The sequence below is a fragment of the Pseudoclavibacter caeni genome, from assembly GCF_008831125.1.
GTDB lineage: Bacteria > Actinomycetota > Actinomycetes > Actinomycetales > Microbacteriaceae > Pseudoclavibacter_A > Pseudoclavibacter_A caeni.
In genome coordinates this window covers 511,860-569,530 of record NZ_WBKA01000001.1, presented here as the reverse complement: position 1 = coordinate 569,530, position 57,671 = coordinate 511,860, and the positions used below count along the sequence as shown (strand labels likewise).

The window sequence follows — 57,671 nt, the reverse complement described above, 5'->3', positions numbered from 1 at the left end:
TCGCGACGGTCGACGTGCTCGACATAGACATCGGGAAGACCCAGCAGAACGTCGCAGCGGGAACACGGATCAGTCGCAGAGCGCGCGGAAGCGCACCCCGAAGTAGGGTGAAGCACGTCGAGGTCCTCAGTCGGAATCAGATGGTTAGCGCTTCTGATCCTCGGGGACCTCGACCCCTACCCTCGCGAACTCACCCGGCGCGCCCTACCCCCACCGGATGTCCGAAGAGCCACTTTTGTTGCGCCCGATCTCACCACGTTCTGCCGTCTGGACGAACTCGGTCTCCAAGCCGTCGGGCAGCGGTTGGAGCCGGATCGGGCGGTGATCGAGTGTCGTGTCGTGGCGCCGGACCGGTGGTGCCGGAAGTGCGGGTGCGAAGGCGTGCCGCGCGACACGGTGATCCGCCGACTTGCGCATGAGTCATTCGGGCATCGGCCGACGACGCTTGTGATCCGGGTGCGTCGTTACAAGTGCTCCGGGTGCGCCCGGGTATGGCGGCAGGACACCACCTCCGCCGCGCCGGCACGGGCGAAGATCTCTCGCGGCGGGTTGGCGTGAGGGGCTGGCGGGCCTCGTCCTCGATCACCTCTCGGTCTCGCGGGTCGCGGCAGGACTGGGGGTATCCTGGTCCGCCGCGAACGACGCGATCCTCACCGAAGGCAGGAGGCGGCTGATCGATGACCCGGCACGGTTCGAGGGCGTGACCACGATCGGCGTCGATGAGCACATGTGGCGGCACACCCGCCACGGCGACAAGTACGTCACCGTGATCATCGACCTCACCCCCGTGCGCGAGAAGACCGGTCCGGCACGGCTGCTGGACATGGTCGAAGGACGCTCGAAGGCCGTGTTCAAGGACCGGCTCGCTGCCAGGCCGAAGCCCTGGCAGGAGAAGATCGAGGTCGTCGCGATGGACGGGTTCACCGGGTTCAAGACCGCGGCAGCGGAAGAGCTGCCCGACGCGGCCCCGGTCATGGATCCGTTCCACGTGATCCGCCTCGCCAGTGACGCGCTGGAGAACTGCCGACGCCGCATCCAGCACGATGTGTTCGGGCGGCGGGGCATGAAGGGCGACCCGCTCTACCAGGCCCGCCGCACCCTGCTCACCGGTGGCGGGGCTGCTCACCGGTGCGGGGCTGCTCACCGACAAGCAGCAGGCCCGGCTGGACGTGCTGTTCGCCGACGACCGGCACACGGAGGTCGAGGTGACATGGGGTGTCTACCAGGACATGATCACCGCGTACCGGGAGAAGGACCGCAGCCTGGGCAGGTTCTTCCTCGCGCACACGATCGAGAAGATCAGCACCGGCGTCCCAGAACAGCTCGTCGAGATCCGCAAGCTCGCCCGCACACTCGCCCAGCGGGCCGCCGACGTCCTCGGCTACTTCGACCGCCCCGGCACCAGCAACGGGCCGACGGAAGCGATCAACGGCCGCCTCGAGCATCTGCGCGGCACCGCCCTCGGCTTCCGGAACCTCAGCCACTACATCGCCCGCTCGCTCCTCGAAACAGGAGGCTTCAGACCCCACCTACACCCTCGTTCGTGAAGAGCCCCTTTCATTGAGGCTGTCCATCGAGAGCGTTCACGGGCACGTGTGAGCAGATCCGCTTCGGCGGCTTTCCCTGCGGGGCTGCCCGGCCCACCCGGACCGGGCAGCCCCTTCATGGTCTTCAGCCCGGCGAACCCGCCCCGACAACCGAGGCCGACAGCCCCTACCCCAGCAGCTCCGCCACCGACTCGAGCACCTCGTCAGGGCGGAACGGGTACCGCTCGACCTCCGCGCGGTCGGCGATGCCGGTGAGCACGAGCACCGTGTGCAGGCCGGCCTCGATGCCGGCCACGACGTCCGTGTCCATGCGATCGCCAATCATGCCTGTCGTCTGCGAGTGCGCGCCGATGCGGGTCATCGCCGAGCGGAACATCATCGGGTTCGGCTTGCCCACGACATACGGCTCGCGCCCGCCGGTCGCCTTCGTGATGAGCGCCGCGATCGCGCCAGTCGCCGGCAGCGGACCCTCCGGCCCGGGGCCCGTGGGGTCGGGATTCGTGCTGATGAACCGCGCGCCACCGAGGATCAGCCGGATCGCCGTCGCGATCGCCTCGAACGAGTAGGTGCGCGTCTCGCCGACGACCACGTAATCGGGGTCGCGGTCGGTCATGATGAATCCCGCCTCATGCAGGGCGGTGGTGAGCCCCGCCTCGCCAACGACGTACGCCGTGCCACCGGGCTTCTGCGCACTGAGGAAGTGCGCGGTCGCGAGCGCCGACGTCCAGATCTCGTCCTCGCGCACGTCCACGCCCATCGAGTGCAGGCGGGCGGCGAGGTCGCGCGGCGTGTAGATCGAGTTGTTCGTCAGGACGAGGAAGCGGCGGCCCGTCTCACGCCACGTACTGATGAGCTCTCCCGCCCCCGGCAGCGCGCGCCCCTCTTTGACGAGCACGCCGTCCATGTCGGTCAGCCAGGTCTCGATGCCCGCCCGGCGCTCGGTGGCGGGGTCGAGTGGTGTGGCGGCTGCGTGTGTGGTGTCGGTCGATCCGGTCATGTCCTCGTTCCTCTCTCGACGCGATCCATCCGTCGCCCGGCGTCCGTCGGACGGAGCCCGGCATCCTGCGACGACACGTCGCCGTCACCGGCAGGCGTCACCGTCACCCGGCGTGCGGCCCGACGGTCCGCCTGCCGCGCCCGAGGGCTCAGCGTGACCACCCGTCTCACACGTCGAGCTCGTCGACGCTGATCGCCGCCAGATACGGGATGCCCTCGGCCTCGATGGCCTCCTTCGCCCCGGTGTGCCGGTCGACGACCACCGCGACCGCGGCGATCTCGGCGCCCACCTTCCGCAGCGCGGCGATCGCCTTCAACGGCGACCCGCCCGTCGTCGACGTGTCCTCCACGACGACCACGCGCCGGCCCTTCAGATCGGGGCCCTCGACCTGGCGGCCCCGGCCGTGATCCTTCGGCTCCTTGCGCACGACGAACGCGTGGTAATGCCGGCCGCGCGCGACGCCCTGGTGCAGGATCGCGCTCGCGATCGGATCGGCACCCATCGTGAGCCCGCCCACCGCGTACACGTCTGGCACGTCGGCGATGAGGTCGACCATCACCTGCCCGATCAGCGGGGCGACCCGCCAGTCGAGGCTCACCCGACGCAGGTCGATGTAGTAGTTCGCTTTCTTGCCGCTGACGAGAGTGAAGTCCCCGTGGAAGACGGCGTCCTGGTTGATGTACGAGATGAGCTGATCGCGCGCGGAGGTCATGCGGCCATTCTACGGGCGCCGGCCGACGCATCCGCAGGGTGCTGCCCTCCGACACAGCCGCAGAACCCGCACCGACCCGGCCTCGGGCGTCCTCGGCACCGCACCCGCTGCTACAGTGGCCGGCGTGCGCATCGCGACATGGAACGTGAACTCGATCCGGGCCCGCATCGACCGGGTCGCCGACTGGCTCGACCACAATGACGTCGACGTGCTCGCGATGCAGGAGATCAAGTGCCGCGAGGCCCAGTTCCCGATCGGTCGACTCGAAGAGCTCGGCTACAAGGTGCACATGCATGGTCTCGACCAGTGGAACGGTGTGGCACTCGCCAGCCGCATCCCCGCCGAGGACGTGCAGCGTGACTTCCCAGGTCAGCCGGCGTTCCGCGACCGGGTCGAGGCCCGCGCGATCGGGGCGACCTTCGACGGCGTGCGCGTGTGGAGCCTGTACGTGCCCAACGGCCGCACCCTCGACGACCCGCACTACGCCTACAAGCTCACGTGGCTGCGTCAGCTGCACGAGGACGCCGCGGGCTGGCTGGGCGAAGACCCGGACGCCCGCATCGCCTTGGTCGGCGACTGGAACATCGCGCCCCGTGACGAGGACGTGTGGGATCCGGCGTTCTTCGCCGGCCGCACACACGTGTCGCCGCCCGAGCGGGAGGCCTTCGCCGCGTTCGAGCGCGACGGCTTCACCGACGTGGTGCGCCCGTTCGCGCCCAAGGGGTACACCTACTGGGACTACAAGCAGCTGCGGTTCCTGCGCGACGAGGGGATGCGCATCGACTTCGTGCTGGGGTCGCCGGCACTGTCCGAGCTCGTCGTGAACGCCTTCATCGACCGCGGCGCCCGCGAGGGCGTGCAACCGAGCGACCATGTGCCCGTGGTCGTCGACCTCGATGTGCCCGGCGCGTTCGACGAAGACCGGCCGATGGCGTTCTGAGCGGGCAGCGGCCCCGCACGAGATGCTGCAGTCCGACGCGGATTCAGCACTCCGACGCGGATTCAGCAGGAACACCCCAATCCCGCGAAACGGCATCACGGGGCAGAGACCACGGCGCCGACGACGAGGTGCGAAGCGACAGCGCGGACAGCAGACCCGTTCCCGCCCCAGGCACCCGCCCCGACAACGCCCGACTCGACAACGGCACGCTCAGTACAACAGCCAGACGATCACCGCGATGATCGGCACCGCGAGCAATGTGCTCGTGAAGGCCGTGTCGCGGGCGAGCACCTTGCCGACGTTGTAGTTCGTCGCGTAGGTGAGGGTGTTCTGCGCGGTGGGCAGGGCCGCCATCACGACGGCGACGAGCAGCAGGTGCCCGCTCATCCCGAGCAGCCGGTCGGCGACGACCCACGCGACGGCCGGCTGAAGCACGCCCTTGACGATCACCGCGACGGTGATGCGCCCGGCGGGGCTGTCGCCGGCGAACGGCGGCCGGGCCGCGAGCGACATGCCGAAGTTGAACAGCATCAGCGGCACCGACAGGCCCGCGATCATGCTGATCGGGTCGAAGATCACACTCGGCAGGGTGACGTGGAACGCCGACAGCAGGATCGCCACGACGCTCGTGATGAGCACGGGGTTGTGCAGCACGTGGCGCAGCGCCGCGACGGCGCCCTCCCCCGCCCCGGTGGACAGGTCGAGGGCGATCATCAGCAGCGGCGTGTACACCGCCATCTGGAACAGCATGATCGGCGCGATCGACGACTGGTCGCCCAGCGCGTACACGGCGATCGGGATGCCGAGGTTGCCGATGTTCACGTAGGACGCGGACATCGCCCCGATCACCGTCTCCCCCGGGCTGGGCCGCCAGATCGGCACCACGATCGCCACGTACGCGATGATCGCCGCGACGAGGCTGACCACCTGCGCGGTGAGCACGCCGCTGAACATGCTGGCCAGGTCGTTCTGCACGATGAGGGTGAACAGCAGCGCCGGCTGCGCCACCCAGAACAGCAGCTTCGCGAACGCCGGCCGCGCGCCCTCGCCGAGGAGGTTCGTGCGCCCGAGCGCGTACCCGACCGCGATCAGGATGCCGATGACTCCGAACCCGGTGAACACCCCGGCCATGGGGCGCCCGGCTCAGACGGCCTGCCGGAAGGCGTCCGGCCGGTCGGCGCTCTCGGCGAGCTGCCGCAGGTGCTCGGGGATCTCGCGCCCCTTGTGCCGCATCGTCTGCGCCCACAGCCGCCCGGCGCGGTACGACGACCGCACGAGCGGGCCGGCGAGCACGCCCGGGAACCCGAGCGCCTCGGCCTCGGCCTTCAGCTCCACGAACTCCTCCGGCCGCACCCACCGGTCGATCGGGTGATGCAGCTTCGAGGGCCGCAGGTACTGGGTGATCGTGAGGATGTCGCACCCGGCGTCGCGCAGGTCGCGCATCGCCTGCGACACCTCGGCACGCGTCTCGCCCATGCCGAGGATGAGGTTCGACTTCGTGATCATGCCCGCGTCACGCGCCTGGGTGATCACGTCGAGCGACCGCTCGTAGCGAAAGGCGGGACGGATGCGCTTGAAGATGCGCGGCACGGTCTCCAGGTTGTGGGCGAACACCTCCGGCTGCGCGTCGAAGACCACCTGCAGCCGGTCGTGGTCGCCACGCAGGTCGTCCGCGAGCACCTCGACACCCGTGCCCGGGTTCTGCGCGTGGATCTGCCGGATCGTCTCGGCGTACAGCCACGCCCCGTCATCGGGCAGGTCGTCGCGGGTGACGCCGGTGATCGTCGCGTACCGCAGCCCCATCCGCGCCACCGACTCGCCGACGCGCCGAGGCTCATCCGGGTCGAGCGGCTCGGGCTTGCCCGAGCCGATGTCGCAGAAGTCGCACCGACGGGTGCAGATCGCCCCGCCGATGAGGAACGTCGCCTCGCGGTCCTCCCAGCACTCGAAGATGTTGGGGCAGCCGGCCTCCTGACACACGGTGTGCAGGCCCTCGGTCTTCACGAGGCCGTGCAGCTGCCGGTAGTCGGGCCCGAGCCGCGCGCGGGTCTTGATCCACGGCGGCTTGCGCTCGATGGGGGTCTCGGCGTTGTGGCGCTCGACGCGCAGCAGGCGGCGCCCCTCGGGCTGGGGCCGCAGCGTGTGCAGCCCGCCCCGCGTGGGCCGTCCGCCGGCAGCGGGCGCGGATGGCGTGGTCGTCTCGCCGTCGACGCGGCGCTCGGTCTCCTGGGGCTGGCTCATGCGACGGCGACCTCCTCGATCAGGCGCTCCAGATACGGGGTGAGCACGGGGACCATGTCGGCCGGGGCGACGTCGCGGCCGAGCACCGCTGAGATGCTGGTGACCCCTGCGTCCGTGATGCCGCACGGCACGAAACCGGTGAACACGGCGTTGTCGGTGCTGCAGTTGAGCGCGAAGCCGTGCGTGGTGATGCCGCGCTTCGCGTGAATGCCGATCTGCGCGATCTTCTCGTCGAACGGCCGGCCAGTGTTCACCCACACGCCCGTGCGCTTCTCGACCCGGAACGCCTCGACGCCCACGTCGGCGAGCGCGTCGATGAGCGCCTGCTCGATGCGGCGCACGTAGGGCACGAGCCGCAGGTGCTCGCGCAGCTCGAACACGGGGTAGCCGACGAGCTGGCCGGGGCCGTGCCAGGTGACCTTGCCGCCCCGGTCGACGGGCACGACGGGGGTGCCGTCGACGGGGTATTCGGCCGGGTCGGCCCGGCGGCCGGCGGTGTACACCGGCGGATGCTCGAGCAGGAACACGTCGCCTCGCGTCTCGCCGGCGGCGACGGCGGCCGCGGTGCGCTGCTGCAGCTCGAGCGCCTCACGGTAGTCGACGAGGTCAGGGGCGAGACCGAGCACGCGGACGGGGATGCTGGTGGTCACGGTCACACGGTCACTCTAGCGACGCCCGCCGGCACTGGGCCAATCGTCGCCGTCACATGTCGTCCTCCGCCGGTCGACCGTCCGCGCCCCACCCGCCGCGCGCGACGCACGCGCGTCCCGCCCGGCCCGCGGCGCGTGCCGGTGCGATGCGATAATCGCCGCATGGCCCTGCGACCCACACCCCCGCCCGACGGCGCGGCCGTCGCGCCCCGGCGCGGCCACGCCGACGCCGCCCGCGGGTGGACGCCCGCACCCGGCTGGCGACCGGCGCCGGCGGACGGCCGGTGGCATCCCGATGTGCTCGGCGAGGGGTTCGAGCGCCGCACCCTGCCGCTCGGCGTCGACGCCGAGGGGGACGTCGTGGCCACGCTGGTGCGGCACCGCCCGCCCGCCCGGTGGACGTGGCGGCCGCGCGGCACGGATCTGCGCGGCTGGGACGTGCTGTACGTGCACGGCTGGAACGACTACTTCTTCCAGCGGCACGTGGCCGCCTGGTTCACCGCCCGGGGCGCCCGATTCTACGCGCTCGACCTGCGCAAGTACGGTCGCAGCCTGCGCCCGGGGCAGACCCCGGGGCTCATCGCCGATCTCACCGACTACGACGCCGACATCGCCGCCGCGCTGGAGGCGATCGCCGCCGACGACCACCGCTCGGCCGGTGAGCTGCCCGTCGAGGCGTCCCGCGCGCTCACCGGGCTGCTCGGCCGCGCACCCGAGCAGCGCCGGCTCATGCTCCTCGGGCACTCCACCGGCGGGCTGACCCTCTCGCTGTGGGCCGACCGACATCCCGGCCGGGCGCAGGCGCTGCTGTTGAACAGCCCGTGGCTCGAACTGCAGACCCGCTCGCTCGGCCGCCAGATGCTCGCCCCGGTGATCGGGCTGCAGGCGCGGGTCGACCCCCGGCTCGTGCTGCCCTCGATCGACCAGGGGTTCTACACTCGCGCGGTGAGCGCCGACGAGCAGGGGCAGTGGCACTACGACCGGTCGTGGCGCGCCGCGGAGGGCTTCGCGATGCCCGCGGTGTGGCTGCAGGCGGTGCTCGCCGGCCACGCGCGGGTGGCGCGGGGCCTGGACGTGCGGGTGCCGGTGCTCACGCTGCTGTCGGCGACGAGCACCCTGCAGCTCACCTGGAGTGACGCGATGCTGCGCAGCGACAGTGTGCTGGACGTCGACGACGTCGCCCGCCGAGCGCTGCAGCTCGGCCCAGTGGTCACCGTCGCCCGCATCGAGGACGCCCTGCACGACGTGTTCCTCTCGCGCCCCACCCCGCGGCGGGCCGCGTTCGCGGCGATCGACCGGTGGGCGGGCGGGTACCTGCGCTGAGCGGCCGGCGCCCGCCCGCGCCTCAGTCGGTCAGCGACGCGACGTAGTCGGCATGCTCCTCGCTCCACCGCCGCACAGGCTCGGCGTAGTCGGTGCCGTCCACGCCGCTGTTGAACATCGCGTTCTCGAGCGACGAGAGCGTGGCGGTGTCCATGCGGAACGACCGCAGCCAGCCGAACAGCTCGGGGTCGTCGTCCTCGAGCCCGATTCGGGCGAAGCTGTGGATCGACTCGGCCTCGCCCAGCGCGCCCTTGGGATCCTCGAGGTCGCGGATCGGGAACGCGTCGTACGCCCAGTGCGGCTTCCACAGGGTCACGACGATGTTCTGTCCCTTCTGCGTGGCGTTCTTCAGCTCGGTGAGCATCGCGGTCGTCGACGAGGTGGTGTAGGTCATCTCCTCGAGCCCGTAGTCGGGGATCACCTGCTCGTTCGTGATGCGGGTGAGGCCGGCGCCGGGTTCGATGCCCACGATCCGATCGCCGAAGGCGTCGGCGTTCGTGGCGAGCTCGTCGAGCGAGGTGATCGGCGCATCCGCGTTGACGGCGATGGTGAGCTTCGCCTCGTCGTTCCAGGCGCCGAGGTCGACCATCCGGTCGCCGTACTGCTCGATGTAGTCGCGGTGCGTCTCGGGCAGCCAGGAGTCGAGGACGACGTCGAAGTCGCCCTGGGCGACCCCGGTGTACGCGGCGGCCGGGTCGACGCCGGTGAGCTCGACCCGGTAGCCGTGCTCCTCCAGCTGCTCCTTCCACAGCCACGAGGCGGCCACGCCCTCGTCCCAGCCGTTCATCACGGCGATGCGCACCGTCCGCTGGCCGCCGGCCCCGCCGGGCAGCCCGCCGCTGAGCACACTCGCGACGACGAGCACGGCCACGCCGGCCAGCGCGGTCAGGAGGCCGCGACGGCCCCGGCGGCGGGGTCGGCGCCCCTGTTCCTCGGCGGCGACGCGTTCCCGGCCGGTCTGCGCGGCATCGGCGTCGTCGGCCGCGGCCGCGGTCTCGGGGCTCGCGCTCGTCGCGGCGAGCCGGCCGAGCGCCGAGGTGACCCGGTCGAGGTACACGGCGAGGATGACCACGGAGAGGCCGGCCTCGAAGCCGAGGGCGACGTCCACACGGCTGAGGCTCTGCACCACCGGGGCGCCGAGGCCCGCGGCGCCGACCATCGCGGCGATGACCACCATCGACAGGCTCAGCATGATCACCTGGTTGACGCCCGCCATGATCGAGGGCAGGGCGAGCGGCAGCTGGATCTGCTTGAGGATGCGCCAGGGCGACGCGCCGAACGACCGGCCCGCCTCCACGACCTCCTCGTCGACCCCGCGGATGCCGAGCTCGGTGAGCCGCACGCCGGGTGCCATCGCGAAGATGATTGCGGCGACGATGCCGGGCACGACGCCCACGGAGAACAGGATGATCGCGGGGATCAGGTACACGAACGCGGGCATCGTCTGCATGAAGTCGAGGATCGGCCGGATGACCTTCGAGGCCGTGTCGGACTTCGCGGCAAGCACCCCGAGCGGCACCGCGATGACGATGGCGACGAGGCTTGCGACGATGACGAGCGCGAGGGTGTCCATCGCGTTCGTCCACTGGTTCAGGCCGTGCACGAGCAGCAGGCCGACGAGCGAGAACAGGCCGAGCCGCCAGGTGGCCACCCGCCAGGCGAGCGCCGAGAGCAGCAGGATCACGACCCAGAACGGCGGGGTGACGAGCAGCCACTCGAGCCCGTCGTAGAGCCCCTCGAACACGGCGCCGATGCCGGCGAACAGCCAGCCGAGCGTGTTCGTGAGCCAGTCGATGAACGCGGCGACCCAGTCGCCGAGCGGGATGCGCACGATCGGGTCGGCGTCAGCGGCCTGTGCGGCCGCGGCGAGCACGGTGGGATGGACGACGGTCATCAGCGGGTCTCCTCTCCCCCGGCGGCGGATGCGGGTGTGGCATCGTCCCCGCCCGCGCACGACTCATGCGGGGCCGGGGCGGCAGCCGCGCTGGTGTCGGGCGTTGCGGTGGCAGTGTCAGAGGCGTGGGGCGAGCCGGACGCGTCGCCACGGCCGTCCGCGGCGAGCGCCCCGGCGAGCGCGGCCTTCGCCTCAGGCACGAGCGTGTCACCGGCGGCGAGCTCGCGGGCCTCCGGAGTGATCACGTCGAGGGCCTGCGTGGTGGCGGGCACGCTCGACATCGACGCGAGCAGCGTCGCGCGCGGGATGCCGCCGAGCAGGCGGCCCCGGTCGTCGACGACGCCGAGCGGCAGCCGGGAGATCACCGAGGGGCGCACCAGGTCGGCAAGCACCTCATCGGGGCCGACGGTGAGCGACGGCTGCACGATGCTCGCCAGATCGCTGGAGCCCTGCTTGATCAGCCGGGTGACGTCGCGGTCGCTGACCACGCCGCGGTAGCGGCGGCCGCGGTCGAGCACGAACGCGAACGACACCTGCTGCTCACGCATGACGCGCAGGGCCGTGCGGGGGCCGCTCGTCACCTGCACCTGGGCCATGATCGGCTCCATGACGCTGCGCGCGGTGAGCACCCGGGCCCGGTCGACGTCCCGCACGAACCGGGCGACGTAGTCGTTGGCCGGGTCGGTGAGGATGTCCTCGGGCGTGCCGAGCTGCACGATGCGCCCGTCACGCATCACCGCGACCCGGTCGCCGAGGAACATCGCCTCGTTGAGGTCATGGGTGATGAACACGATCGTCTTCGCGAGGTCGGCCTGCAGGTCGAGCAGCTGCTCCTGCATCTCACGCCGGATGAGCGGGTCGAGGGCGCTGAACGCCTCGTCCATGAGCAGGATGTCAGTGTCGGCGGCGAGCGCCCGGGCGAGCCCGACGCGCTGCTGCATGCCGCCGGAGAGCTCGCCGGGGAACCGAGCCTCCCAGCCCTTCAGCCCGACCCGCTCGAGCACCTCGAGCGCGCGTCGGCTGCGCTCGGCCAGGTCGACACCCTGCACCTCGAGACCATAGGCGGCGTTCTCGAGGACGGTGCGATTCGGCAGCAGCGCGAAGTGCTGGAACACCATGGAGACGCGCCGCTGCCGCAGCCGGCGCAGCTCGGGCGCCGAGAGCTCGGCCAGGTCGTGGCCGAACACGCGCACGGTGCCGCTGGTGGGGGTGTTGAGCCCGTTGAGCATCCGGATGAGCGTGGACTTGCCCGAGCCGGAGAGCCCCATCACGACGAAGAACTCGCCCGACTGGACGGTGAAGCTCGCGTCGATGACCGCGGCGGTGCCCAGCGCGGTCAGCTCGTCGCGGCTGGCGCCCTCGGTGATGCGGCGCACCACCTCCTGCGGGCGACGGCCGAACACCTTGTACAGATGCTCGACCTCGATGACCGGTGACGTCATGCGTCCTCCTGACGACCGGTCTCCGGTGCCCGCCCTGGTGCGCCCCGCGGCTGTCACGGGGTCCGGGCCGGCATGACCCGCGTCGGATGGGTCGGCGTCCGCGCACGCCGACGATGGCGTGGCGACGGCGCCGGAGTCGGCCTGCGGCGTTCGAGACGCCGCGCCGGGACTCGTTCACGGGTCACGTCCGGCGCTCTGGGTGCCGGAGTCGGTCTGCTGTCGCGAACGGGTCGGGGAGCTGTGCCTGAGCCCCGGATCAAGCCTGCTCGTCATGGCGGCGACCCCGGAGGCCGGCGACGCGCGAGGCCCGCGCGCCCACTCCGACGACCATACGAACGGCCGCGAGGCAGGGCCCGCAGTGACCGCGCGCGTTCTGGTGTACACCCACCAGTATAGTCCAGATACCCGGGTGGGGTATCTGCGGGCGGGCGCCGTCCACCTGCCACGAGCAGCCCACGCCGATGCCGCAGCCGCATCCACGCGACTCAGCCCCGGGCCGTCCTGCCACCCGCGGGGCGGGCCGTCGCCCGCGCACGCGACGACGGGGCGCGTCCCCGGTCTCCCGGTGACGCGCCCCGTCGCATGCCCGATGGATGCGGGCCTCGCGACCGAGCCGCAGCCCGACCGCGAACCCGCGCGGTTCACTCCTCCACGATGCCCTCGGCGTTGACCTCCAGGCCGTCGTCCTCCGGGTTCACCGTGACGCGCACGCTCTGCCCGTCGCGGATCTCACCGGAGAGCAGCTTCGTGGCGAGCCGGTCGTCGACCTCGCGCTGCACGAGCCGCCGCAGCGGACGCGCGCCATAGACGGGGTCGTAGCCCTTGTCCGCCAGCCAGCTCTTCGCCTCCGTGCTGACCGCCAGCTGCAGCCGGCGCGGGGCGAGCCGCTTCGCCAGCCGGGCCACGTAGAGATCCACGATCTGCGTCAGCTCGGTCTTCGTCAGCGCGTTGAAGATCACGATGTCGTCGAGCCGGTTGAGGAACTCGGGCTTGAACGCCTGGTGCACGGCCTGCATCACGCGCTCGCGCTTCGTGGCCTCGTCGAGCGACTGGTCGATCAGGAACTGGCTGCCCAGGTTCGAGGTCAGGATCAGGATCGTGTTGCGGAAGTCGACCGTGCGCCCCTGCCCGTCGGTGAGCCGGCCGTCGTCGAGCACCTGCAGCAGGATGTCGAACACATCCGGGTGCGCCTTCTCGACCTCGTCGAGCAGGACGACGGAGTACGGCCTGCGCCGCACCGCCTCGGTCAGCTGACCGCCCTGCTCGTAGCCGACGTAGCCCGGGGGGGCGCCGACGAGCCGCGAGACGGTGTGCTTCTCGCCGTACTCGGACATGTCGATGCGGACCATCGCCCGCTCGTCGTCGAACAGGAACTCCGCGAGCGCCTTGGCCAGCTCGGTCTTGCCGACGCCGGTCGGGCCGAGGAACAGGAACGAGCCGGTCGGCCGGTTCGGGTCGGCGATGCCGGCGCGGGTGCGCCGCACGGCCTCAGCCACGGCGTGCACCGCGTCCTTCTGTCCGATCAGGCGCTTGCCGAGCTCGTCCTCGAGATGCAGCAGCTTCTCGGTCTCACCCTGCAGCAGCTTGCCCACGGGGATGCCCGTCCACGCGGCCACGACCTCGGCGATGTCATCCTCGGTCACCTCCGTCGACACCATCCGCTCGCCGTTGCGCTCGGCAGTCTGCTCCGCGGCCTCGGCCTGCTGGAGCCGATCCTCGATGCCCTTCGTCTCGACCTCGATCTCGCTCAGCCGCTTCCAGACGGAAGGATCGTTCGTGCCGCTCGAGTAGGTCTCGGCCAGCAGCCGGTCGCGCTCCTGCTCGAGCTCGGCCTTCTGCTCGCGCAGCTGCTTCGCGTTCTGGAACACCTGGCGCTCGGACTCCCAGCGCTGCTTCAGCCCCTCCAGCCGCTCCTCCTGCTGGGCGAGCTCCTGCTGCACCTTCTTGAGCCGCTCGAGGCTGGCCGGATCCTTCTCCTTCTTCAGGGAGGCCTCGGCGATGCGCAGCCGGGCGATCTCGCGGTTGAGCGCGTCGATCTCCTCGGGACTCGACTCCTGCTCCATCTTCAGCCGGCTGGCCGCCTCGTCCATCAGGTCGATGGCCTTGTCCGGCAGCTGCCGGTCGGGGATGTAGCGGTTCGAGAGGGTCGCAGCGGCGACGAGCGCGCCATCAGTGATCCGCACGCCATGGAAGTTCACGTAGGTGTCCTTCAGCCCGCGCAGTATCGCGACCGTGTCCTCCACGCTCGGCTCGCCGACGTAGACCTGCTGGAACCGGCGCTCGAGCGCGGAGTCCTTCTCGATGTACTCGCGGTACTCGTTGAGGGTGGTCGCACCGACGAGCCGCAGCTCGCCGCGGGCGAGCATCGGCTTGAGCATGTTCGCCGCATCCTGCCCGTCACCGGCGCCGGCGCCCACGAGCGTGTGAATCTCGTCGATGAAGGTGATGATCTCGCCGCCGGCGTCCTTGATCTCCTTGAGCACCTTCTTCAGGCGCTCCTCGAACTCACCGCGGTACTTCGCCCCGGCGACGAGCGCGCCGAGGTCGAGGGAGATCAGCCGCTTGCCCTTCAGCGAGTCGGGCACATCCCCCTTCACGATGCGCTGGGCGAGGCCCTCGACGACGGCCGTCTTGCCGACGCCGGGCTCGCCGATGAGCACCGGGTTGTTCTTGGTGCGCCGGGTGAGCACCTGCGACACCCGACGGATCTCCGCGTCACGCCCGATGACGGGGTCGAGCTTCCCCTCCCGGGCGAGCTCGGTCAGGTCGGTGCCGAACTGCTCGAGGGCCGACTTCTGCTCCTCCTGCTGAGGCTGCTGTCCCTGCTGCTGTGCCATGCTGTCTCCTTCTCGGCGGCGAGCCTGGCCTCGTCCGCCGCTCGGTGGCGAGCCCTGTCGTCTCGTCCACCGTACCGGCGCCGCGGCCATGAGCCGCCGCGGACACCCGCGCGCCGTCCCACACCGCCTCAGGACCGGGATCCGACCCAGAGGCGGCCCGTTCCGACTCGCATCTGCATCAACATGATGTGACTTGAGTCTATTCCACTCAACTTTGTCGCACAAGGCCTGGCAGCAGGCGGCGCCCGGCGTCCCGCGGCATGCCGGACGGGCAGGCGCCGCGATGGCAGCGTCGACGCCGATCGCCCGGGGCCGGCGCCCGGCGGGGGCGCAGACCCCGGGTGCGCGGACGGGGCAGAATGGTTCGCATGGCCTGTCGCACCCGCGCACGGCCGGGAGGAGACCAAGCCGATGTCACGACATGACCAGACGGTGAGCTTCGACGAGCTCGTGCGCGAGCAGGACGCCGCAGACCGGCGGGCCCGACGCGACAGGCGCGGCGGCACGGGCGGCGGACGCGACGGCGCCCCCGCCTCGGACGGCACCGGCCACCGGGGCCCGCTCGGCCGCGTCGCGAGCGTCGTCTCGGGCATCCTGCTCGTGCTCGCCGTGCTCGCCACACCGCTCGCGCTCACCGGCTGGTGGGCCGAGCACCACCTGCTCAACACGCAGGCATTCGTGGACGACAACGTCGGCGTCGTCGACGACGACCAGGTGCGCGACGCCGTCGCGCAGAAGGCCGCGGCGGCCATCACCGACCATGTGCAGCTGCCCGAGCAGGCGCGCGCGATCCTCGCCCCGCAGGTGAAGCAGACCGTGCGCCAGGCGATCGATCAGACGCTCTCCTCCGACACCGGCCGGCAAACCTGGCAGTCGTTGCTCGCGGCCACACATGACACGAACGTCGACCGGATGCGCGGCACCGCGTCGACCGACGCGACCGACACGGCCGGCCGGATCGTCATCGACGTCTCCCCGCTGCTCGACCCCGTGCGCCAGGCGCTGACCGCGCTGAGCGCGAACCTCGGCGACGCACTGCCCGACACAACGGTCACCGTGGCCGTCGGCCCCGACGGCGCCCTCGACCGGCTCGCCCCCGCCGTGCAGGCCGTGGACCGGGCAGCCGACCCGCTCGCGATCGGCACGGCCGCGGCGATCCTGCTCGGCGTGCTGCTCGCCGGCCGCCGACTGCGCGCGCTCGCCCGCACCGGCGTGTGGCTCGTCGTGGCCGCGGCGGTCACATTCGCGCTCGCCCGCGGCGGCGGCTGGGCGGTCGCGCAGCTGCTGACCGATCAGCTGGGGTCGGCGGCCGAGCCGCTCATGACATCCCTGGCCATGCCACTGCAGGTCGCGGCGACGGCCACCGGCGCGATCGCCGCGGTCATGGCCATCGTCGCGCGGATCACCGACGTGCTCGTGCGGCGCGCGGCGGCGTCGCGGTGAGCTCCTCGAGCCGGTCGAGCAGGGTGACCGCCGAGTCCCGCCAAGTGTGCCGGGCCATCCGGGCGAGACCCGCGTCCGCGAGCCGCCGCCGTGTCGCCACCGGGCGCAGCGACCGGATCGCCTGCGCGAACGCGGCGTCGTCGCCGGCCGGCGCGTAACGGGCGCCGTCGCCGGCGACCTCGTGGAAGATCTCGAGATCGGTGACCACCGCCGGGGTGCCGAGTGCGAGTGCCTCGGCGATCGGCAGCCCGTACCCCTCGTCACGGCTCGCCGTGACGAGCAGGGCGTTGCCGGTGAGCAGCCGCGTGTACACCGCGTCGCTCACCCCGTGGTGGAACACGACGTCCGCCCCGCCGGCCAGCCGGGCGAGCTCGCGCTCCCGCTCGGGCGAGATGCGCGACAGCAGGTGCAGCCGGGTCGCCTCCCCCAGCCTGCGCTGCGCGCGCACGAGCGTCTCGACGTCCTTGTACCCCATGAACGAGCCCATGTAGACGAGGTCGAGCGGGGCGGTCTCGGACCAGACCGACCGATCCGCGCGCGTGCCCGTGGCCTGCGGGGCATTCGCGACCACCCACAGCGGGCGGCGGGTGAGCCGGGCCTGCGCGATCTGCCGGCGGCTGGTCTCGCTCACGGTGACCACGGCGTCCGCCGCGTCGAGGGTGAGCCGCTGGGGCAGCCTGGTCAGGTAGAACAGCCGCCAGCCGAGGCGGATCGGCCAGGCGAGCTCACGCGGCGGGGTGCGGTGCCGGTAGTAGATGAGGTCGTGCAGGCTGAGCACGAGCCGGAACCGACCACGGTGGCCGAACGACCCGAACGTCTGCATCGGCGAGAACACGGCGTCGAACCCGGCATCGCGCACCCGCAGCGACGCGAACGGCTCACGCCACGAGGTCGGCGCGTGCAGCATGAGCGTCGGCACGCCCGCGGGCAACAGCGCCCGCTGGGCCGGGTCGTGGATGAGGAACACGACCTCGTCGTCCGGGCGGCGGCCCGCCTCGTCCCACACCGCCGCCGCGAGCTCGGTCGAGAAGCGGCTGATGCCATCGTGGTGGTCGGTGCGAATGTACCGGGCGTCGAAGCCGAGCCTCATGCGCCGCGCGCCTCCCGCGCGAGGGCGGCCGAGGCGTCCCCGGCCTCCCCCGCGGACGCGCCCGGAGCGTCCGCCGTCTCTCCGGCCGGCGCGCCAGCGACCGCCTCGGCCGGGTGCGGCGGCAGGCCGCGGTAGAGCCGCTCGAACACGTCGAGCGTGCGGTCGATGTCGTGCACGCGCACGCCGTCGAGCGAGGCCTGCTGCATGCGGCGGCGGGCGGCGCGATCCTGGCGCAGCACCTCGGTGAGCCGCTCGGCGAGCGCCTGATCATCCCCGGGCGGGAACAACCGCCCGTTCTCGCCGTCATGCACGAGATGCGGCAGGGCCATCGCATCGGCCGCGACGACGGGCAGGCCCGAGGCCATCGCCTCCATCGTCGCGATCGACTGCAGCTCGGCGACCGAGGGCATCACGAACACACTGCCGGCACTGAGCACCTCGCGCAGCACGTCGTCGTCGACCCGGCCGAGGAACCGCACCCGGCCGGCGACCCCGAGCTCGTCGACCAGCCGACGCAGCCGCCCGAGCTGGTCGCCCCCGCCGACGACGTCGAACCGCGCGTCGAGCGCGGGGTCGAGCCGGGCGAACGCGCGGATGGCCACGTCGATCTGCTTCTCGTCGGTGATGCGGCCGACGAACACGATGTGCTGGCCGGGCCCGGGATCGGCGTCGACCAGCCGCGGCCGGTAGTCGGAGGCACGGATGCCGCAGCTGACGGGGATGACGCCGTGCAGCCCGGTGCAGCGCTCCAGATAGTCGGCGGCGCGCTGGGTCGGCGTGGTCACCGCCTGGGCGAGCGCGAACACCTTGCGCGCCTCGTTCCACACCCCGGCGATCAGCCGACGGTTGAGCGACTCCGGCAGCCCGGTGAACTCGACGCCGTTCTCGGGCATGAAATGGTTGGTGCCGATCACGCGGATGCCGCGGGCGTGCGCCTCGATCGACAGCCCGCGCCCCACCACGATGAACGACTGGAAGTGCACGACGTCGGGGTGAACGTCATCGAGCACGGCCCTGGCGCGTCGGCGGATCGTGAACGGCCACACGAAGCGCAGCCAGTCGTGCGGGTACCACCGCCAGGAGGGCAGGCGATGCACCGTCATCGGCTCGCCCTCGATGACCTCGGTGAACACGCCCGCGGTGCGGCGGGACGTCGCCGGAGCGACGATGTGGACATCATGCCCGCGCTGCACGAGCCCCGCCGCGAGCCGCTCGGTGAAGCGGGCGGCCCCGTTGACGTCCGGCGCGAACGTGTCGCAGCCGATGAGGATGCGCAGCGGGTGGTCCTGGTTCTCGGCCTGGGTCTCGGTCACCCGCCCAGCCTACTCAACCCCGCGAACGCGGCCGGGATCAGAGCGACTGTGACGGCACGGGCCGTCGGGAGCGCCGTGGGGCGTCGTCCGGGGCCTGCGGAGTCGCACCCGGGCCCCGCCATCGCCGTCATCCGTCGCCAGCCGCCATCTGAGGCAGCCTGAGGCCGCTCGGCGTCATCCGCGGCCGCCTGAGGGGGCCGCCGTCACCGATTCAGCAGATCGCCACCGATTCAGCAGCAGACCACCGCATCCCGCTGGATCCAGACGTAAACGGTGAATCCGCATCGCGACACCCGTCCCTCACCCGCAGACGACGAGGGGCGCGCCCGGATGGACGCGCCCCTCACGATGCCGGCTGCGACCGCACAGCCGCTGGAGCACCCTGCCGCCAGTAGGTCGCCATCAGCTGCTCAGCCGCCAGCAGCCCCGACGCCCCGCCATCAGCGGCACCGGCCTCAGCAGATGCGCACCGACTTGAGGTTCATGAACTCGCGGATGCCCTCGGCGGCGAGCTCACGGCCGAAGCCCGAGCGCTTGTGCCCGCCGAACGGCATCTCCTGGTACGAGATCGTCGAGCCGTTGATGACGACGGTGCCCGCCTCGAGCTCGGTGACCATGCGCTGCTGCTCAGCCGGGTCGTTCGTCCAGGCGACGGCGCCGAGACCGAACGGCGTGTCGTTGGCCAGCTCGATCGCCTCGTCGATGTCGGCGACACGGTACACCGATGCGACCGGCCCGAAGGCCTCCTCGTAGTAGAGGCGGGCGTCCTTGGTGATCCCCGAGACGACCGTGGGCTCGACGTACCAGCCGGGCCGGTCCATCGCGTGGCCGCCGGCGAGCACCGTGGCGCCGTGGGCGGTGGCGTCGTCGACGAGACCGAGCAGGTCGCGGCGGGCACCCTCGGAGGACAGCGGTCCGACGTCCACGCCGTCCTCCATCGGGTCGCCGACCTTCAGCGCCGCGACGCGGGCGAGGAACTTCTCCACGAACGCGTCATAGACATCGGCGTGCACGATGAAGCGTTTCGCGTTGATGCACGCCTGGCCGTTGTTCGACATGCGTGCGGCCACGCCGACCTTCACCGCCTCGTCGAGGTCGGCGGAGGGCAGCACGACGAATGGGTCGGACCCGCCGAGCTCGAGCACGCTCTTCTTGATCTCGTCGGCGGCGATGGACGACACGGAGCGCCCGGCCGGCTCGCTGCCGGTGAGCGTGACCGCGGCGACGCGCGGGTCGCGGATGACCTTCTCGACGCGGCGCGACGAGATCAGCAGGGTCTGGAACACACCCTCCGGGAACCCGGCTCGGGTGAAGAGATCCTGGATGTACAGCGCGGTCTGGGGCACGTTCGAGGCGTGCTTGAGCAGGCCGACGTTGCCGGCCATGATCGCCGGTGCGGCGAAGCGGATGACCTGCCAGACCGGGAAGTTCCACGGCATGACGGCGAGCACCGGGCCGATCGGCTGGAAGATCGCGTAGGCCTGCTTCGCGTCGACGACCGAGGGATCCGGCAGCGGCTGTGGGGCGAGGAAGCGCTCGGCGTTCTCGGCGTAGAAGCGCAGCGCACGCGCCGACTTGTGCACCTCGGCCTTCGCCTGGGCGTACGTCTTGCCCATCTCGGCGGTGATCGTGCGGCCGAGCGAATCGGCATCGGCGTCGAGCAGGTCGGCGGCCCTGTTGATCCTCTCGGCCCGCTCCGCGAAGCCGGTGCGACGATGGGCGAGCCAGGCGTCGTGGGCGACCTGCAGACGGCGCTCGAGCTCGGCGTCGTCGATCTCATCGAACGTGCGCTCCGTCGCTCCGGTCGCCGGGTTGACTGTGGCAATGGACATGCGGACCTCCTGTGTGGTCTCGGGGTGGTCTCGGTGACGACTTCTCCGGGGACGACGCCGCGCGTCATCGGCGACGCCCGAGCCCACTGTAGGCACAGCCGAAGCCGAGCCGACAGTCCACCGTGTACAGTGGCCGGGCTCGCTCGTGCCGCGCGGGCCACCGTCTGGCGGGATGGCGGGGACTCCTGCACCGGCATGCCCCACTCCGACAGGGCCAGCAGCCACTTCTGCGCCGCCCGCTGCCGCCACGACCGGGCATGCGCCACCCACTGGCGCGAACGTGGTCGCGCACGAAGACGGTGGCGCAGAGACGGCTGTCCACAGGCCAGCCCCCGCTCGACCAGCCCCGCGTGCATCCCCACCTCGGTATCGCACACCGGCCGGTATCGTGGGATGGCATGGACCCCCTGCACGCCGCCGCCCGCACTCCCCTGCCACCCGACCGCACGCGCCTCGCGGACGACACCGTCGCGCTGCTGCGCCGGCTCGTGCGCACGGCGTGCGTCAACGACGGCACCCCCGACTCCGGCCAGGAGCTCGCGGCGGTGCGCGTGGTGCAGGCGTTCTTGGGCACGGCCCTCGAGCACCCGGACGTCACCGCCGAGATCGTCGAGCCGCATGCGGGGCGCACCTCGCTGATCGCCCGGCTGCGCGGCACGGATCCGCACGCCCGCTCGCTCGCCCTGCTGGGGCATCTGGACGTCGTGCCGGCCGACGCGAGCCGGTGGACGCACCCGCCCTTCGACGCGGACGTCGCCGACGGCGAGATCTGGGGCCGCGGCACCGTCGACATGCTCACGCTCACCGCCGCGATGGTCGCCGTGTTCCGGCAGGCGGTGCTCGCCGACCCGCGTCCGGCCGGCGATCTGGTGCTCGCCGTGGTCGCCGACGAGGAGGCCGGCGGCGGCCTCGGCGTCGAGTGGATCATGGCCCACCGCCCCGACCTGCTGGCGGTGGACGACGCGCTCACCGAGCAGGGCGGCGTGCTGCTCGACCCGGCGCGCGCCGACTCCGGCATCACGCTCGGCATCGGTGAGAAGGGCAGCGCGCCCCGGCGGGTGCACGTGCGCGGGGTGCCCGGGCACGGCTCGGTGCCGCGCGGAGCCCGCAACGCGGCCGGCATCGCCGCCGAGATCGTGCTGCACGTGCTGCGCGCCCCGGCCCCGGTGACGATCCTGCCGCACTGGGAGAGCCTCGTGCACGGGCTGCGACTCGGCCCACAGACGACCGCCCGCCTGCTCGACCCCGCCACCCTCGACGCGGCGCTGCCGGCGCTCGGCCCGCTCGCCCCGCTCGGCCACGCGCTCACCCGCATGACCGTGTCGCCCGACATCGTCCGCGCCGGTGAGAAGCGCAACGTGATCCCGGGCAGCGCGACGATCGACCTGGACATCCGGGTGCTGCCCGGTCAGACCGCGGACGACGTGGCCGCGCTGCTCGCCGGGCTCCTCGCCCCGTGGCACGACCTCGTCACCGTCACGGGTGACCAGTTCGACGCGGGCAGCACCTCGCCGGTCGACACGGCGCTGTGCCGCGCGATCACCCGGGTGTTCCGGCGCCGGCACCCGGACGCCGTGCCCGCATACTCGATCGGCCCCGGCGGCAGCGACGGCCGGTTCCTGCGCCCCCGGGGCACGCACGTCTACGGGTTCGGGCTGTTCTCCCGCCGGCTCGGGCTGGCCGACTTCCGCGAGCGCCTGCACGGCATCGACGAGCGGGTCGACGTCGACTCGGTGCGGCTGACGGCGGACGCGCTGGCCGAGCTGGTGCTGGGCGGCGCGGACGCCGCGGGCGAACCGGCCTGAGCCGGGCACGACGACGCCCGACCGGCTCCGTGGAGAGGCCGGGGGTCATGCTGCCGGGCGCAGCCTGCGATCAGCGGCCGTTGACGAGCGGGATGACCTGCTCGGCGATGCGCTCGAGCTCCGGCAGCACGGGTGAGGCCTGGACGAGCAGGGTGCCGACCCCTGCGTCCTCGAACGCGCGGATGCGCGCGGCGACCTGCTCGGGCGTGCCGATGAAGTTCGGGCGCAGGCCGCGGTTCGACACGGAGTAGTCGCGCAGGCTCACCTCGGTGTCGAGCTGTGACTTGGTGACGAAGTCGCGGTAGGAGTCGTAGGCGGCGCCCGGCTGGATCGTGGTGATCCGGTCGAGCTCGGCCCGTGCCTCCTCCTCCGTGTCGCGCACGATCACGTAGGCGGCCATGCCGAACCGCTGGAACGGCTCGCGACCGGCGGCCTCGCGGCGGTGCTTGAGGTCCTGGATCTTCGTGCGCACCTCTTCCGGGGTGCCGCCGTGTACGAGGTATGCGTCGGCGAAGTGGGCGATCGCCTCGCGGCCGGCCTCGCTCTCGCCGCCGGCGTAGATGAGCGGCTCATGCTCGGGCTTCGGTTCCAGGTGCGTGCCCTCGAAGTCGAAGAACCGGCCGTGGTGGGTGTAGGGGGTCTCGCGCCAGAGGCCCTTGAGCACCTCGACGTACTCCTGCGTGACCGCGTACCGCTGGTCATGGTCCTTGAAGGCAATGCCGTACTGGCGGGCCTCCTCGGCCCACCAGGCGGAGACGACGTTGATGCTGAACCGGCCGTGGGCGATCGCCTGGATGGTGGTGATCTCCTTTGCGGTCAGAGCGACCGGGTGGTAGCTCGGGCGGATGGCGGCGAGGATCTCCAGCCGCTCGGTCGCCGCGGCGAGGGCGGTCGCCGTCGCCCACGCGTCGAACGTGGGGCCGTCGGGGCCCTTGATGTCGTTCAGGTACAGCTCGGGCACGAGCGTGAGGTCGTAGCCGATCTGCTCGGCCCGCTGCGCGATGTCGCGCAGGTGCTCCCAGGCCAGCGGGGTCTGCTCGTCCTCGATGTTGCGCAGCCAGCCGTTGAAGACCGGTGTCCAGTATCCGAATCTCATGCGCGTCTCCCTCTCTCTGCCTCGACCTCCCGCGCGGTGCGCGAGAGGAACGCCACGACCCGGTCGGCCGCACGCTGGGGCGCGGTCGCCTCGACCGCGCTGTTGTAGTTGGTGTTGGTGTTGATGTCGTAGACAACTGTCTCGCCGTCCGCCGTCTCGATGAACTCGACGCCGGCGATCTCGACGTGGTGGTCGGCGAGGAAGGCCTTGAGCCGGCGCACGAGCGGATGCTCCGCGGTGATCTCCTCGCGCACGGTGAACGTCCCGGCCCGGGCGGGGATCTCGCAGGCGGCCCCGGCGAGCTCGGGCAGCACGTCGGCGGACGGCTGGGCCTGGTCGTCCGTGCCCGCGGCGCCGGGCAGGGCGCACGCGTCCGCCGGGCACAGCTGGAACGAACCGGCCGACGTGTCCACGCGCACCGCGTAGTGGAAACGGCCGCCGATGAACTCGGCGCGGGTGATGAACGGCTTGGCGGAGCGCACGTACTCCTGCAGCAGCGTGATGCCGTCGGCGGGCTCCTCGAACTCGGCCGAGCGCACGTATCGCTCGAACTCCTCGTGCGAGTCGAAGCGCTGCACGCCGAGGCCTTTGCCGCCCTGGTTGTGTTTCGTGATGAACGGGGCGGGCAGCGCCGCGGCCCGCTCGAGCAGATCGTCTGTGCCGAACACGGCGACCGTGTGGGGAACCCGGAAGCCCGCGCGGGCGAGCTCGCGGTACTGGCGCACCTTGCTCACCTCAAGCTCGAGCACCGGGCTGCCGTTGACGACGCGCCGGCCGTACGACTCCAGCCAGGCGAGCACCGCGCGGCCATACTCCTTGGCGTGCTGGTGACCGCGGGCATGCGACGAGGCGCTCAGTCTGGACCAGTACACGCCCTCGGGCGGCTCGCGGTCGAGGGCGATCGACCCCTCGGTGAGCACCCACTCGTCGAAGGGCACCCCGGCGCGCGCGAAGGCCTCCGCGAACGGCGGGATCCACTCCGGGTTCTCGTGGATGATGGTGATCCCGGCGGTGCCGGCGTCATCAAGCAGGGTCATGGTCTCCTCGTTCCTGCAGGCTGGGGGTTCGTGGCGCGGTGGTGCGGCGCCGGCCCCGGGGAGCGCGGCGCCGCGGCGGTCAGGCGTCGATCCAGTCGAGCACCTGGTCAAGGTCAGCGATGAGGTCGTCGACCTCCTCGAGCCCGACGGAGATGCGCACGAGCGCTGCCGGCACCTGCAGGGCGGTGCCCTGCACGGACGCGTGCGTCATCGCCGCCGGCAGCTCGATGAGCGACTCCACCCCGCCGAGCGACTCGGCCAGGGTGAACAGGGCGGTGCGGCCGACGAAGGCCTGCGCGGCCGCCTCCCCACCGGCGAGCTCGACGGAGAGCATCCCGCCGAAGACCCGCTGCTGGCGGGCGGCGATCGCGTGCCCCGGATGCGAGGCGAGCCCCGGGTAGTGCACGCGCGCGATGGCCGGGTGGCCGACGAGGTGCTCGGCGATCGTCTGGGCGCTGGCCGAGTGCTGCCGCACCCGCAGCGCCAGGGTCTTCAGCCCCCGGTGCGTCAGCCACGCGTCGAACGGGCTCGACACGGCTCCGGCGGCATTCTGCATGAACCCGACCTGCTCGGCGATCGCGTCGTCGGAGGTGATCACTGCACCGCCGACGACGTCGGAGTGCCCGCCCAGGTACTTGGTGGTCGAGTGGAGCACGACGTCGGCGCCCCAGGCGAGCGGCTGCTGTGCGTACGGAGTGGCGAAGGTGTTGTCGACGACGAGCAGTGCGCCGACCTCGTGGGCGACGTCGGCGATCCGGGCGATGTCGACGATGCCGAGCAGCGGGTTGCTCGGCGTCTCGGCCCACACCACGCGGGGGCGGATGTCACGGATGTGCGCGGCCGCGGCGTCCGCGTCCGTGAGGTCGACCGGGGTCGGCTCCACGCCCCAGGGGCGCAGCACCCGGTCGATGAGCCGGAACGTCCCGCCGTACGCGTCGCCACCGAGCACGATCCGCTCGCCGGGGTGCAGCACCGAGCGCAGCAGGGCGTCCTCCGCAGCGAGGCCGCTGGCGAACGAGAACGCGTGGGTCGCGCCCTCGAGGGAGGCGAGCGCCTCCTGCAGCCGGTCACGGGTGGGGTTGCCGCTGCGGGAGTAGTCGTAGCCGGCGCGCAGTCGGCCGACGCCGTCCTGTGCGTAGGTGGTCGACAGGTGGATCGGGGGAATGACGTCGCCGGTGACCGGGTCGGGCGCCTGCCCGACGTGGATCGCCCGGGTCGCGAAGCCCCGCTCCACGGCATCGAGCTGCTGGTCGGTCATCGTGTCGTCTCCTTCCGCGGCGTACGCCGCGCGTCCTGTGCTGTGGCTGTGTCTGTTGCGGTGCCGGAGGCCGCGCCCATGTCATCGGCTGAGCCGGCGGATGCCGTGGTTCCGCTCGTGGCGCCCGGGTCGGCGAGGCCGGTCAGCGGCTGCAGTGCGGTGTCGTCCGGCAGCGGGGCGTCCTCGGTCACGCTGGCCAGTCCGTGCGCGGTGAGCCAGTCGTCGTCGAAGACCGTGCCGATGTAGCCGCGGCCGCCGTCCGGCAGCAGCACGACGGCCAGGGCGTCCGGGCCCGCATCCGCGAGCGCACGCAGCGCCCCCTGCACGGCCATGCCCGAGGAGCCGCCGACGAGCAGCCCCTCCTCGCAGGCGAGTCGGCGGGTCATCACGAATGCGTCGTGGTCGTCGACCTGCTCGATGCGGTCGGGCAGGTCGCGGTCGTAGACCTCCGGGTAGAAGTCCTCGCCGACTCCCTCGACGGCGTAGCCGTGCACGTCGTTCGGGTCGGAGTAGATCGAGCCGGCGGGGTCGACGCCGATGACCTGCACGCGGCCGCCGGAGACCTCTTTGAGGTAGTGGCCGGTTCCGGTGATCGTGCCTCCGGTGCCGATGCCGGCGATGAAGTGGGTGATGCGCCCCTCCGTCGCCGCCCAGATCTCCGGGCCGGTGGTGGCATAGTGGCTGGCCGGCGCATTCGGGTTGGCGTACTGGTTCGGCTGCCAGGCGCCGGGGATGCCCTCGACGAGCCGGTCGGCGACCGAGTAGTACGAGCGGGGGTCGTCCGGGGCGACGTCGGCGGGGGTCACGACGACCTGGGCGCCGTACGCGCCGAGCACGCGGATCTTGTCGCGGCTGACCTTGTCCGGCAGCACGAAGATCGCGCGGTAACCGCGCTGCTGAGCGACGAGGGCGAGGCCGACGCCGGTGTTGCCGGAGGTCGGCTCGACGATCGTGCCGCCCGGGCGCAGCGAACCGTCGGCCTCGGCGGCTTCGACCATGCGTGCGGCGATGCGGTCTTTCGAGGAGCCACCGGGGTTGAGGTATTCGAGTTTCGCCAGGACGGTCGCGGGCACGTCCACCGCGACGCGGTTGAGGCGCACCAGCGGCGTGCCGCCGATGAGCTCGGTCGCATTCGATGCAAAGGCCATGAGGTTGCGAGGTCTCCCTGTTCGAGGTGGGTGGGGTGCGGGCACGTCGCGACGGGACAGACCCGCGCGACCTCGGCTGGTCGTGGACACCGCTGTGCGCTCATCGTGACTCCTCTCGCTCCCGCCTCTGCCGTCTCGCGGCCGGCATCCCACCGGCGGCGAGCGCGCCGGCCACCTCGAAGGTGACGACCGGGCTGCCGCCGCGGGGCAGCAGCCGGCTGGCCCGCTCGTGCCAGGGACTCGACGGCAGGCCCGCGCCCCCGCGACGTGGCAGAGTGGCACGTCCACGGACCTGCTCAGGCCTGTCTACCCGAGCATGACCGGGCACGGCCGGATTGCGACGAAGTGTGACAGGCCCCTCCCCCTGCGCCCGGCTCCTCGCTACGCTCGTAGACTGGCCGGTCGACGGCGCGACGTGCCCGCTCGCGTGCGCGACCCCGCCCCTCCGAAGCACCGGACCGGCCGGTCCCAGACCAACGATGAAGGAGCAGCCCGCATGACGGTCGCAGCAGACACCGACCCCCGTTTCCAGCAGTACGCGCACCCCGAGCGCCTGGTGAGCACCGACTGGGTCGCCGCGCACCGCGCCGACCCCGGCGTCGTCATCGTCGAGAGCGACGAGGACGTGCTGCTGTACGAGACCGGGCACATCCCCGGGGCGGTGAAGATCGACTGGCACACCGACCTCAACGACCCGGTCGTGCGCGACTACCTGGACGGCGAGGGCTTCGCCCGGCTGCTCAGCGAGCGCGGCATCGCGCGGGACGACACGATCGTCGTCTACGGCGACAAGAGCAACTGGTGGGCTGCCTACGCGCTGTGGGTGTTCACCCTGTTCGGACACCGCGACGTGCGGCTGATGGACGGCGGCCGGGCGAAGTGGCTCGCCGAGGGCCGCGAGACGACCCGCGAGGCCACCGTGCGCCCCCGCACCGAGTACCCCGTCGTCGAGCGGGTGGACACGCCGATCCGGGCTCTGCGCGACGACGTGCTCGCCGCGATCGGTCACGAGCCGCTCGTGGATGTGCGCTCGCCGCAGGAGTACACCGGCGAGCGCACCCACATGCCCGATTACCCGGAGGAGGGCGCGCTGCGCGGCGGGCACATCCCGACCGCGCACAGCGTGCCGTGGGCGCGCGCCGTGAACGAGGACGGCACGTTCCGCTCGGTGGAGGAGCTGCGCGCGATCTACGAGGGCGAGGCCGGCCTCGACCCGCACACCCCCACGATCACGTACTGCCGCATCGGCGAGCGGTCGAGCCTGACGTGGTTCGTGCTCATCTTCCTGCTCGGTTTCGAGCACGTGCGCAACTACGACGGCTCGTGGACGGAGTGGGGGTCGCTCGTGCGCGTGCCGATCGTCACCGGCGCCGAGCCCGGCACGTGGCCGGCGCGCTGACCCGTGGGCGTGGCGCCCGGTCGCGCGCATAGACTGGGCGCCATGTCCGCCACCGAACGCACCCCCTCCGACGAGATCCCCGACACGCTGCCCCGGGCCCTGCGCGAGACCGCGGAGGACTTCCGCTCGGTCGGCGAGCGCGACCGACTGCAGCTGCTGCTCGAGTTCTCCGACGAGCTTCCCGAGATGCCGGAGCGGTACCACGACGACCCGGCGCTGCTCGAGCCGGTGCCCGAGTGCCAGTCACCCGTCGCACTGATCGTGGAGATCGGCGCGGACGGCGCCGTGCACCCGCACGTGCAGGCTCCCGTCGAGGCACCGACGACCCGCGGGTTCGCGTCGATCCTCGTCCAGGGGCTCGACGGACTCTCTCCCGCCGAGGTGCTCGCAGTGCCGAGCGACTACCCGTACGAGCTGGGCCTCGCCCACGCCGTGTCGCTGCTGCGTCTGCACGGCATGGTCGCGATGCTCTCGCGCATCAAGGGGCAGGTGCGGCGCAAGACCGCCTGAAGTGCGTGCGAGTGCGGGACGCGGGGACGTGCCCGACCCCGGTTCAGCAGATCGACCTCGAATCAGCAGGAACCCCGGCATCACCGCCGGATCCCGGCGAGAACGCCGAATCCACGTCGTGGCCACCGAATCCCCGCACCGCCGCAACATCTCGTCACAAACGCCCACGCGGGCCCCGGTCGCGCGATCCTGACCGGGGATGCGGCGACCCGCCGCGCATCCGCGATCCACGCGCCCGGGACAGGGCCTCGCAGGCGGGGTGAGGAAGAGGAACAGACATGGCCTACCAGGAGCCAGAGGACAGCCGGTTCACCCGCGTGTACCAGGAGACGACACCGGACGTGCTCGAGGCGTTCGGTGCCTTCAACCAGGCGGTGTTCTCCGACGAGCGCATGGTGCCGAAGAAGTACCTGGAGCTCATCGCCGTGGGCGTCGCGCTCACGACCCAGTGCTCGTATTGCATCGACGCGCACTCGAAGGCCGCGGTCGCGGCCGGGGCCACCGAGCAGGAGCTCGCCGAGGCCGCCTGGGTCGCTGCGGCGATCCGCTCGGGCGGCGCCTTCGCGCACGGCCGGCTCGCGTTCAAGCTGAGCGGTGCCGACCACCAGCGCTGAGCCGGACGCCGGCGTGGGCACAGCCGCCGGGGCCCGGCCCCAGCGGGGGCGGCCATCACCGCGAACGCCGCGCGGGCGTCAGCGGTGCGCCCGCGTCACAGCACGGACCAGAGCACTCCCGACCCGGACTGGCCCGCGGCTCAGTCCGGGTCGACGGCGTGCTCGACGTTCGTGTCCCCGTCGAGCAGCTGGGCAGCGAGCCCGTCGATGACGGTCTCCTCCTGCGCCGGATGGAAGATGCCGCCCAGGACGTCGCGGTAGAGGCGGCTGAGCTCGTTGCCGTTCGAGAACGACCCGCCGCCGACGACGCGGATGGCCTTCCCGACGATCCGCTGTGCGCCCTCGGTGGCGCGCACCTTGAGCCCGATGACGCTGTTGCGGAACGCGGGGGTCAGCCGCGCGACCGCGTCGACCCGGCCGGCGAGGTGGCGCAGCTGCAGGCGCAGCGCGTCCAATTCGCTGTAGGCCTCAGCGAGGCGCACCCGGGTGAACGAGTCGATCGAGAAGGCGGCATCGGCCAGCGGGGGCCGATGGGGGCGACGTGCGGCCTCGGCCGCCAGCTGCACCGCACGCTCGGCGACGCCGATGTACACGGCCGAGACGGTCAGGCCGAACATGATCGTGTTGCCGATGGTGAGGTCGTCGGCGGCGCCCTGAGGAATGCGGCGCACGACGCCCTCGGCCGGCGCCGGCACGCCGTCCAGCACGGTCGTCCAGCTCTGCGAGGCGCGCAGTCCGACCGTGTCCCACGTGGGCCGGATGTCGAGGCCGGCCGCGTCGCGCGGAATGAACGCGTGGATGATCTGTGGATGCTCCGGGTCGGTCTCGTCGTCGACGCCGAAGATTCCCAGGCGCGTCCACGCCGGCGACAGCGAGGTGAAGATCTTCACACCCTCGAATCGGTAGCCGCCCCGGCCGTCCGGATGCGCCTTCGTGCGCGAGAAGCGCGGGGTGACGTTGTTGCCCGGCTCGGCGAACCCGAACGCGTACAGCTCGCCGGCCGCCTCGCGCTCAAGCAGCCGTTCGTAGCTGTGATCGCCCAGTCGCCGCAGGTACAGGGCGGTGAGTGCCCAGAGCACGTGCATGTTGATCGCGATCGCGGTGCCGGGCGCGGCCTGGGCCAGGCGCTGCTGGTCGAGGATCGTGGCGGCGAACCCGCGACCGAGGCCGCCGAGCTCCTCCGGCACGGCTCCGCGCAAGTAGCCGGCCCCGCGCAGATCGGCGAGATCCTCGTCGAAGAACGCGTTCTCACGGTCGTAGCGGTCGGCTCGGCGGTGGATCGCCTCGAACAGGCGGTCGTCGATCAGCGTGTCCTCACGCGGCACCGCGTGCAGCGGCTGCGCTGCGGATCGCGTGGGTTCGATGTGTTCAGTCATGTCTCTCCTCTGAGAGCGGGGCCGACGGACGGCCGGCCATGGTCTGGATGCGGCGACTGCGACCGGGTGGGCGCTTGGGCCGGTTGTCGCTGCCGGGGTCGGGGCCGGGCAGGGCACCGCGGCCGCGGTCCGGTCACCCGGCACGCCCGCCCGCGCGGTCACAGGAAGAACGTCTCGGGCTGGGTGCCGTTGAGCAACCAGTCGCCGATGTAGGCGCGACGGAAGATCGCCGGGTTGTGCGAGCCCAGTGTGCGGGCATTGCGCCAGTGCCGGTCGAGCCCGCGCTTCGTGGAGACCGCAGAGGCGCCGCCGACCTCGAAGACGTCGCTGGTGACGTGGACGATGTCGTCGACGATCACCTGCTGCGCCTCGAACTGGTGGATCTGCAGCCGCACGTACGCGTCGAGCCGCTGCTGTTCGTCGGCGAAGTCCGTCTCGCGCAGTCGCTGGAACACGCGGGCCACGTCGCGCACGAGCGCCTCAGCGCCATACACGCGGCTGGCGACCCCGCCCAGCACGATCTGGACGCGGTCGTCGCGGGCCGGCTCAGAACGTCCGGCCACGCCGAACGAGCGGGTGCGCCCACGCACGTACTCGGTGATGTCGGTCACCGCCGCACGGCCGACCCCGGCGAGCGCGGCGAGCAGGATGAGGTGCAGGAAGACGCGGTTGTCGATGAGGTAGAAGTCTGGCTCCTCGGTCTGGTCGAAGACCTGGTCGTCGGTGAGGCGGACGTGATCGAAGACCGTGGTGCCGCTGCCGGTGAGCCGCTGGCCGAAGCCGTCCCAGTCATCGATGACGCTCACGCCGGGCGCGTCGGTCGGCACAAGCACCCCGTAGCGGTGGCCGTCGTGTATCGCGTTGCCCCAGGTCGCGTCGGAGAACAGGGTGCCGGTGGAGTAGAACTTGCGCCCGTCGAGCACCCACCCCTGCTCGTCGCGGGTGAGCTCGGTGCCGATGTTCGAAGAGTCGCGCTTCTCGGCCTGCGAGTTGCCGACGAGCAGCCCGCCAGCCACCTCGCGCAGACCGGCCCAGCTGCGCTCGTCGCCGATGACCAGCAGCCGCTCGACGTAGCCGAAGTGTCCGCGCAGCGCCTGCAGCACGTTCGAGTCGGCCGCGCCGATGTCGAGGGCGAGGTCGAACAGCTCGGGCAGGGTCAGTCCCCAGCCACCGAGCTCCTCGGGCACACGAGCTGCGGTGACGCCGAGGTCGCGCAGCGCGTGGATCTCGTCGACGGGCAGCCGGTGCTCCCGGTCGCGGTCGGCGGCGCCCTGGCGAATGTCGTCGAGCAGCGCGGCGATCGCTGCGGTCTTCTGGGCGGGGATGGGCATGATGGTTCCTTCCGTGCCGGGCCGTGCAGGCCCGGGATGTCTGTGGTGCGGCCGCCGCGGCCTGTGGCGGGTGCTCGGGGTGATGCGGGTCGCGGTGCGCCGGCGCTTGATCGGTCAGGCGAACGCGCCCCGCCACCGGGCCGCGGGATGCGTGTCAGGCAGCAGGTCGCGTCCGGTGAGCTTGCGGCGCAGGGTGCCGGGCCGGTACTCGCGCTGGGCGAGGCCGCGCTCCTGGAGCGTGGGCACGATGTGATCGACGAACTCCTCGTATGAGCCGGGGATCGTCCAGTTCATGATGTTGATGCCGCCGACCCCGCGGGCGCGCCAGGCCTCGAGCTGGTCGGCGATCTGGTCGGGGGTGCCGACGATGCGGCCGCGCAGGCGGGCGGAGAGGCGGGCCAGGTCGCGCACGGTGGGGTCGGTGTCGCCGGCGAGTTCGCGCAGCCAGCGCAGGTGGCTGACGTTCGTGTTCGTGTGCAGCTCGGAGAGCGGGGTGTCCGGGTCGAGCGGCTCGCCCGTGGTCGGGTCGAAGCCGAGGTTCGAGTGCAGCAGGAACCCGTCGTCGGACAGGTAGTCGTCGATCTCACGTTCCTTGTGCCGTGCCTCGGCCTCGGTGCTGCCGACGATGAAGCTCTGACCGAGGATGAAGACAAGGTTGTGCGGGTCGCGGCCGGCGGCGACGACGCGCCTGCGCGTGTCCTCGATGAGCGCCTGCGTCTTCTCAGGCGTCGAGGCGAGGATGAACTGCCCCTCGGCGTGCCGGGCGGCGAAGTCCCGGCCGACCGGGGAGGACCCGGCCTGGAAGAGCACCGGGGTGCGCTGCGGGGAGGGCGACTGCATCGCCGGCCCCTGCACCCGGTACCACCGGCCCTCGTGGTCGATGCGGTGGATGCGGGACGCGTCGGCGTACACCGCCTTCGAGATGTCCTCGGGGTGGCAGTCGTCGACCACGGCGCCGTCGTCCCAGGAGCCCTCCCAGAGCTTGTAGCAGACCTCGGCGTACTCCTCGGCCTGACGGTAGCGCTCGTCGTGCTCGAGCAGGTGGTCCAAGCCGAAGTTGCGGGCCGCGCTCTCCTGGGCGCTCGTGACGATGTTCCACCCGACCCGGCCGCCGGAGAGGTGGTCGAGCGTCGCCATGCGGCGAGCGAACTCGAACGGGTACGTCTGCAGCACGCTGCTCGTGATCGCGAAGCCGAGATCGTGCGTCTGCGACAGCAGCGCGGCGACGAGCACCGAGGGGTCGCCGTTCGGGAACTGCAGCCCCTCACGGGCGTTGACCGTGAAGTCGCCGCGCGCCGGGCCGTACAGCCCCAGCACGTCGGCGAAGAACAGCAGGTCGATGCGTCCCCGCTCGAGGGTGTGCACCAGATCGATCCAATGCTGCAGGCAGTTGAACTCGTCCTGCCGGGCCGACGGATGCCGCCACAGCCCGTGCTGGATGTGCGAGACCGTGTCCATCACGAACGCCGAGAGCACCAAGGGGCGTTCGGTCGTCTCGTCGCTCACATGCTCTCCTCGTCTCGCATCCGGTGCCCCGGCATCGGGGCCACTGCGAATTATGGGACGCGGACGACCGCGAACGGTACGCGGATGGTCACACTTCGCAACAGTCGTCGCCGGCCGGGTATCCGGCCACGACCGCGGCGGGACGGCCGAGCCAGCGGTCGGTGATCAGGCTGACACCAGACCGTCCTGACGTCGTGCCCGCAGCTCGCTCTCGACCGGGTCACGAGCGAGCAGCGCGGCGATCAGGCTGACCACGGCATATCCGCTCACGAGTGCACAGACCGGCCAGGGATCGCCGCCGGTGAGATGAATGAACCAGGAGGCGAGCAGCGGGGTGAGGCCGACTGAGAGGATCGAACCGACCTGGTACCCCAGCGAGATGCCGCTGTAGCGCAGCTCGGCGGGGAACTGCTCGGCGAACCACGCAGCCTGTGGCCCGTAGATCGCGTCGTGCAGCACGTTCATCCCGATCACGGTCACCAGCGGCAGCAGGGCCAGCGGCCCCCGGTCCAGGAACCCGAAGTAGGGCCAGATGAGCACGCCGATGGCGATCGAGGCGCACACCGCGATGGGCCGGCGCCCCAGACGGTCGGATGCCCAGCCCCACAGGGGTGTGGTGAGCAGACTCAGCGCGGACACGATCAGCACCGAGGTCAGCCCGGCGGAGGAGTCGCCGCGACGGAGCACCAGATAGCTGAGGGCGAACGCGGTCATGATCGAGAAAATGGCCGGCTGTGCGAGGCGCAGCCCCGCAGTGATGAGCACGCCTCTGGGATGCCGGCGCAGCACATCGCGGACGGGAAGGCGATGCACACGATGCTCCTCCTGGACGAGGAGGAACTCCGGTGCGTCATGCACACGAACCCGCACCACGAGCCCGATGATGACGAGGACGATGCTCAGCAGGAAGGGGATGCGCCATCCCCAGGCGAGGAACGCCTCCGTGCCCAGCATGCCCTGCACCACGGTGAACACTCCAGTGGAGAGCAGCATGCCCGCGGCCGACCCGGTCTGTGTGAAACTGCCGAACAGCCCGCGCAGACCGCGTGGCGCGTGCTCGACCGTCAGCAGCGCCGACCCGCCCCACTCCGCTCCAGAGGCGATGCCCTGCACGAGACGCAGCGTGACGAGACCGACGAGTGCGGTGAACCCCATGTGCTCATAGGTGGGCAGCACACCGATGAGCGCGGTCGCCGCGCCCATGACGAGCAGGGACCAGACGAGCACCCGCTTGCGACCGGTCCGGTCGCCGAAATGCCCGGCGACGACGCCGCCGAGCGGTCTCGCCACGAACCCGACGCCGTACGTGGCGAAGGAGACGATGAGCGCGGTGAGCGCATCCGTCTCCTTCGGGAAGAACTCCGTCTTGAACACCAGCGCCGACGCGGTCGCGTAGAGATAGAAGTCGTAGTACTCGACCGTGGTTCCGATGAAGGCTGCTGCGGCGACCAGCCGGCGTTCTCTCCCCTGCCCGGGCTGGGACGTCTTCGCGTCAACGACCTGCTGTACCATGCGCTCCTCGCTCTCGAGCTTCGAACCATCGCCCTGCGGTGGATTTGACGGCATCCGGGCAGCAGCCGCCCACCGCAGGGCGCCACGGGTGGCCTCACCGGTGTGTGGAGAAATATCACGTACCCGTCAGGCGGGCAGGCACGGATCAGGTGTACAGCGACAGCGGCTGCAGCTCCCGGTTGAGCAGGTACGCGCCGACCTCGAGCTTCTTGTAGTCGATCGGGTCGTGCAACGAGTGCGTGCGGGCGTTGCGCCAGAAGAGGTCGAGCCCGACCCCGGTGCGCGTGCTGCTCGAGCCGGTCGCCTCGAACACGCGGTTCGTCGCATCCGTGGCCAGCTCGCTGGAGGCGACCTTGAGCCGAGCGATCTCGATGGCGATGCGGCCGCGCTCGTCGGCGGTGAGGGCATGCCCGCGGTCGATCGCGGTGTCGTAGGAACGGCTGGCCTTCTCGGCCAGGGCGGCGACGGCGGCCGTGCGCGAGTCGAGCTCGCCGTACAGCCGCTGGATGAACGGGTCGTCGCGATACAAGTCCGCCTTCGAGAGGAACCAGGCGTTCTTGCGCGCCCGGGTGATCTCGGCACCCTTCGCGATCGCCCCCTCGGCCAACCCGACGTAGATGTTACCGAACGCCAGCTGGATGCCCGGGGTGAGCAGGGTCGCGAACGGCTCGTCCGTCAGCGAGCCGATCACGTCGTCCGGAGTGACCCGCACGTCGTGGTAGCGCACCGTGTTGCTCGAGGAAAGTCGCTGGCCGAGGAAGTCCCAGTCGTCGACGTACTCGACGCCCTCACGTCCGTGCTCGAGCACGAAGGCCACGATCTGCCCGTCGAACCGGCCACCGTGCGCGAGCGCGTTGACGACGATGACGTCGCCGACCGCGGAGCCGGTCGAGAAGCGCTTGTGCCCGGTGAGGACGTAATCGTCGCCGACCGCGGTCAGGGTGAGGCCGGGGTCGACCGGGTTGACCGAGTCGCCCCAGACCCAGCGGTGGTCGATCGTGCGGCGCAGCCACCGGTCACGGACCTCGTCGGTCGGCGCGTCGAAGACGATGTTGCCCTCGTTGACGTAGTGGTAGCCCAGCAGCTGGCCGATCGAGGAGTCCGTGCGGGAGAGGATGCGCACCACCCGGAACGCCGTCTCCCAGTGGGCCCCGCCGCCGCCGAGCTCGGCTGGGTCGAGCAGGGTGACCAGGCCACTGTCCTTCAGCAGCTGCGCCTCGCGGTGCGGGGTCTCGTTGGCCTGGTCTCGCTCCCAGACGTCCTTCGCCAGGGTGTCGGCGACCTGCTGGGCCACCGCGCTCCAGCGGTCGATCTCCGTCTGGTCGGCGTGCCCGTGCCAGGGGATCGTCTCCGTGACCAGCGGCGCGCTCGTCGTCTTGCTCATCGCATGCTCCTTCATCTCGACTGCTCTGCGGTTCTCTCGGGTGCTGCTTCATGGGGGTCTGGGCCCGCGACGGACGTCGGCTGCAGGTCGCCGCCCCGGGCGGGTGGATCAGGGTTCCTCGGGACGGGGCCGTCCCGTCCCCGTGTAATCGTCGATCGTCGACAGCGGGCCGCCGACACGGTACTTCGAGCCGCGGTGGTTGTCGGGCAGCCGGTCGCCATGGCCGAAGAGCTTGTTGCGCAGCGTGCCCGGGGCGTACTCCGTCGGGTAAACGCCCCGGCGCTGCAGCTCCGGCACGATCAGGTCGACGACGTCCTCGAACGTGTCGGGCACGGTCGCGTAGGCGAGGTTGAACCCGTCGATGTCGGTCTCGTCGACCACTCGCTGCAGGGTGTCGGCGATCTCCGCAGGTGAGCCGACGAAGTTCTGCCCCTGGCCGCCGATGCCGCCGAGGCGCACCAGGTCGCGCACCGTCCAGGTGCGCCCCTGGTCGTTCTGGCCTTTGAAGGCCTCGAGCGCCGACTGGATCGCGTTGCTCTCCACATTGCCGAGCGGCTCGTCCAACCTGTAGCGCGACAGGTCGACGCCAAGCCAACCGGACATGAACACCAGAGTCCCCTCGACGCTCGCATAAGAGAGCAGATCGCGGTACTTCGCCTGGGCGCCGGCCGAGGTCTCATCCGTGATCAGCGTGCTCAGCAGATAGATCTTCGCCGAGTCGGGGCGACGCCCCGCATCGACAAGCGCCTGGCGGATGCGGCGGACGGTGGCCCTCACATTCGCGTTCGTGGGCCCACCGATGAAGATCGCCTCCGCGTTCTCCGCGGCGAAGCGGATGCCCCGCGGACTCGCACCTGCCTGGAAGATCACGGGCGTGCGCTGCGGCGACGGCTCCGAGATGTGGATGCCTGGCACGTCATACCAGCGGCCGTGATGGCCGATGTGGTGGGCCTTCTCAGGAATCGCGAACACACCGTGCTCCGCATCGCGCACCACGGCATCGTCCTCCCACGACCCCTCGAGCAGCTTGTAGATCACCTCGAGGTACTCGTCCGCCTGGTCGTAGCGCACGTCATGCGGCAGCTGGCCCTTCTGCCCCAGGTTGCGGGCGGCGGAGTGCAGGTAACCGGTGACGACGTTCCACCCGACGCGCCCCTTGGTGAGGTGGTCGAGGGTGCTCAGCCGGCGGGCGAACGGGCAGGGGTGCTCGAATGCGGTGCCGGCGGTGATGCCGAAGCCGACATTCTCGGTCACCGCCGCACCGATGACGGCCAGTTGGAGCGGGTCGTTGACCGGGGTCTGGGCGCCCTGCCGGATCGCCGCGAGGTCGTTGCCGCCATAGACGTCATAGGTGCCGAGCACATCGGCGATGAAGACCGCATCGAACACGCCCCGCTCGGCGATGCGGGCGATCTCCTGCCAGTACTCGATGTCCTTGTACCGCCACGCCTGGTCGCCCGGGTAGCGCCACAGCCCGGGGCTCTGGTGGGCGACGCAGTTCATCTCGAACGCGTTGAAGTGGATCTGCCTGGTCATGCCCGGGCTCCCTGCTCGTCGCGCTCGCGCCCGATCGCCCAGGCGTACGGCAGCGGCGTGCCGTTGACCAGCCAGTCGCCGATCACGCGCTCCTTGAAGATGACGGGGTTGTGTGAGGAGACTGTGCGGGCGTTGCGCCAGTGCCGGTCGAGGCCCAGATCCTCCGAGGCCGCGGAGGCGCCGAGCGCGTTGAAGATGCGGGTAGCGACGTCGAGCGACAGCTTCGTGTTGACCGACTGACCTCGGCTCGCGTCGAGCTCACCGGCGTCCACGAACTCGCGCTCCCGTGCCCCGTCACCACGGCAGTGGGCCAGGTAGAGCTGCTGCAGGGTCTCGCCGACCCGCTCCGCTGTCGTGCGGGCCGCGAACGCCTCGGCGTCGGCGATGCCGACCTGCTGCAGCACGAGCGGATCCTCGTGCCATCGAGCACTCGACCCGTGACTGTACACGCGCACCCGCTGGCGCACGAGTTCGACGAGCTCGTCGACCGCACCCCGGGCGATGCCCGCCTGGGAGGCCAGGTGCGAGAGCTGGTAGAAGGCGGTCTGGTAGGGAAAGCGTTCCGCGAAGACGGTGATCTCCTCCGGCGCCACCCGCGCATCCTGCAGGATCGTCGTCCCACTGCCCGTCGTGCGCTGGCCGAAGCCGTTCCAGTCGTTCTCGATGACGACCCCGTCCTGGTGCGTCGAGACCGCCGCGATGACGGGCACGCCGTCCTCGGCCCGCTGCGCATACAAGTCGATCCAGTCGGCGAAGATGCTCCCGGTGGTGTAATACTTGCGGCCGCTGGCGAGATAGTCCCCGTCCGACTGACGGGTGACCCTCGTCTGCACCTCGCCCACGCGCACGTCGCCGACCTCGGTCCAGGCGTTGCCGACCAGGTCGCCAGCGACGAAACGATGGAACCACCGCGACTGGTCCGTGTCGCGATGCTGCCAGAGCCGATCCTCGACGAAAGCGAGGTGCCCACGCAGAGCCTGATTCACATTCGGGTCGGCGGCACTCAGCTCGGTCAGCAGGCCGGTCAGCTGGGTGATCGACGCCCCAGCGCCGCCGAAGACCTTCGGGACGCGCAGGGCACCGAACCCGGCCCGCCGCAGCTCGTCGATCTCCGTCCTCGGCAGCCGGCGCTCCCGGTCGCGCTCCCGTGCAGTCTCATGGATGCGGGCGAAGATCGGCCGGAACCGAGCCTCGAGCTCCTCGAGGTCGGCCCCCGTGCTGATCTGGTCCGCGGGAACGCCCGTGGCCGATGCTTGCGACCTGTCCTGTTGAATCGTGTCGAGACTCATGTGTCCCACCCTTCGCCTGTGCTGTGTCACCGAGGCATTCCCGCTGGGAATTCCTGCAGGGAATTCCTGCAGGGGCGCATTCCATGCGCCCCACAACAGTGGATTCCCGGCACCCTCTCGGCAGCTTCGGAATCATTTTCCAGAAGGTTATGCGAACCGCATTCTCAAGGCGTCATGATTGCGAATCTTTACGTGATCCATCAGCCCGGACATGCATTTCGAGATCGGGCATGATCGAACCCGATCTCGGAATGCACATCAAGGAAAGGAATCAGAGCGGGTTCAGAATGCCCTGCCCGCTGTCACGCTGCCATTCCCGCACCCGTTCATCCCGGAATGCGCTGACGAGCTTCCTGACGTTGTCGGTGTCCTTCCGCCGGGTACCGATCGTGCGCTGACCGGTGAAGTCGTCCAATGCATTCAGGCGTCCTGTCCCGAGGCGTCGAACGGCGAAGGACGCGTGCCGTCGAGGGCGCTGCGCCGTCCCGCGTAGGCCCCGCGGTACGCCGCGGAGGGGTGCGTGTCGAGCGTGTGCCGCTGGCCCTCGCCGTACAGGTGCTCGCGCAGGGTCTCGCCGGCGTACTCCGTCTGGGCGCGACCACGCTTCTGCAGCTCGGGGACGACGTAGCCGACGAGGTCCTCGAACGACCCGGGGGTGATCGCATAGGCGAAGTTGAACCCGTCGACCCCGCCGATCTCCACCCACCGCTCGAGCTCATCGGCGACGGTCTGCGGGCTGCCGACGATGACCGGGCCCATGCCGCCGATGCTGCGTCGCTCGACGATGTCGCGGACAGTCCAGCGGGTCTTCGAGTCGATCGAGGTCAGCGACGCCAGCGCCGAGCGCAGGCTGTCGTTGTCCACTGCCTCAAGCGGCGCGTCAGGCGAATACTGAGAGTAGTCGATCCCGCTCCAGCCGCCGTAGAGGGCGAGCACGCCCTCCCCGGAAGAGTGGCCGAGGTACTCGCGGTACTTCTGCTCGGCCTTCTCGTCGGTCTCGTCGACGATCACCGTGACCAGGGCGAAGATCTTCAGATCGCGCGGGTCACGTCCGTACTCGCCGGCGACGTTCCTGATCCCGTCGCTGATCTTCCGAGCTCCCTCAGGCGTGGCCGGCGAGATGAACACGCCCTCGCCGTGCTTCGCCGCGAACCGCTGGCCCCGCGGCGAGGCTCCGGCCTGGAAGATGACCGGCGTGCGCTGCGGCGAGGGCTCCGTGAGCGCGATGCCCGGCACATCGAAGTACCGCCCATGATGCTCGATCGGATGCACCTTCGCGGGATCCGTGAACACGCCGCGCTCGCGGTCGCGGAGCACGGCCTCCTCCTCCCACGAGCCCTCCCAGAGCTTGTAGGTGACGTCGACGAACTCCTCGGCGATCTCGTAGCGCTCGTCATGGGGGATCTGCTGTTTCAGCCCGAGATTCACCGCGGCGCTGTTGAGGTAGGAGGTCACCACGTTCCAGGCCACGCGCCCCTTGGTGAGATGGTCGAGCGTGGCGAACTTCCGGGCGAGGGCGTACGGCTGCTCATAGGTCAGAGCGGCGGTCACGCCGAAGCCGATCCGGTCGGTGACCAAGGCCATCGCGGGAACCTGCAGAAACGGGTCATTCACCGGCACCTGATCAGCGTCACGCAGCGCCGTCGCCACCGAGCCACGGTACACGTCATACGTCCCCAGCACGTCGGCGATAAAGATCGAGTCGAATCTCGCGCCCTCGAGCAGTCTCGCAAGATCAGTCCAGTATTCGAGGTCTTTATAGCGATATGCCTGCGATTTCGGATGCCGCCAGGTGCCCGCGGACTGATGCGAGACGCAGGTCATGTCGAATGCGTTGAGAATGATCCGGTCTGTCACTGCTTCATCCCTTTCCACGGGTCGGCGGATCGATCCGTTCGAATGATTGTGCCAACCGCACTCCCACCATGTTCAACGCATTACACAATATGAAGCCCCGGGAATTCACACCTGTCGTCATTCCGGAGTGCAGCATGCCACCGGCGGTCGTGTCCGGTCTCGGTGAAGACGACCGCTCATCATCAGGCACCGCTCATCATCAGGCACCGCTCATCATCAGGCGAGGAACCGCCCCAAGCCGGGTCCCGTTCCTCTCGCTCGGCCCGGCACCGTCGACGCCCATCCGACCGCCGGCACGGGGCTTGGGAAAGCGGGAGCCGGTCTTGCCGGTACACCCGAGCCTCGCCACCGGCACGCTGCTGCCTGCCCCCCGGAACAATCCGCAACATTCCAGCCGTGCGCTGGCGTCATGTGGAAGCGTTGCTCACGACAGGGAGACGAAGGAGACCGCGAATGAGCATCGCACCGGCTACGGCGGACACGAGACAGGCCTCCGTCACATCGACCGACGACCTCGACGACCAGACCCTGCGCCGGGTGTTCGGGGCCTTCCCGAGCGGCGTCGTGGTGCTGGGCGCGCAGACCGAGGACGGCCCACAGGCGTTGGTCGCCTCGTCATTCACCGTCGGCGTCTCACTGCATCCGCCGCTGGTGTCGGTGGCCGTGCAGCGATCGTCGCAGACCTGGCCGCGCATCCGCACCGCGCCCGCCATCGGCGTGAGCTACGCCGGCGAGGTGCACGCGGGAGTGCTCCGCCAGCTCGCCGGACGCGACCGGGCACACCGGTTCGACGGCGTGGGCACGATCGTCACCCCACACGACGCCCTGCTGCTCGCCGGCTCGCCCGTGCACCTGGAGACGGTGCTGCACGCCGAGATCGCCGCCGGCGATCACACCGTCGCCCTGCTCGAGGTGCGCCACGTACACGAGGAGCCGGAACACCGGCCCCTGCTCTGGCACGCCTCCGGCGTGCGCACCCTCGACTGACCCGGCAGGGGTGCCGACCGGCACCGGCGCTGACCGCCGCCCGCCGAGAGCAGCCCGTCGCTGCGCCCGGCGGCCGGCCGTCGACGCCCGCTACGCCTCCCGGGTGATCCCCACCGAGACGAACAGGTGTGAGGCGCCCTCGCCCGAGAACACGCCGCGGAGCGGAGCGACATCCCCATAGTCACGACCGCGGCCCACGCGCACGTGCCGGTCGCCGACCGCGACGCGGTTCGTCGGGTCGTACCCGTGCCAGACACCGTCGAACCACTCCACCCACGCGTGTGACTCGCCCGCGACAGTCTCGCCGATCGCGGCGTCGGTCTTCGGCTGCAGGTACCCGGAGACGTATCGGGCCGGGATGCCCGCCCGGCGCAGCGCTCCGAGCGCGATGTGCGTGATGTCCTGGCAGACGCCCTTGCGTTTCGCCCACGCCTGAGCGGCGGTGGTCGCCACCCCGGTCACGCCCTGCACGTACTCCATCGCGTCCCCGACGCGATGAAGAATCTCGTGCGCGGCCTGCGCGGGCGTGGCCGCGGACGCGGCGATCTCCTCCGCCATCCGCGCCACCTCGACGGGCGGCGCCGTGCGCTCGGTGGGCAGCAGCTGCTCGCTGAGCGCGACGGTCGACTGGCCCACCGCGGCGAGACGCTCCCAGGTGCAGGCGTCCTCCCCGACGTCGGGCGTCGGGCGCACCTCCACGAGGCTGGAGGCGACGAGGCTGAGGGCGTCGTGCGGGGCGAGCACCTCGAACGAGGTGACCCGGGTGCCGTAGTAGTCGAGGTACTCGTGCCGGCTGGTCACCCCGCGCCGGGTGGCGGCGCCGTCTCTCCGGTCGGCGCGGATGTCGAGACGGGAGGCGAGCACGATCTGGCCGGGGTCGGCCGCGGGCAGCATCCGCGCCTCGTTGTAGGAGGCGTTGGCGACCGCGTCGTAGCGGTAGCCCGTGCGGTGTTCGATGCGCAGGCGTCTCATGCGCTCTCTCCGATCCATGCCGGGTCCGGGTTCACCGGGAAGAACCGGTCTCGGATGGCCTCCGTGGCCTGCTGCATCCCGTTCTGCACCGCGACCATCAGGCGCGGCAGGTCCTCGACCAGTCGGTCGACGGGCGCGTACTCGAGCTGGCTGCGCACCCAGCCGAGCACGCGGCGTGCGTCGGAGCCGACGCCGATGCGCCGGTCGCTCGGGTCGAGCCCGGTCAGTGCGTCGATCGCGCGGTTGAGCGAGTGCAGGATCGACCGGGGGAACAACTGGTCGAGCAGCAGGAACTCCACCGCGTGCCGGCTGCCGGGCTGGCCGCGGAAGGTGTGCTGGAACGCCTCGTAGCCGCCGACCGAGCGCAGGATCGTCGCCCAGGACGGCCCGCTCGCCTCCGTCAGCGACCGGGTCGCCAGCAGCCGGGCCGTCATGTCGACGTGCTCGATGCTGCGCCCCAGGGTGATCAGCCGCCACAGGTCGTCACGGCTGATGTTCGAGTCGATGAGCCCGAACACGAGGGCGGCCCGCTCGCGCACGTAGCGGAAGAAGTCATGGGTCTTGTCCTCGCGCACCCGCCGGGGCAGCCGCTTGACCGTGGTGTTGAGCGCCTCCCACAGCTCACTCGGCAGCACGTCGCGGGCACCGCGGGCGTTCTCGCGGGCGGCCCACAGCGACGCGGCGATCGACGAGGGCTGGGCGCGGTCGGTGCCAAGCAGCCGCAGCACGTCGGCGCGGCACAGGGTGTTGTACGTCTCGGGGGCGCTGCCCATCACGCCGAGCAGCGCCGTGCACGCCCGGGACTCCTCGACCCAGGGATCCTCGAGCAGCAGCTGCAGGTGCACGTCGAGCAGTCGGGCGGTGCCGTCCGAGCGCTCCACGTAACGGCCGATCCAGAACAGGCTCTCAGCGATCCGCGACAGCATGGCGGGCCTCCTCTTCTCCGGTCTCGCCCGCGGGAACGCGGGCCTGCTGCTGCTCCTGCTCCTGCTGCCGGCGCAGGGCCGGCTCGGCCGCGGGCCCCTGCTCCGGGTCGGTGAGATCGCCGCCGGCGTGCGCCCCGGCCGGGGTGAGGCGCGGGGCGGACACGGCGGGCGCGTCCTCGGCCAGCCCCTCGTCATGCGCGAGTTCGTGCTTGAGGGCCGCCTGCACCGGCGAGCCGAGCACCCAGGTGTCCTTCGACCCGCCACCCTGCGAGGAGTTAACCACGAGCTGCCCCTCGGGCAGGGCCACACGGGTGAGCCCACCGGGAAGCACCCACACGTCCTCGCCGTCGTTGACCGCGAACGGCCGCAGGTCAACATGGCGGGGGCGCACGCCATCCTCGACGACGCTCGGGATCGTGGAGAGCATCACGACCGGCTGGGCGATCCACCCGCGCGGGTCGCGGCGCAGCCGGCGGCGCATCCGGTCGAGCTCCTCACGCGACGCCGTCGGCCCCATCATGAGCCCCTTGCCGCCCGAGCCGTCGACGGGCTTGACCACGACCTCGTCGAGCCGGTCGAGCACCTCGGCCAGCTGGTCCGGCTCCTCCAGCCGCCAGGTGGGCACGTTCGGGATGATCGGCTCCTCGGCGAGGTAGTAGCGGATGAGATCCGGCACATACGTGTACATGAGTTTGTCGTCGGCGACGCCGTTGCCGACCGCGTTGGCGATCGTGACGTTGCCGAGGCGGGCGGCGAGCATCATCCCCGGCGAGCCGAGCACCGAGTCGGCGCGGAAGTTCAGCGGGTCGACGAACTCGTCGTCGAGGCGCTTGTAGATGACGTCGACCCGCTGGGGGCCGGAGGTCGTGCGCATGTACACGCGACCGTCGGTGCAGAACAGGTCGCGGCCCTCGACGAGCTCGACGCCCATCCGCCGGGCGAGCAGCGCGTGCTCGTAGTACGCGGAGTTGTACATGCCGGGGGTGAGCACGACGACGGTGGGGTCGGCCACGCCCTCCGGGGCGGCGGCGCGCAGGGCCGCGAGCAGCCGCATCGGGTACTCGGTGACCGGCCGCACGGTCTTCGTGCCGAACAGCTCCGGCAGCGACTGGGCCATCACGCTGCGGTTCGACATCACGTAGCTGACGCCGCTGGGCACGCGGACGTTGTCCTCGAGCGCCCGCAGCGTGCCCCCGCCGTCGCGGATCAGGTCGATGCCGGCGACCTGGATGCGCACGCCGTTGGCCGGGTGCACGCCCACGGCCTGCCGGTGGTAGTGCTTCGACGAGGCGATCAGATGGGCGGGGATGACCCCGTCGGCGACCGCCCGCTGCGGCCCGTACACGTCGTCGAGCAGGGCCTCCAGGGCGCGGACGCGCTGGGCGATGCCCGTCTCGATGTGCCGCCACTCGGTCGCCTCGATCACCCGCGGGATCGGGTCGATCGGGAAGGGCCGCTCCTCGCCGGCGAAGTCGAAGGTGACGCCCTGGGTGAGATAGGAGTTCGCGAGCGCCTCGATGCGGCTGGCGAGCTCCCCGCGGGGCATCTCGTCGAGGATGTCGACGAGATGCCGGTACTTCGGCCGCGCGACGCCGCCTGCGCCGGCCTCGTCCGGCGGAGTGGAGAACACCTCGTCCCAGCAGTCGACCCCGAGGGACCGGGCCGCCGCCGAGACGCCGTATCCGGCGAACAGATCGCTCATGCGCGCACTCCCCTCCGCCGGACACCGGCGGATGCGGGAGAGCGCGCCCGCCTGGACCGGACCCCTGCAGTGTCGCAGGCGGATGTGTCGCGAATGTTACGGGCGGGCTGGGAAGGCGCCGACCGACACATGCCACCGTCGGCCGCCACCGCGGTGAACAGACGAAGCGGGGCGCGGGCCTGTCACCCGCGCCCCGCTCATCCGCATGTCACCTGTCGGGGCGATACCGCGTCCGCACGCCGTCAGCGCCGTCAGCGCCGTGCGATCATGACCGCCCGTCCGGCGAAGACGATCAGTGCTGCTCGGCCGTCTCCGCCTGGGTGGGCTGCTCTGCCGGCTTCGCGTCGGTGGAGACCACCTTCGGTGCCGTCCCGGCGCTCTTCGTGGCGACCTGGATCTTCCGCGGCTTCGCCTTCTCGCTGACCGGGATGGTCAGCGTCAGCACGCCGTCCTCGTAGGCGGCGCTGATGTGCTCGACATCGAGCCCGTCACCCAAGGTCAGCTGCCGCAGGTAGGAACCGACCGGCCGCTCGTGTGCGATCCACTGCACGTCCTCGCCGACGTGCGCGGTGCGCTCGGCGCGGATGGACAGCTGCTGGCCGTCCAGATCTATGTCGATCGAGTCCGGGTCGACGCCCGGGATGTCCGCGACGAGCACGAAGTGATCCCCCTCACGGTACAGGTCGATCGGCATGCCCTTCGGCTGCACCCCGTACCCCGTCATCATCCGCTCGACCTCGCGGAACGGATCGAACACCATGGCCATAACGCATCTTCCTCTCTCGTGCCGGCTCTCCCGAGCCGGGGCGCCGGGCACCTGGCCCGTCGCCGCTGTCTGAAACCTCGCTCCGTCGGGGATCTCTCCTCGGCGGTGCAGTGGATACAACACGCCGGCCACGAGAGTATTCCAGAGTTGAGCGAAGTCGGCTCAGATTTTTCGAACCGCGGCACCGGGGCCGGCAACAGGCGGCTGTGCTGGGAGCAGACGGCTACGCTGGGAGCATGAGCACCGACCGCGCATCCGCTCCCGAGCCCCCGACCGAGGCCCCCGGCGCCCGCCACGTCGAGATCGAACGGAAGTTCGACGTGCCCGTCTCGGCCGAACTGCCGGACGCCACCGCCATCGACGGTGTGGCCCGCGCCCGCCGGTCGCCGGTCGCGCACCTCGACGCCGTCTACCTCGACACCGACGACCTCGCCCTGATGCGCGAGCGGATCGCCGTTCGTCGGCGTACCGGCGGCCACGACGCCGGGTGGCACGTGAAGGCCACCGCCGCCCATGGTCGGGTCGAGCGACACTGGCCGATCGACCCCGACGCCCCGGACACCCCACCCCAGGGCCTCGTCGATGCGATCTGCGAGATGACCGGGGACGCCGCCCTCAGCGCCGCCCTGCACCCCATCGCCCGCATCCGCACCGAGCGCACCGCGACCGACCTGTTCGACGCCGCGGACCGCCGGTCGGTCGAGATCGCCGACGACGTCGTACAGGGCACCGACCTGCGCGACGGCACGGTGCGCCGCTGGCGGGAATGGGAGACCGAGCTCGACGAGCGTCTCGACGACGCCCCGGGCGGCGAGGGTGCGCGACTGCTCGACGCGCTCACGGCACTGCTGATCCGATCCGGCGCGCGCCCGTCGGCCGCCGTGGCGAAGCTGCAGCACACCCTCGGGCTCGACCGGCTCGCGCGCGACACGGCGGCGGGGGCACTCGGCCCGGTCGTGACGACGCTGGCCGGCGAGCTCGACGAGCAGCTCGACGCGGCGATCGCCGACCGCCCCGACGGCGTACACCAGGCGCGCATCCGGGTGCGTCGGCTGCGCAGCATGCTCGACACGTTCGGCCCCCTGTTCGCCGACCGCCCCCGCCGTCGTGCCCGTCGGGCGCTCAAGCGGCTCGGCGCCGATCTGGGCCGGGCCAGGGATGCCGAGGTGCGCGCCCGGGACGCCGCCCGCCGCGTGGCCGGCCTGCCGCAGGACGCCTCCGCCCGCCGCCTCGAGCGCACGCTCGTCGCCCCGGCCCGCGACACCTACACCGCGGAGCACCTCCGGCTGACCCGCGTGCTCACCGAGCGGCGCCGGCAGGAGATCGCCCGACTGCTGGGCGCGCTCGTCACCCCCGACGCGGCGACCGACCTCGGCCGGGCACCCGCCCGGCGGACGCTGCAGAGACTGCTCGCCGACGCGGTCGCCGCCCTGCGCACCGACGACGACGCACTGGTCACGCTGTGGGCCGGGCTGCCCGGTCACGGGGTCTCCCCCGCGCAGGCCGCCGCGCTGGAGGCGGCGCTGCACCTCGTGCGTAAGGACGCCCGCCGCATCCGCTATGCCGCCGACGCGCTCGGCGCGGTGCCACTGCCGGGCGACGACGGCCCGTTGTCGGATGTGGCCGCGACTGCGCTCTCCCACGCGGCGAAGCGGCTGCAAGATCTGCTGGGCGACCAGCGCGACGACACGCTGTTCGCCGCACACGTGCTCGCGGTGGCCACGACCGACGCCGAGGCGCGCCGGTCGCCCGACCTGGCCGAGCCGTATCTCGCCCTCGCACTCGACGCCCGCCGTCGGGCCGCGGCCGATCTCACCACCTACGGCGACACCCGGGATCGTCTGCTCGCCGCGGCCGACCGCGCGCTCGGCCGGCAGGACGGACCCCCTCACCCCACGAGCGCGGCGTAGACGGTCGCGGAGATCACGGCGATCATCACCTTGATGCTGCTGGCCGGCTCACGCTCGGTCGTGCCGTCGATCGAGATCGTGCCCTCGGAGCCGGTCAGCAGGCGCACGGTCACCGAGTACGTCGCGGTGTACCCGGCGAGCTGGGCGCGCAGCCGGGTCTCGAGGGCGGAGAGCTCGGCCGCCTCGGCCTGCGCAGTGGCGGACGCCGAGGCGGCCGCGCCATCGTCCGCACCGTCAGCCCCGTCGCCCTCTGCGTCACCGTCCGGGGCGGCCCCATCGCCATCCGTGACGGTGCCGTCCTCACCGGCGTCATCGACGTCGTTCTCACCGGCGGCGACGTCGGCGGAGCGCACTGGGCGGACAAGCCCGGCCACGCCGGTCACACCCCACACGAGGACGCCGACGACGAGCACCAGCACAGCCCAGCGCACCGCGAGCGCGCGATGGGAGAGCCCGCGCCGGTGCCGTGGCGGCCTCGGCGCGGTCATGTCGGGATGCCGTGGCGCCGTCCACCTGAGGTCTGCAGGCTGCCTGGCGACATCCGGCCATCGTCGCCGCGGATGCCGACGCGCCCTCATCGCCCCGCCTCGCCCGGCTGACCGGCCCCATCCGGCTGCTCCGCCCCGCCCGACTGGTCAGGCAGCGGGATGACGTCTCGCGCCCGTGGCCGGATCAGCACCGCCTCGCACGGGGTCGTCTGCCTCACCCGCAGCTGCTCGGGGGCGGGCAGCAGCACCGCGTCCGCCGGCAGTCGCCGCAGTGCCGCGGTGAACCGGCGCAGCTCCCCGTCGAGACGGGCGGACCACGCGCTCAGGGCCGCCGCGTCCGCGGGGACGAGCACGTCCGCCGCCGCGAGCGCGCGCCAGGCGGCGCCGAACGCGTCCGCGTCCCGGTCGAGCCGCTCCGCCGCGGCGGCCGCACCGGCCTGCCACGACAGGATCGTGTCACCGGGCTCGGGCTCGCTCGCGAGCGCGACCCACGCGGGCAGCACCCGGGTGTTGATGCGGTGGAAGCCGTACTCGCCGAGCGAGGCGAGCAGTCGGGCGGCCGCGCCGGGCTCCAGCGAGCGGGCGAGCTGGCGCGAGACACTCTCGGCGACCGTCTCGAACCACGGCTGGTAGGCGTCCGCGAGGCGTCCCACCCGCACCGAGGTGATCGGCTCGCCGGCGGCCCAGTCGAGCAGCAGCTCGCCCCAGGCGTGCGAGAAGCTGCGCGCGGGCAGCATCATCGCGTCGACGCGGTCTCCCCGTCGTTCCACGTGGTGGGCGTCGCGCCGGCAGGTCGCAGCGAAGCGCTCGGCTCGCATCGGTCCCCTCTCTGTGGCGCATGGCTCCGGTCCGGCACTCCGACGCCGTCCGTGTCCTGCACGCTGGCGGATGCCACTGTGCGCATGCTGGGAGCGCGCTGTCGACTGCCGGGCCCGGCCGCATCCCCGCCGGAGTCGAGGGCCGGCGTCCACAGACAATCGACAAAAAGTTCCAGCCGGCGCATATGCTGGCCCGGGAGCATGAGCGCATGCGAATCTCGAAACCTGTGCTCGCCAACACGGGCCTCGCCGCCGGTGTCGTGGCCATCGCCGTGACCGCCTGGTTGGTGCTGCAGCCCTCCAGTGGCTCCACGGCCTCCGCCAGCCAGCTCACCTCGACCGTGCAGCAGGGCACGGTGAGCACGAGCATCACCGCCTCCGGCAACCTCGCCGCGTTGAGCGAGACGGACGCGGCGTTCGAGACGAGCGGCACGATCGCCACGGTCGACGTGTCCGTCGGGCAGACGGTCGAGAAAGGGCAGACGATCGCCACCCTTGAGACGGCCGATCTCGACACCGCGGTGAGCGACGCGAAGACGACGCTCACGAACGCGAGGAACGCGCTGACCCGCGCGCAGACCCAGCTCTCCGAGGCCGAGGCCGGCACCACGACGACCGACCAGCGTACGGGCGAGACCACCACGACGGTGAGCACCCAGGAGGTCGACTCTGCGCAGAGCGGTGTCGAACAGGCGCAGACCACCGTCACCACCGCCACCCGGGCGCTCACGGAGGCACAGCAGAATCGAGCCGCGGCCACGCTCACCGCCCCGATCGCCGGGCTCGTCGTCGCTGTCGACGGCACGGTCGGGCAGAGCGTCTCCGGCGGTTCGTCGAGCTCGTCGAGCTCGACCTCCTCCTCGTCGAGCGGATCGAGCACGACGGGCTCCACGGCCAGCGGCGGGTCGGGAACGAGCGGCTCCAGCACGTCGAGCGGATCGAGCTCGTCCAGCGGCTCCGGCTCGTCGACGTCCGTGGTCACGATCGCCGACACGTCCGGCTACACGATCTCCGCATCCGTGCCGGAGGCCGACATCGCGAGCGTGCAGGTCGGCCAGGCCGCGACGGTCACCCTGCCGGCCGTGGACGACACCACCGTCGACGCGACGGTCTACAGCATCTCCCCCACCGGCACCACCAGCAACTCGGTGGTCACCTTCGCCACCGTGATCAAGCTGGACTCGGTGCCCGACGGGGCCAGGATCGGCAGCAGCGCCACCGCCACGATCACCACGGCGAGCTCGGCGACCGACGCCCTGTACGTCCCGTCCGCGGCGATCACCACCGATGGCGACACGTCGACCGTCGACGTCGTCGACGACAGCGGGAACACGTCCACCGTCCCGGTGACCACCGGGCTCGTCGGTGACGAGGGCACGGTCATCACGTCGGGGCTGACCGCCGGACAGCGGGTCGTCATCGGCACCGTCTCGGAGGAGTCGTCGTCGAACTCGAGCAGCTCGAGCTCCGGCTCGTCGAGCGGGAGCATGAGCGGCTCCGGCGGCATGAGCGGCATGAGCGGCTCCGGCGGCGAGATGCCCCAGGGCGGGATGGGCGGTGGTCCCGGTGGCAACTGACCAGACCGGCGACGTCGTGCTGCGCCTCGAGCAGGTGGAGCAGGTCTACGGCACCGGCGAGAGCGTGGTGCACGCGCTCAAGGGCGTCAGCCTCGACGTGCACCGCGGCGAGTACATCGCGATCATGGGCCCGTCGGGCTCGGGCAAGTCGACGATCATGAACGTGCTCGGCTGCCTCGACGTCGCCAGCGGCGGCGTCTACCGCATCGACGGCGTCGACGTCGCCGACCTGGCCGAGAACGAGCTCGCGCACGTGCGCAACCGCAAGATCGGGTTCGTCTTCCAGGCGTTCAACCTCATCCCGAAGATGACCGCGCAGGCGAACGTCGAGCTGCCCCTCGTCTACGGCGGAGTCGGCCGGGCCGAGCGGCACGAGCGCGCGGCCCGGGCACTGGAGCGCGTGGGGCTCGCCCAGCGCGCCGACCACATCCCCCAGCAGCTCTCGGGCGGCCAGCAGCAGCGCGTCGCACTCGCCCGCGCCGTCGTCACCGAGCCAGCGATCATCCTCGCCGACGAGCCCACCGGCAACCTCGACAGCGTCGCGACGAACGACGTGCTCGACCTGTTCGACGAGCTCGCCGTCGGCGGCCGCACGATCGTGATGATCACGCACGAGGACGACGTGGCCGAACGAGCCGACCGCGTCCTCGTCCTGTGCGACGGCCGCATCGTCGCCGACCGCGCGACCGGGGCGGACATGCACCGTGCCGATCGCGTCCGCGCCGCCCAGGCGGCCCGCGCCGCGACACCCGTCGACCAGCCCGTGGCGGACGGGGGCGCGCAGCCGCCCCACGGCGCGCATGCCGCGCGACCCCAGACCACGTGGCTCCAGACCACACCGATGCCGATCACCGCGGTCTCGACCGTACCGGTGCAGGAGACCGCATGAACCCCGCCGAGATCCTCCGCTCCGCCTGGCACGGCGTGGCCGCGAACCCGCTGCGCTCGGTCCTGACGATGCTCGGCGTGCTCATCAGCGTCGCCAGCGTGATCCTGCTGCTCGCCGTGGGCAACGGGTCGGCCACCGAGATCCAGAGCCAGATCAACAGCCTCGGCACGACGACGCTGACCGTCCGCGCCACGCAGCAGGGCTCGTCCTCGTCGCAGGGGCTGACCACCGACGTCGCCGACCGCGTCGCCGCCGCCGGGCTCGGCCACGTCGCCAAGGTGATCCCCCAGGTGAGCACGTCGCAGACCGTCTCGGCCGACGGCACCTCCAGCGACAGCGTGTCAGTGATCGGCACCACCGCCGACTACTTCACACTCGGCACGCACGAGGTCGCCTCGGGCTCGCCCTTCACCGACGCCGACGACGAGCTGGCATCCAAGGTCGTGGTGCTCGGCCAGACCACCGCGACCGACCTGTTCGGCTCGGCGCGCGCCGCACTGGGCTCGACGATCGACATCGACGGCACCGCCTACACCGTCAAAGGCATTATGGCCGCGCAGTCGTCGACCAGCACGGCTGACGCCGACTCGGTCGTCATCGCCCCGCTCGCCCGCGTGCAGCGCTCGTTCACCGGCTTCGACGACATCAGCACGCTGACCGTCACCGCCACCGACGCCGACTCCGTCGACGCCGCAGAGGGCGAGCTCGAGGTGCTGCTCGACCAGCTGCTCGAGGTGTCGTCCTCGTCGTCGAGCGCGAGCGGGACGCAGGGGTCGTCGGATGCGGGCAGCGGATCGTCCTCGCGCAGCGGCTCGAGCTCGTCGAGCTCGAGCCCGTACCAGATCGTCAACCAGTCATCGCTGTTGAAGACCCAGGCCGCCAGTGCGCAGAGCTTCACCACCCTGCTCGGCGCGGTTGCGGCGATCAGTCTGCTCGTCGGCGGCATCGGCGTGACGAACGTGATGCTCGTCTCGGTCACCGAGCGCACCCGCGAGATCGGCATCCGCAAGGCGCTCGGCGCGACCCGCGGGGTGATCCTCGCCCAGTTCCTGGTGGAGGCGGCGGTGCTGACGCTGGGTGGCGGCCTGCTCGGCGTCGCCCTGGCACTCATCGGCGCGCACTTCGAGATCAACGGCACCCAGCCGGTCGTGCTCGTCTGGTCCATCCCGCTCGCACTGGACGTCTCGGTCGCGATCGGCGTGTTCTTCGGGGCGTATCCGGCCGCCCGGGCCGCCCGGATGCGACCAATCCAGGCACTGCGAGCCGAATGACCCGACCACGAACCACGACGAGGACGAGCCCCACGACATCCCGACCCGGACGGTGCGTCATGTGCAGACGCCCAGAGCACAGAACAGCCCAGAGCCCAGAAGGGCCCCAGAAGAGAAGGAGCACGCAGATGACCAGTCCACAGCAGCCGAACGGCGGTACCGGATCCACCGGGCAGCAGCCCGCCACACCGGCGACCCCGGCAGGACAGCCCGCCGGCCAGCCCTGGCCGCAGAGCACCCCGGAAGCGACCCCGGCGGCCCCGCCGCAGCGGCCCACGCAGCAGACCGGCGTCGCCGCACCAGCCGGCGCTTCAGCCGCCACGGGCGGCGGCGGCGTCCAGCCGCCCGTCCAGCCGGCGCCGACGGCGCCCGGCAGCGCCAGCCGCAAGCGCACAATCAGCAAGTGGATCGGCATCGTGCTTGTCGCCGTCATCCTCTTCGGGCTGGGGTTCCTGGTCGGCACGCTCGTCACCAAGAGCTCCAGCTCGCAACAGGGGCCCGGCGGGCAGATGCAGATGCCCCAGATGGGTGAGGGTGGCGAGATGCCCCAGATGGGTGAGGGCGGCCAGCCTCCGCAGGGCGGCGGGTCGGACTCCGGCTCGTCTGACTCGGGGTCGTCCGATTCCAGCAGCCAGACCTCGAGCCACCGCTCGAGCGGCACGCAGCAGGCGCTCTCCGCCGCGGCCTGACCCCGACTCGAGGGCATGGCCCGGATCGGGCACCGATGACGGGGCGGCCTCCGTCGAGACCGCCCCATCCGGTCCGACCGCGCCCGTGCCCCGAGGTCACCGGCGGACGACCGGCCGTCGGTGGGAGAATGACGCCCATGCGGCACCACACCCCCGACAGCCCCACCGCTCCCGACACCCCCGGCGATCCCTCCCCCACCGGCGAGATCTCGCTGGAGCCCGTGCACCTGATCGAGAAGTCCAACGCGATCATGCGACTGGGCATGATGATGCTGCAGGCGGGGTCGAGCTCGTTCCGCATCAAGCAGGCGATGTCGCGGGCGGCCCGCGCGCTCGGCATCACCTCGCTGCACACCCAGGTGACGGCCACCGAGATCGTCACCACGTTCTTCCGCGGCATGATCTTCCGCACCCGCGTCGCCGAGGTGCGCGTCGGCGGAGTCGACTCCGACCGCATCGTCGAGCTCGAACGGCTCTCCCACCACATGCCTGCCGGGATGATGCCCGACGAGCTCGACCGCCGCCTCGACCGCATCGCCGGCCGACCCCGCCACTACCCCACCTGGCTGACGCTCATCGCCGCGGTGATGGCCTGCTCCGGATTCGCGTTCCTCAACAACGGCGGCTGGCAGGAGTGTCTGGGAGTGGCCTTGTCGGTCGCGATCGCCCAGTGGGTGCGCGTCACTCTCACCCGGATGCGGATCAACCAGCTGGCCATGTACGGTGTCGCCGGCCTCGTCGCCGCACTCGGCTATGTGGTCTTCACCGGGGCGCTCGCCGCCCTGAGCGGCCAGGTCAGCCCCCAGCACGATGCCGGATTCACCTCGGCACTGCTGCTGCTCGTGCCCGGGTTCCCGCTCGTCACCGCGACCCTCGACCTCGCTCGGCTCGATCTCAGCTCCGCGATCGGCCGGCTCGCGTACGCGACCCTCGTGCTCGCCGCCGTATCACTGGGTGCCTGGGGAGTGGCCGAGGCCTTCGCACTGCAGCCGACCGTGGCCCCCACCCCTGACTGGCCGCTGTGGGTGCTGGCGGGCTCCCGTCTCATCGCCGGGTTCATCGCGGTCACCGGGTTCGCGATGATGTTCAACACACCCTTCCCGATCGCGCTCGGCGCCGCCGGGGTGGGCGCAGTCGCCAACGCGCTGCGCCTGGCCGCCGGCGACGTGGGCTGGCCCGCCCAGCTGGCCACCGGGCTCGCCGCCTTGCTCGTCGGTCTGCTCGCCTGGGTGATCGCCACCCGCCTCGACGCCCCGCGCATCACCCTCACCGTGCCGGCGGTGCTCATCATGGTGCCCGGGTCGAGCGCCTACCGCTCGCTCGTGTATCTGCAGGCCGGGGACATCGTGCCGGCCGCCGAGCACGGAGTGCAGGCGCTCGCGGCGATCATGGCGCTGGCGGTGGGGCTCACGATCGCCCGCCTGCTCACCGAGCGGGAGTGGTCGTTCGACCACCTGCGCGGCTGAGCACGGCCGGCGAGGCCGCCCTCCCCGTCTGACGCAGGCCCATCGGCCCCGACGACGGCCGGGTCCTGCGCGGTCGCATCCCGGCACCCGCGTAACCAGACTGAAACAGTCTTTCAGTAGACTCCTCGGCGAAATCCTGATTCCACTGCCGGGTTCGGGGCCCGTACCGCACGAGCGGCCCGCCCGGCGACGAAGGAGGCTGCCATGACCGCTCCAGACCCGTCGCCCGAGGCGCTCGCCCCGCTGACCCCGCCCACCCGGCTGCTGATGGGCCCCGGCCCGATCAACGCCGACCCCCGCGTCTCGCAGGTGCTCGCCAGCCCGCTGATCGGCCAATTCGACCCGGCGATGACCGCGTTCATGACGCAGACGATGGAGCTGTACCGCACGGTCTTCCGCACCGCCAACGACGCGACCCTCGTCGTCGACGGCACCTCCCGGGCGGGGATCGAGGCCGCCATCGTGAGCCTGATCGCCCCGGGCGACCGGGTGCTCGTCCCGGTGTTCGGCCGCTTCGGCGGACTGCTCGCGGAGATCGCCTCCCGCGCCGGCGCCGAGGTCCACACCATCGACGAGGAGTGGGGACGGGCCTTCGACCAGCAGCGCGTGATCGACGAGATCGACCGGGTGCATCCGCGCCTGGTCGCGATCGTGCACGGTGACACCGCAACGACGATCGCCCAGCCCCTCGACCAGATCGGGCCCGCCTGCCGCGAGCGCGGCGTGCTGTTGTACACGGACACGACCGCCTCGCTGGGCGGCAACCCGTTCGAGATGGACGACTGGTGCGTGGACGCCGCCAGCGCCGGGCTGCAGAAGTGCCTGGCCGGGCCCTCCGGCGCCTCCCCGGTGAGCCTCTCCGACCGCGCGGTGGCGGTCGTGCGGACGCGGTCGCGGGTGGAGGCCGGCATCCGCGCCCCGGGCGACCGGGTCGACGGCGATGTGATCCGCTCGAACTACCTGGATCTCGGCCAGATCATCGACTACTGGGGGCCGCGCCGGCTGAACCATCATACCGAGGCCACAGCGATGCTGTACGCCGCCCGCGAGTGCGCGCGGCTGCTCGTGCTGGAGGGCATGGACCACGCCGTGGCCCGTCACGCACGGCACGGGGCGGCGATGGCGGTCGGGCTGCAGGGGCTGGGGCTCGAGCTGTTCGGCGACCAGACGCACCGCATGCACAACGTGATCGGCGCGGTGATCCCAGACGACGTCGACGGCGAGGCGGTGCGGGGGATGCTGCTGTCGCGGTTCGGCATCGAGATCGGCACCTCGTTCGGTCCGCTCGCCGGCCGCATCTGGCGCGTGGGCGTGATGGGCTACAACGCCCGCGAGGACACGGTGCTCACCACGCTCGCCGCGCTCGGCGCGGTGCTCGCCCGCCTCGGCACCCGCCACCGCGACCCCGCGGCCGGGGTGTCCGCCGCCCAGGACTGGTACGACGCCCATGCCCTCGCCGACTGACCCCAGCCGTCCCGCCCCCGCCGCGACGGACTGGGCGGCGAGCACCGAGGCGCCGACCGTCGAGGAGCTCACGACCCCGCTGCGGCCGCTCGCGCAGCCCGGGGAGATCAGCCCCGAGACCCTCTCGGAGGCTCGGCACATCCTCAGGCGCTGCGACCAGCTCGCGGCGCTGAGCGCGGACCCGGAGGGCATCGAGCGGGTGAGCCTCAGCCGCGAGCACCGCATGGCGAACACGCTCGCGGCCACCTGGATGCAAGAGCTCGGCATGCGCACCCGGCAGGACGCGGTGGGCAACCTGTGGGGGCGCATCGAGGGTCGCGATCCGGGACTGCCAGCGCTCGTGCTCGGCTCGCATCTCGACACGGTGCCCGGCGCTGGCCGCTACGACGGCGTGCTCGGCGTGCTGCTCGCCCTGCACGTCGTGCGTCGGGTGCAGGAGCGCTGGCACGAGATGCCCGTGGCGCTCGAGGTCGTGGCGTTCACTGACGAGGAGGGCACCCGGTTCGGCACCGCGCTGATGGGCTCGCGCGCGGTCGCCGGTGATCCGGATGACGCCTGGTGGACGGCCACCGACGCCCGCGGGGTCTCCGTGCCCGATGCGCTGCGCGGCTTCGGCCTGTCCGCCGAACGGGTCGGGGACGCGGCACGGGACCCTGCCTCGATCGCCGCCTATCTGGAGGCCCACATCGAGCAGCGGCCGTTCCTCGAGCGGGCCGGCCAGTCTCTGGGGGTCGTCACCGGCATTGCCGGCGCTCGCCGGATGCGCATCCGGCTGCGCGGCGAGGCACGGCACGCGGGCACCCCGTATGACCTGCGCCACGATGCGC

At 71.4% G+C, this 57,671-nt stretch carries 46 protein-coding genes and 1 pseudogene (1 of these 47 only partly in view); 17 read left to right on the top strand and 30 right to left on the bottom strand.

The features are described from left to right. Nucleotides 1–267: 267 nt before the first annotated feature. Nucleotides 268–1,547, top strand: a pseudogene (locus F8O02_RS02570) (ISL3 family transposase). A 166-nt stretch (nt 1,548–1,713) separates the two neighbouring features. Here the strand turns inward: F8O02_RS02570 and F8O02_RS02565 are convergent. Continuing rightward, nucleotides 1,714–2,451, bottom strand: a complete 738-nt coding sequence (locus F8O02_RS02565; RefSeq protein ID WP_225734079.1) for an HAD-IIA family hydrolase — start codon at nt 2,449–2,451, stop codon at nt 1,714–1,716. A 259-nt stretch (nt 2,452–2,710) separates the two neighbouring features. Next, entirely contained in the window at nt 2,711–3,256 is a 546-nt protein-coding gene (gene pyrE, locus F8O02_RS02560) for an orotate phosphoribosyltransferase (RefSeq protein ID WP_158035650.1), read from the bottom strand. 124 nt (nt 3,257–3,380) lie between these two features. Between pyrE and F8O02_RS02555 the strand changes: the two genes are divergently transcribed. Continuing rightward, nucleotides 3,381–4,196 carry an exodeoxyribonuclease III gene (locus F8O02_RS02555; RefSeq protein WP_158035649.1) on the top strand — a complete coding sequence of 272 codons (816 nt, stop codon included), beginning with the start codon at nt 3,381–3,383 and terminating at the stop codon, nt 4,194–4,196. Between the two features lie 210 nt (nt 4,197–4,406). On the opposite strand, the gene F8O02_RS02550 is transcribed toward F8O02_RS02555, so the two are convergent. The 3 genes from F8O02_RS02550 to lipB form a co-directional block, all read right to left on the bottom strand. Next, nucleotides 4,407–5,327 carry an AEC family transporter gene (locus F8O02_RS02550; protein WP_158035648.1) on the bottom strand — a complete coding sequence of 307 codons (921 nt, stop codon included), beginning with the start codon at nt 5,325–5,327 and terminating at the stop codon, nt 4,407–4,409. Between the two features lie 12 nt (nt 5,328–5,339). Continuing rightward, nucleotides 5,340–6,335: a lipoyl synthase gene (gene lipA / locus F8O02_RS02545; protein ID WP_158035698.1), complete on the bottom strand. Its 996-nt coding sequence runs from the start codon at nt 6,333–6,335 to the stop codon at nt 5,340–5,342. Between the two features lie 98 nt (nt 6,336–6,433). After that, nucleotides 6,434–7,093: a lipoyl(octanoyl) transferase LipB gene (gene lipB, locus F8O02_RS02540; protein WP_225734063.1), complete on the bottom strand. Its 660-nt coding sequence runs from the start codon at nt 7,091–7,093 to the stop codon at nt 6,434–6,436. 156 nt (nt 7,094–7,249) lie between these two features. On the opposite strand from lipB, the gene F8O02_RS02535 reads away from it, so the two are divergent. Further along, nucleotides 7,250–8,410: an alpha/beta hydrolase gene (locus F8O02_RS02535; RefSeq protein ID WP_158035647.1), complete on the top strand. Its 1,161-nt coding sequence runs from the start codon at nt 7,250–7,252 to the stop codon at nt 8,408–8,410. A 22-nt stretch (nt 8,411–8,432) separates the two neighbouring features. On the opposite strand, the gene F8O02_RS09370 is transcribed toward F8O02_RS02535, so the two are convergent. The 3 genes from F8O02_RS09370 to F8O02_RS02520 all read right to left on the bottom strand — a co-directional run bounded on the left by F8O02_RS09370 (nt 8,433) and on the right by F8O02_RS02520 (nt 14,583). Next, complete coding sequence (locus tag F8O02_RS09370) at nt 8,433–10,304, bottom strand: ABC transporter permease/substrate binding protein (RefSeq protein WP_158035646.1); 1,872 nt, start codon at nt 10,302–10,304, stop codon at nt 8,433–8,435. Next, a complete protein-coding gene (locus F8O02_RS02525) occupies nt 10,304–11,746 on the bottom strand; it encodes a quaternary amine ABC transporter ATP-binding protein (RefSeq protein ID WP_158035645.1) in 1,443 nt (480 codons plus the stop codon). The genes F8O02_RS09370 and F8O02_RS02525 overlap by 1 nt, the downstream gene beginning before the upstream one ends. Nucleotides 11,747–12,387: 641 nt before the next feature. Further along, on the bottom strand, nt 12,388–14,583 hold the full coding sequence (locus tag F8O02_RS02520; RefSeq protein WP_225734062.1) for an ATP-dependent Clp protease ATP-binding subunit: 2,196 nt from the start codon (nt 14,581–14,583) through the stop codon (nt 12,388–12,390). Nucleotides 14,584–14,994: 411 nt separating this feature from the next. On the opposite strand from F8O02_RS02520, the gene F8O02_RS02515 reads away from it, so the two are divergent. Beyond that, complete coding sequence (locus F8O02_RS02515) at nt 14,995–16,026, top strand: hypothetical protein (protein WP_158035643.1); 1,032 nt, start codon at nt 14,995–14,997, stop codon at nt 16,024–16,026. Here F8O02_RS02515 and F8O02_RS02510 read toward each other — a convergent pair. The 3 genes from F8O02_RS02510 to F8O02_RS02500 form a co-directional block, all read right to left on the bottom strand. Continuing rightward, nucleotides 15,986–17,116, bottom strand: coding sequence for a glycosyltransferase (locus F8O02_RS02510; RefSeq protein ID WP_158035642.1), 1,131 nt, complete (start codon nt 17,114–17,116; stop codon nt 15,986–15,988). The two genes, F8O02_RS02515 and F8O02_RS02510, sit on opposite strands and share 41 nt — an antisense overlap. Next, entirely contained in the window at nt 17,113–18,429 is a 1,317-nt protein-coding gene (locus tag F8O02_RS02505) for a glycosyltransferase (protein WP_158035641.1), read from the bottom strand. The genes F8O02_RS02510 and F8O02_RS02505 overlap by 4 nt, the downstream gene beginning before the upstream one ends. A gap of 455 nt (nt 18,430–18,884) precedes the next feature. Beyond that, nucleotides 18,885–20,261: an NADP-dependent succinic semialdehyde dehydrogenase gene (locus F8O02_RS02500; protein ID WP_158035640.1), complete on the bottom strand. Its 1,377-nt coding sequence runs from the start codon at nt 20,259–20,261 to the stop codon at nt 18,885–18,887. A gap of 398 nt (nt 20,262–20,659) precedes the next feature. On the opposite strand from F8O02_RS02500, the gene F8O02_RS02495 reads away from it, so the two are divergent. Then, nucleotides 20,660–22,066, top strand: a complete 1,407-nt coding sequence (locus F8O02_RS02495) for a M20/M25/M40 family metallo-hydrolase (RefSeq protein WP_179416207.1) — start codon at nt 20,660–20,662, stop codon at nt 22,064–22,066. 70 nt (nt 22,067–22,136) lie between these two features. Here F8O02_RS02495 and F8O02_RS02490 read toward each other — a convergent pair whose 3' ends face one another. The 4 genes from F8O02_RS02490 to F8O02_RS02475 all read right to left on the bottom strand — a co-directional run bounded on the left by F8O02_RS02490 (nt 22,137) and on the right by F8O02_RS02475 (nt 26,605). Further along, entirely contained in the window at nt 22,137–23,162 is a 1,026-nt protein-coding gene (locus F8O02_RS02490) for an LLM class flavin-dependent oxidoreductase (protein ID WP_158035638.1), read from the bottom strand. Next, nucleotides 23,159–24,199, bottom strand: a complete 1,041-nt coding sequence (locus F8O02_RS02485) for an ATP-grasp domain-containing protein (RefSeq protein ID WP_218859499.1) — start codon at nt 24,197–24,199, stop codon at nt 23,159–23,161. Before F8O02_RS02485 ends, F8O02_RS02490 begins: the two co-directional genes overlap by 4 nt. 79 nt (nt 24,200–24,278) lie before the next feature. Continuing rightward, nucleotides 24,279–25,457 carry a cystathionine gamma-synthase gene (locus F8O02_RS02480; protein WP_158035637.1) on the bottom strand — a complete coding sequence of 393 codons (1,179 nt, stop codon included), beginning with the start codon at nt 25,455–25,457 and terminating at the stop codon, nt 24,279–24,281. Beyond that, nucleotides 25,454–26,605 carry a pyridoxal-phosphate dependent enzyme gene (locus F8O02_RS02475; protein WP_158035636.1) on the bottom strand — a complete coding sequence of 384 codons (1,152 nt, stop codon included), beginning with the start codon at nt 26,603–26,605 and terminating at the stop codon, nt 25,454–25,456. Before F8O02_RS02475 ends, F8O02_RS02480 begins: the two co-directional genes overlap by 4 nt. Nucleotides 26,606–27,101: 496 nt before the next feature. On the opposite strand from F8O02_RS02475, the gene F8O02_RS02470 reads away from it, so the two are divergent. The 3 genes from F8O02_RS02470 to F8O02_RS02460 all read left to right on the top strand — a co-directional run bounded on the left by F8O02_RS02470 (nt 27,102) and on the right by F8O02_RS02460 (nt 29,128). After that, the gene (locus tag F8O02_RS02470) at nt 27,102–28,004 is read left to right on the top strand and encodes a sulfurtransferase (protein WP_158035635.1); all 903 of its coding nucleotides are present in this window, start codon (nt 27,102–27,104) and stop codon (nt 28,002–28,004) included. 42 nt (nt 28,005–28,046) lie between these two features. Further along, on the top strand, nt 28,047–28,514 hold the full coding sequence (locus F8O02_RS02465; protein ID WP_158035634.1) for a SufE family protein: 468 nt from the start codon (nt 28,047–28,049) through the stop codon (nt 28,512–28,514). Nucleotides 28,515–28,792: 278 nt separating this feature from the next. Further along, nucleotides 28,793–29,128, top strand: coding sequence for a carboxymuconolactone decarboxylase family protein (locus tag F8O02_RS02460; RefSeq protein ID WP_158035633.1), 336 nt, complete (start codon nt 28,793–28,795; stop codon nt 29,126–29,128). Nucleotides 29,129–29,268: 140 nt separating this feature from the next. Here F8O02_RS02460 and F8O02_RS02455 read toward each other — a convergent pair whose 3' ends face one another. The 9 genes from F8O02_RS02455 to F8O02_RS02420 all read right to left on the bottom strand — a co-directional run bounded on the left by F8O02_RS02455 (nt 29,269) and on the right by F8O02_RS02420 (nt 40,919). Then, nucleotides 29,269–30,504, bottom strand: a complete 1,236-nt coding sequence (locus tag F8O02_RS02455) for an acyl-CoA dehydrogenase family protein (protein ID WP_158035632.1) — start codon at nt 30,502–30,504, stop codon at nt 29,269–29,271. 158 nt (nt 30,505–30,662) lie between these two features. Further along, nucleotides 30,663–31,835: an acyl-CoA dehydrogenase family protein gene (locus F8O02_RS02450; protein WP_158035631.1), complete on the bottom strand. Its 1,173-nt coding sequence runs from the start codon at nt 31,833–31,835 to the stop codon at nt 30,663–30,665. A gap of 114 nt (nt 31,836–31,949) precedes the next feature. Continuing rightward, on the bottom strand, nt 31,950–33,341 hold the full coding sequence (locus F8O02_RS02445) for an LLM class flavin-dependent oxidoreductase (protein WP_263970864.1): 1,392 nt from the start codon (nt 33,339–33,341) through the stop codon (nt 31,950–31,952). A 165-nt stretch (nt 33,342–33,506) separates the two neighbouring features. Further along, the gene (locus F8O02_RS02440; protein ID WP_158035630.1) at nt 33,507–34,853 is read right to left on the bottom strand and encodes an MFS transporter; all 1,347 of its coding nucleotides are present in this window, start codon (nt 34,851–34,853) and stop codon (nt 33,507–33,509) included. A gap of 145 nt (nt 34,854–34,998) precedes the next feature. After that, nucleotides 34,999–36,237: an acyl-CoA dehydrogenase family protein gene (locus tag F8O02_RS02435; protein WP_158035629.1), complete on the bottom strand. Its 1,239-nt coding sequence runs from the start codon at nt 36,235–36,237 to the stop codon at nt 34,999–35,001. Between the two features lie 108 nt (nt 36,238–36,345). Further along, entirely contained in the window at nt 36,346–37,773 is a 1,428-nt protein-coding gene (locus F8O02_RS02430; RefSeq protein ID WP_158035628.1) for an LLM class flavin-dependent oxidoreductase, read from the bottom strand. Then, nucleotides 37,770–39,062 carry an acyl-CoA dehydrogenase family protein gene (locus tag F8O02_RS02425; RefSeq protein WP_158035627.1) on the bottom strand — a complete coding sequence of 431 codons (1,293 nt, stop codon included), beginning with the start codon at nt 39,060–39,062 and terminating at the stop codon, nt 37,770–37,772. The genes F8O02_RS02430 and F8O02_RS02425 overlap by 4 nt, the downstream gene beginning before the upstream one ends. 271 nt (nt 39,063–39,333) lie before the next feature. Then, complete coding sequence (locus tag F8O02_RS08980; protein WP_179416208.1) at nt 39,334–39,477, bottom strand: hypothetical protein; 144 nt, start codon at nt 39,475–39,477, stop codon at nt 39,334–39,336. A 5-nt stretch (nt 39,478–39,482) separates the two neighbouring features. After that, the gene (locus tag F8O02_RS02420) at nt 39,483–40,919 is read right to left on the bottom strand and encodes an LLM class flavin-dependent oxidoreductase (protein ID WP_158035626.1); all 1,437 of its coding nucleotides are present in this window, start codon (nt 40,917–40,919) and stop codon (nt 39,483–39,485) included. Between the two features lie 453 nt (nt 40,920–41,372). On the opposite strand from F8O02_RS02420, the gene F8O02_RS02415 reads away from it, so the two are divergent. Continuing rightward, nucleotides 41,373–41,906, top strand: a complete 534-nt coding sequence (locus F8O02_RS02415; protein ID WP_158035625.1) for a flavin reductase family protein — start codon at nt 41,373–41,375, stop codon at nt 41,904–41,906. A gap of 90 nt (nt 41,907–41,996) precedes the next feature. Here F8O02_RS02415 and F8O02_RS02410 read toward each other — a convergent pair whose 3' ends face one another. From F8O02_RS02410 to F8O02_RS02395, 4 genes are all read right to left on the bottom strand, one after another. After that, on the bottom strand, nt 41,997–42,878 hold the full coding sequence (locus F8O02_RS02410; protein ID WP_158035624.1) for a transglutaminase family protein: 882 nt from the start codon (nt 42,876–42,878) through the stop codon (nt 41,997–41,999). Further along, the gene (locus F8O02_RS02405; RefSeq protein WP_158035623.1) at nt 42,875–43,804 is read right to left on the bottom strand and encodes an alpha-E domain-containing protein; all 930 of its coding nucleotides are present in this window, start codon (nt 43,802–43,804) and stop codon (nt 42,875–42,877) included. The genes F8O02_RS02410 and F8O02_RS02405 overlap by 4 nt, the downstream gene beginning before the upstream one ends. Then, entirely contained in the window at nt 43,785–45,506 is a 1,722-nt protein-coding gene (locus F8O02_RS02400) for a circularly permuted type 2 ATP-grasp protein (RefSeq protein ID WP_158035622.1), read from the bottom strand. Before F8O02_RS02400 ends, F8O02_RS02405 begins: the two co-directional genes overlap by 20 nt. A 292-nt stretch (nt 45,507–45,798) precedes the next feature. Then, nucleotides 45,799–46,272 carry an Hsp20/alpha crystallin family protein gene (locus F8O02_RS02395; RefSeq protein WP_158035621.1) on the bottom strand — a complete coding sequence of 158 codons (474 nt, stop codon included), beginning with the start codon at nt 46,270–46,272 and terminating at the stop codon, nt 45,799–45,801. A 236-nt stretch (nt 46,273–46,508) separates the two neighbouring features. Between F8O02_RS02395 and F8O02_RS02390 the strand changes: the two genes are divergently transcribed. After that, nucleotides 46,509–48,182, top strand: a complete 1,674-nt coding sequence (locus F8O02_RS02390; RefSeq protein ID WP_158035620.1) for a CYTH and CHAD domain-containing protein — start codon at nt 46,509–46,511, stop codon at nt 48,180–48,182. Here F8O02_RS02390 and F8O02_RS02385 read toward each other — a convergent pair. Continuing rightward, nucleotides 48,161–48,670, bottom strand: coding sequence for a hypothetical protein (locus F8O02_RS02385; protein WP_158035619.1), 510 nt, complete (start codon nt 48,668–48,670; stop codon nt 48,161–48,163). The two genes, F8O02_RS02390 and F8O02_RS02385, sit on opposite strands and share 22 nt — an antisense overlap. A gap of 86 nt (nt 48,671–48,756) precedes the next feature. Further along, nucleotides 48,757–49,488: a hypothetical protein gene (locus tag F8O02_RS02380; RefSeq protein WP_158035618.1), complete on the bottom strand. Its 732-nt coding sequence runs from the start codon at nt 49,486–49,488 to the stop codon at nt 48,757–48,759. Between the two features lie 209 nt (nt 49,489–49,697). Between F8O02_RS02380 and F8O02_RS02375 the strand changes: the two genes are divergently transcribed. From F8O02_RS02375 to F8O02_RS02345, 7 genes are all read left to right on the top strand, one after another. After that, entirely contained in the window at nt 49,698–51,065 is a 1,368-nt protein-coding gene (locus F8O02_RS02375) for an efflux RND transporter periplasmic adaptor subunit (RefSeq protein ID WP_179416209.1), read from the top strand. Next, entirely contained in the window at nt 51,055–51,954 is a 900-nt protein-coding gene (locus F8O02_RS02370; protein WP_318655764.1) for an ABC transporter ATP-binding protein, read from the top strand. The genes F8O02_RS02375 and F8O02_RS02370 overlap by 11 nt, the downstream gene beginning before the upstream one ends. Further along, on the top strand, nt 51,951–53,225 hold the full coding sequence (locus F8O02_RS02365) for an ABC transporter permease (RefSeq protein ID WP_158035615.1): 1,275 nt from the start codon (nt 51,951–51,953) through the stop codon (nt 53,223–53,225). Before F8O02_RS02370 ends, F8O02_RS02365 begins: the two co-directional genes overlap by 4 nt. Before the next feature lie 128 nt (nt 53,226–53,353). Continuing rightward, nucleotides 53,354–53,914, top strand: coding sequence for a hypothetical protein (locus tag F8O02_RS02360; RefSeq protein ID WP_158035614.1), 561 nt, complete (start codon nt 53,354–53,356; stop codon nt 53,912–53,914). 137 nt (nt 53,915–54,051) lie between these two features. Next, on the top strand, nt 54,052–55,380 hold the full coding sequence (locus F8O02_RS02355; RefSeq protein ID WP_179416210.1) for a threonine/serine exporter family protein: 1,329 nt from the start codon (nt 54,052–54,054) through the stop codon (nt 55,378–55,380). 204 nt (nt 55,381–55,584) lie between these two features. After that, the gene (locus F8O02_RS02350; RefSeq protein WP_179416211.1) at nt 55,585–56,844 is read left to right on the top strand and encodes a pyridoxal-phosphate-dependent aminotransferase family protein; all 1,260 of its coding nucleotides are present in this window, start codon (nt 55,585–55,587) and stop codon (nt 56,842–56,844) included. Further along, a protein-coding gene (locus F8O02_RS02345; protein ID WP_158035612.1) for a M20 family metallo-hydrolase crosses the window boundary here: on the top strand, nt 56,828–57,671 show its 5' portion. 533 nt of this gene lie beyond the right edge of the window; only the first 844 of its 1,377 coding nucleotides appear in the window; it begins with the start codon at nt 56,828–56,830; the stop codon falls past the right edge of the window. The genes F8O02_RS02350 and F8O02_RS02345 overlap by 17 nt, the downstream gene beginning before the upstream one ends.

Coding starts and splice junctions, on each gene's coding strand:
- F8O02_RS02565 (WP_225734079.1), bottom strand. CDS start 2,451: ATGGACGGCGTGCTCGTCAAAGAGGGGCGCGCGCTGCCGGGGGCGGGA.
- pyrE (WP_158035650.1), bottom strand. CDS start 3,256: ATGACCTCCGCGCGCGATCAGCTCATCTCGTACATCAACCAGGACGCC.
- F8O02_RS02550 (WP_158035648.1), bottom strand. CDS start 5,327: ATGGCCGGGGTGTTCACCGGGTTCGGAGTCATCGGCATCCTGATCGCG.
- F8O02_RS02535 (WP_158035647.1), top strand. CDS start 7,250: ATGGCCCTGCGACCCACACCCCCGCCCGACGGCGCGGCCGTCGCGCCC.
- F8O02_RS09370 (WP_158035646.1), bottom strand. CDS start 10,304: ATGACCGTCGTCCATCCCACCGTGCTCGCCGCGGCCGCACAGGCCGCT.
- F8O02_RS02525 (WP_158035645.1), bottom strand. CDS start 11,746: ATGACGTCACCGGTCATCGAGGTCGAGCATCTGTACAAGGTGTTCGGC.
- F8O02_RS02520 (WP_225734062.1), bottom strand. CDS start 14,583: ATGGCACAGCAGCAGGGACAGCAGCCTCAGCAGGAGGAGCAGAAGTCG.
- F8O02_RS02515 (WP_158035643.1), top strand. CDS start 14,995: ATGTCACGACATGACCAGACGGTGAGCTTCGACGAGCTCGTGCGCGAG.
- F8O02_RS02510 (WP_158035642.1), bottom strand. CDS start 17,116: ATGAGGCTCGGCTTCGACGCCCGGTACATTCGCACCGACCACCACGAT.
- F8O02_RS02500 (WP_158035640.1), bottom strand. CDS start 20,261: ATGTCCATTGCCACAGTCAACCCGGCGACCGGAGCGACGGAGCGCACG.
- F8O02_RS02495 (WP_179416207.1), top strand. CDS start 20,660: ATGGACCCCCTGCACGCCGCCGCCCGCACTCCCCTGCCACCCGACCGC.
- F8O02_RS02490 (WP_158035638.1), bottom strand. CDS start 23,162: ATGAGATTCGGATACTGGACACCGGTCTTCAACGGCTGGCTGCGCAAC.
- F8O02_RS02485 (WP_218859499.1), bottom strand. CDS start 24,199: ATGACCCTGCTTGATGACGCCGGCACCGCCGGGATCACCATCATCCAC.
- F8O02_RS02480 (WP_158035637.1), bottom strand. CDS start 25,457: ATGACCGACCAGCAGCTCGATGCCGTGGAGCGGGGCTTCGCGACCCGG.
- F8O02_RS02475 (WP_158035636.1), bottom strand. CDS start 26,605: ATGGCCTTTGCATCGAATGCGACCGAGCTCATCGGCGGCACGCCGCTG.
- F8O02_RS02470 (WP_158035635.1), top strand. CDS start 27,102: ATGACGGTCGCAGCAGACACCGACCCCCGTTTCCAGCAGTACGCGCAC.
- F8O02_RS02465 (WP_158035634.1), top strand. CDS start 28,047: ATGTCCGCCACCGAACGCACCCCCTCCGACGAGATCCCCGACACGCTG.
- F8O02_RS02460 (WP_158035633.1), top strand. CDS start 28,793: ATGGCCTACCAGGAGCCAGAGGACAGCCGGTTCACCCGCGTGTACCAG.
- F8O02_RS02455 (WP_158035632.1), bottom strand. CDS start 30,504: ATGACTGAACACATCGAACCCACGCGATCCGCAGCGCAGCCGCTGCAC.
- F8O02_RS02450 (WP_158035631.1), bottom strand. CDS start 31,835: ATGCCCATCCCCGCCCAGAAGACCGCAGCGATCGCCGCGCTGCTCGAC.
- F8O02_RS02440 (WP_158035630.1), bottom strand. CDS start 34,853: ATGGTACAGCAGGTCGTTGACGCGAAGACGTCCCAGCCCGGGCAGGGG.
- F8O02_RS02435 (WP_158035629.1), bottom strand. CDS start 36,237: ATGAGCAAGACGACGAGCGCGCCGCTGGTCACGGAGACGATCCCCTGG.
- F8O02_RS02430 (WP_158035628.1), bottom strand. CDS start 37,773: ATGACCAGGCAGATCCACTTCAACGCGTTCGAGATGAACTGCGTCGCC.
- F8O02_RS02425 (WP_158035627.1), bottom strand. CDS start 39,062: ATGAGTCTCGACACGATTCAACAGGACAGGTCGCAAGCATCGGCCACG.
- F8O02_RS02415 (WP_158035625.1), top strand. CDS start 41,373: ATGAGCATCGCACCGGCTACGGCGGACACGAGACAGGCCTCCGTCACA.
- F8O02_RS02410 (WP_158035624.1), bottom strand. CDS start 42,878: ATGAGACGCCTGCGCATCGAACACCGCACGGGCTACCGCTACGACGCG.
- F8O02_RS02405 (WP_158035623.1), bottom strand. CDS start 43,804: ATGCTGTCGCGGATCGCTGAGAGCCTGTTCTGGATCGGCCGTTACGTG.
- F8O02_RS02400 (WP_158035622.1), bottom strand. CDS start 45,506: ATGAGCGATCTGTTCGCCGGATACGGCGTCTCGGCGGCGGCCCGGTCC.
- F8O02_RS02395 (WP_158035621.1), bottom strand. CDS start 46,272: ATGGCCATGGTGTTCGATCCGTTCCGCGAGGTCGAGCGGATGATGACG.
- F8O02_RS02390 (WP_158035620.1), top strand. CDS start 46,509: ATGAGCACCGACCGCGCATCCGCTCCCGAGCCCCCGACCGAGGCCCCC.
- F8O02_RS02385 (WP_158035619.1), bottom strand. CDS start 48,670: ATGACCGCGCCGAGGCCGCCACGGCACCGGCGCGGGCTCTCCCATCGC.
- F8O02_RS02380 (WP_158035618.1), bottom strand. CDS start 49,488: ATGCGAGCCGAGCGCTTCGCTGCGACCTGCCGGCGCGACGCCCACCAC.
- F8O02_RS02375 (WP_179416209.1), top strand. CDS start 49,698: ATGCGAATCTCGAAACCTGTGCTCGCCAACACGGGCCTCGCCGCCGGT.
- F8O02_RS02365 (WP_158035615.1), top strand. CDS start 51,951: ATGAACCCCGCCGAGATCCTCCGCTCCGCCTGGCACGGCGTGGCCGCG.
- F8O02_RS02360 (WP_158035614.1), top strand. CDS start 53,354: ATGACCAGTCCACAGCAGCCGAACGGCGGTACCGGATCCACCGGGCAG.
- F8O02_RS02355 (WP_179416210.1), top strand. CDS start 54,052: ATGCGGCACCACACCCCCGACAGCCCCACCGCTCCCGACACCCCCGGC.
- F8O02_RS02350 (WP_179416211.1), top strand. CDS start 55,585: ATGACCGCTCCAGACCCGTCGCCCGAGGCGCTCGCCCCGCTGACCCCG.